57 protein-coding genes (2 of these 57 only partly in view) are annotated in these 56,409 nt (G+C 70.3%); 30 read left to right on the top strand and 27 right to left on the bottom strand.

Annotated features, from left to right (window positions below):
* The 5 genes from A6A27_RS20055 to A6A27_RS20035 all read left to right on the top strand — a co-directional run.
* Positions 1–13, top strand: partial view of a dTDP-4-dehydrorhamnose 3,5-epimerase family protein gene (locus A6A27_RS20055; RefSeq protein WP_073836150.1) — the 3' portion only. 590 nt of this gene lie to the left of the window's left edge; the window shows 13 of its 603 coding nt (coding positions 591–603); its start codon lies off the left edge, out of view; the stop codon is at positions 11–13.
* Between the two features lie 264 nt (positions 14–277).
* The gene (locus A6A27_RS20050) at positions 278–1,534 is read left to right on the top strand and encodes a class I SAM-dependent methyltransferase (protein WP_241825353.1); all 1,257 of its coding nucleotides are present in this window, start codon (positions 278–280) and stop codon (positions 1,532–1,534) included.
* Between the two features lie 39 nt (positions 1,535–1,573).
* Positions 1,574–2,956, top strand: coding sequence for an NDP-hexose 2,3-dehydratase family protein (locus A6A27_RS20045; RefSeq protein ID WP_073836149.1), 1,383 nt, complete (start codon positions 1,574–1,576; stop codon positions 2,954–2,956).
* A gap of 58 nt (positions 2,957–3,014) precedes the next feature.
* A complete protein-coding gene (locus tag A6A27_RS20040; RefSeq protein WP_073836148.1) occupies positions 3,015–3,995 on the top strand; it encodes a Gfo/Idh/MocA family protein in 981 nt (326 codons plus the stop codon).
* Between the two features lie 10 nt (positions 3,996–4,005).
* Positions 4,006–4,659 carry a GNAT family N-acetyltransferase gene (locus tag A6A27_RS20035; RefSeq protein ID WP_198940371.1) on the top strand — a complete coding sequence of 218 codons (654 nt, stop codon included), beginning with the start codon at positions 4,006–4,008 and terminating at the stop codon, positions 4,657–4,659.
* A gap of 34 nt (positions 4,660–4,693) precedes the next feature.
* Here the strand turns inward: A6A27_RS20035 and A6A27_RS20030 are convergent, their stop codons facing one another.
* The gene (locus A6A27_RS20030) at positions 4,694–5,425 is read right to left on the bottom strand and encodes a class I SAM-dependent methyltransferase (RefSeq protein ID WP_073836147.1); all 732 of its coding nucleotides are present in this window, start codon (positions 5,423–5,425) and stop codon (positions 4,694–4,696) included.
* Between the two features lie 328 nt (positions 5,426–5,753).
* On the opposite strand from A6A27_RS20030, the gene A6A27_RS20025 reads away from it, so the two are divergent.
* Together A6A27_RS20025 and A6A27_RS20020 are read left to right on the top strand one after the other, a co-directional pair.
* A complete protein-coding gene (locus tag A6A27_RS20025) occupies positions 5,754–6,170 on the top strand; it encodes an SgcJ/EcaC family oxidoreductase (protein ID WP_073836146.1) in 417 nt (138 codons plus the stop codon).
* Between the two features lie 316 nt (positions 6,171–6,486).
* On the top strand, positions 6,487–7,551 hold the full coding sequence (locus A6A27_RS20020) for a glucose-1-phosphate thymidylyltransferase (RefSeq protein ID WP_073836145.1): 1,065 nt from the start codon (positions 6,487–6,489) through the stop codon (positions 7,549–7,551).
* 201 nt (positions 7,552–7,752) lie between these two features.
* Here the strand turns inward: A6A27_RS20020 and A6A27_RS20015 are convergent, their stop codons facing one another.
* The 6 genes from A6A27_RS20015 to A6A27_RS19985 all read right to left on the bottom strand — a co-directional run bounded on the left by A6A27_RS20015 (position 7,753) and on the right by A6A27_RS19985 (position 13,411).
* Complete coding sequence (locus tag A6A27_RS20015) at positions 7,753–9,357, bottom strand: MFS transporter (protein ID WP_073836144.1); 1,605 nt, start codon at positions 9,355–9,357, stop codon at positions 7,753–7,755.
* A gap of 172 nt (positions 9,358–9,529) precedes the next feature.
* Positions 9,530–9,940, bottom strand: a complete 411-nt coding sequence (locus A6A27_RS46035) for an MFS transporter (protein WP_274534569.1) — start codon at positions 9,938–9,940, stop codon at positions 9,530–9,532.
* Between the two features lie 381 nt (positions 9,941–10,321).
* Complete coding sequence (locus A6A27_RS20000) at positions 10,322–11,701, bottom strand: aldehyde dehydrogenase family protein (protein WP_073836141.1); 1,380 nt, start codon at positions 11,699–11,701, stop codon at positions 10,322–10,324.
* A gap of 14 nt (positions 11,702–11,715) precedes the next feature.
* Positions 11,716–12,150, bottom strand: a complete 435-nt coding sequence (locus A6A27_RS19995; RefSeq protein ID WP_073836140.1) for a cupin domain-containing protein — start codon at positions 12,148–12,150, stop codon at positions 11,716–11,718.
* A 10-nt stretch (positions 12,151–12,160) separates the two neighbouring features.
* On the bottom strand, positions 12,161–13,255 hold the full coding sequence (locus tag A6A27_RS19990; protein WP_073836139.1) for an isocitrate/isopropylmalate dehydrogenase family protein: 1,095 nt from the start codon (positions 13,253–13,255) through the stop codon (positions 12,161–12,163).
* Between the two features lie 9 nt (positions 13,256–13,264).
* Positions 13,265–13,411: a hypothetical protein gene (locus tag A6A27_RS19985; protein ID WP_198940370.1), complete on the bottom strand. Its 147-nt coding sequence runs from the start codon at positions 13,409–13,411 to the stop codon at positions 13,265–13,267.
* A 19-nt stretch (positions 13,412–13,430) separates the two neighbouring features.
* Between A6A27_RS19985 and A6A27_RS19980 the strand changes: the two genes are divergently transcribed.
* The 5 genes from A6A27_RS19980 to A6A27_RS19960 all read left to right on the top strand — a co-directional run bounded on the left by A6A27_RS19980 (position 13,431) and on the right by A6A27_RS19960 (position 18,420).
* Positions 13,431–14,108, top strand: coding sequence for a GntR family transcriptional regulator (locus A6A27_RS19980; RefSeq protein ID WP_241825352.1), 678 nt, complete (start codon positions 13,431–13,433; stop codon positions 14,106–14,108).
* Between the two features lie 75 nt (positions 14,109–14,183).
* Positions 14,184–14,900, top strand: a complete 717-nt coding sequence (locus A6A27_RS19975) for a GntR family transcriptional regulator (RefSeq protein WP_073836137.1) — start codon at positions 14,184–14,186, stop codon at positions 14,898–14,900.
* Complete coding sequence (locus A6A27_RS19970) at positions 14,897–15,922, top strand: ADP-ribosylglycohydrolase family protein (protein ID WP_073836136.1); 1,026 nt, start codon at positions 14,897–14,899, stop codon at positions 15,920–15,922. The genes A6A27_RS19975 and A6A27_RS19970 overlap by 4 nt, the downstream gene beginning before the upstream one ends.
* Before the next feature lie 30 nt (positions 15,923–15,952).
* Complete coding sequence (locus A6A27_RS19965; protein WP_083672721.1) at positions 15,953–17,485, top strand: purine-cytosine permease family protein; 1,533 nt, start codon at positions 15,953–15,955, stop codon at positions 17,483–17,485.
* On the top strand, positions 17,482–18,420 hold the full coding sequence (locus A6A27_RS19960; protein ID WP_073836135.1) for a PfkB family carbohydrate kinase: 939 nt from the start codon (positions 17,482–17,484) through the stop codon (positions 18,418–18,420). The genes A6A27_RS19965 and A6A27_RS19960 overlap by 4 nt, the downstream gene beginning before the upstream one ends.
* Positions 18,421–18,467: 47 nt before the next feature.
* On the opposite strand, the gene A6A27_RS19955 is transcribed toward A6A27_RS19960, so the two are convergent.
* From A6A27_RS19955 to A6A27_RS19930, 6 genes are all read right to left on the bottom strand, one after another.
* The gene (locus A6A27_RS19955; RefSeq protein WP_083672720.1) at positions 18,468–19,244 is read right to left on the bottom strand and encodes an alpha/beta fold hydrolase; all 777 of its coding nucleotides are present in this window, start codon (positions 19,242–19,244) and stop codon (positions 18,468–18,470) included.
* A 60-nt stretch (positions 19,245–19,304) separates the two neighbouring features.
* Entirely contained in the window at positions 19,305–19,811 is a 507-nt protein-coding gene (gene lepB, locus A6A27_RS19950) for a signal peptidase I (RefSeq protein ID WP_073836133.1), read from the bottom strand.
* 280 nt (positions 19,812–20,091) lie between these two features.
* Positions 20,092–20,553, bottom strand: coding sequence for a GNAT family N-acetyltransferase (locus tag A6A27_RS19945; RefSeq protein ID WP_073836132.1), 462 nt, complete (start codon positions 20,551–20,553; stop codon positions 20,092–20,094).
* Between the two features lie 107 nt (positions 20,554–20,660).
* Positions 20,661–21,857 (bottom strand): NAD(P)/FAD-dependent oxidoreductase, encoded by a 1,197-nt coding sequence (locus A6A27_RS19940; protein WP_073836131.1) that lies wholly within the window; start codon positions 21,855–21,857, stop codon positions 20,661–20,663.
* Between the two features lie 93 nt (positions 21,858–21,950).
* A complete protein-coding gene (locus A6A27_RS19935; protein WP_073836130.1) occupies positions 21,951–22,895 on the bottom strand; it encodes an RNA polymerase sigma-70 factor in 945 nt (314 codons plus the stop codon).
* 138 nt (positions 22,896–23,033) lie between these two features.
* The gene (locus A6A27_RS19930) at positions 23,034–23,690 is read right to left on the bottom strand and encodes an MFS transporter (protein ID WP_083672719.1); all 657 of its coding nucleotides are present in this window, start codon (positions 23,688–23,690) and stop codon (positions 23,034–23,036) included.
* Between the two features lie 116 nt (positions 23,691–23,806).
* Between A6A27_RS19930 and A6A27_RS19925 the strand changes: the two genes are divergently transcribed.
* The 3 genes from A6A27_RS19925 to A6A27_RS19915 all read left to right on the top strand — a co-directional run bounded on the left by A6A27_RS19925 (position 23,807) and on the right by A6A27_RS19915 (position 26,764).
* Positions 23,807–24,793, top strand: a complete 987-nt coding sequence (locus tag A6A27_RS19925; RefSeq protein ID WP_073836129.1) for a serine hydrolase domain-containing protein — start codon at positions 23,807–23,809, stop codon at positions 24,791–24,793.
* 65 nt (positions 24,794–24,858) lie between these two features.
* Positions 24,859–25,611, top strand: a complete 753-nt coding sequence (locus A6A27_RS19920) for a class I SAM-dependent DNA methyltransferase (RefSeq protein ID WP_073836128.1) — start codon at positions 24,859–24,861, stop codon at positions 25,609–25,611.
* A 181-nt stretch (positions 25,612–25,792) separates the two neighbouring features.
* Complete coding sequence (locus A6A27_RS19915; RefSeq protein WP_073836127.1) at positions 25,793–26,764, top strand: hypothetical protein; 972 nt, start codon at positions 25,793–25,795, stop codon at positions 26,762–26,764.
* A gap of 109 nt (positions 26,765–26,873) precedes the next feature.
* On the opposite strand, the gene A6A27_RS19910 is transcribed toward A6A27_RS19915, so the two are convergent.
* Positions 26,874–29,879: a family 16 glycoside hydrolase gene (locus A6A27_RS19910; protein WP_073836126.1), complete on the bottom strand. Its 3,006-nt coding sequence runs from the start codon at positions 29,877–29,879 to the stop codon at positions 26,874–26,876.
* Positions 29,880–30,256: 377 nt separating this feature from the next.
* On the opposite strand from A6A27_RS19910, the gene A6A27_RS19905 reads away from it, so the two are divergent.
* The 4 genes from A6A27_RS19905 (at position 30,257) to A6A27_RS19890 (ending at position 34,821) form a co-directional block, all read left to right on the top strand.
* Entirely contained in the window at positions 30,257–31,864 is a 1,608-nt protein-coding gene (locus A6A27_RS19905; RefSeq protein ID WP_073836125.1) for a D-glucuronyl C5-epimerase family protein, read from the top strand.
* 87 nt (positions 31,865–31,951) lie between these two features.
* Positions 31,952–33,292 carry a phytase gene (locus A6A27_RS19900; RefSeq protein ID WP_198940369.1) on the top strand — a complete coding sequence of 447 codons (1,341 nt, stop codon included), beginning with the start codon at positions 31,952–31,954 and terminating at the stop codon, positions 33,290–33,292.
* A 140-nt stretch (positions 33,293–33,432) separates the two neighbouring features.
* The gene (locus A6A27_RS19895; RefSeq protein ID WP_073836123.1) at positions 33,433–33,783 is read left to right on the top strand and encodes a DoxX family protein; all 351 of its coding nucleotides are present in this window, start codon (positions 33,433–33,435) and stop codon (positions 33,781–33,783) included.
* Between the two features lie 135 nt (positions 33,784–33,918).
* Positions 33,919–34,821, top strand: coding sequence for an aminoglycoside phosphotransferase family protein (locus tag A6A27_RS19890; protein WP_073836122.1), 903 nt, complete (start codon positions 33,919–33,921; stop codon positions 34,819–34,821).
* A gap of 31 nt (positions 34,822–34,852) precedes the next feature.
* Here the strand turns inward: A6A27_RS19890 and A6A27_RS19885 are convergent, their stop codons facing one another.
* Both A6A27_RS19885 and A6A27_RS19880 read right to left on the bottom strand, forming a co-directional pair.
* Positions 34,853–35,314, bottom strand: coding sequence for a hypothetical protein (locus A6A27_RS19885; RefSeq protein ID WP_073836121.1), 462 nt, complete (start codon positions 35,312–35,314; stop codon positions 34,853–34,855).
* The gene (locus tag A6A27_RS19880; RefSeq protein WP_073836120.1) at positions 35,311–35,829 is read right to left on the bottom strand and encodes an RNA polymerase sigma factor; all 519 of its coding nucleotides are present in this window, start codon (positions 35,827–35,829) and stop codon (positions 35,311–35,313) included. The genes A6A27_RS19885 and A6A27_RS19880 overlap by 4 nt, the downstream gene beginning before the upstream one ends.
* 251 nt (positions 35,830–36,080) lie before the next feature.
* On the opposite strand from A6A27_RS19880, the gene A6A27_RS19875 reads away from it, so the two are divergent.
* A complete protein-coding gene (locus tag A6A27_RS19875) occupies positions 36,081–36,716 on the top strand; it encodes a TetR/AcrR family transcriptional regulator (RefSeq protein ID WP_198940368.1) in 636 nt (211 codons plus the stop codon).
* On the top strand, positions 36,713–37,360 hold the full coding sequence (locus tag A6A27_RS19870; RefSeq protein WP_073836118.1) for a class I SAM-dependent methyltransferase: 648 nt from the start codon (positions 36,713–36,715) through the stop codon (positions 37,358–37,360). Before A6A27_RS19875 ends, A6A27_RS19870 begins: the two co-directional genes overlap by 4 nt.
* Here the strand turns inward: A6A27_RS19870 and A6A27_RS19865 are convergent.
* The 3 genes from A6A27_RS19865 to A6A27_RS19855 are packed head-to-tail and all read right to left on the bottom strand — an operon-like array spanning position 37,347 to position 39,296.
* Positions 37,347–38,543 (bottom strand): RNA polymerase sigma factor, encoded by a 1,197-nt coding sequence (locus A6A27_RS19865; RefSeq protein WP_073836117.1) that lies wholly within the window; start codon positions 38,541–38,543, stop codon positions 37,347–37,349. The genes A6A27_RS19870 and A6A27_RS19865 overlap by 14 nt on opposite strands.
* Positions 38,540–38,881, bottom strand: coding sequence for a YciI family protein (locus A6A27_RS19860; protein ID WP_073836116.1), 342 nt, complete (start codon positions 38,879–38,881; stop codon positions 38,540–38,542). Before A6A27_RS19860 ends, A6A27_RS19865 begins: the two co-directional genes overlap by 4 nt.
* A 13-nt stretch (positions 38,882–38,894) precedes the next feature.
* Positions 38,895–39,296, bottom strand: coding sequence for a VOC family protein (locus A6A27_RS19855; protein ID WP_073836115.1), 402 nt, complete (start codon positions 39,294–39,296; stop codon positions 38,895–38,897).
* Between the two features lie 207 nt (positions 39,297–39,503).
* Here A6A27_RS19855 and A6A27_RS19850 point away from each other — a divergent pair, with 207 nt between their 5' ends.
* Positions 39,504–41,249, top strand: a complete 1,746-nt coding sequence (locus tag A6A27_RS19850) for a hypothetical protein (RefSeq protein WP_143194081.1) — start codon at positions 39,504–39,506, stop codon at positions 41,247–41,249.
* Between the two features lie 473 nt (positions 41,250–41,722).
* Here A6A27_RS19850 and A6A27_RS19840 read toward each other — a convergent pair whose 3' ends face one another.
* Entirely contained in the window at positions 41,723–42,589 is an 867-nt protein-coding gene (locus tag A6A27_RS19840; protein ID WP_241825351.1) for a polysaccharide deacetylase family protein, read from the bottom strand.
* Between the two features lie 232 nt (positions 42,590–42,821).
* Between A6A27_RS19840 and A6A27_RS43255 the strand changes: the two genes are divergently transcribed.
* Together A6A27_RS43255 and A6A27_RS44315 are read left to right on the top strand one after the other, a co-directional pair.
* Entirely contained in the window at positions 42,822–43,052 is a 231-nt protein-coding gene (locus tag A6A27_RS43255; protein ID WP_143194080.1) for a hypothetical protein, read from the top strand.
* A gap of 81 nt (positions 43,053–43,133) precedes the next feature.
* Complete coding sequence (locus tag A6A27_RS44315; RefSeq protein WP_158074019.1) at positions 43,134–43,289, top strand: hypothetical protein; 156 nt, start codon at positions 43,134–43,136, stop codon at positions 43,287–43,289.
* Positions 43,290–43,711: 422 nt separating this feature from the next.
* Here the strand turns inward: A6A27_RS44315 and A6A27_RS44310 are convergent, their stop codons facing one another.
* Positions 43,712–44,020: a hypothetical protein gene (locus tag A6A27_RS44310; RefSeq protein WP_158074018.1), complete on the bottom strand. Its 309-nt coding sequence runs from the start codon at positions 44,018–44,020 to the stop codon at positions 43,712–43,714.
* A gap of 606 nt (positions 44,021–44,626) precedes the next feature.
* Here A6A27_RS44310 and A6A27_RS19830 point away from each other — a divergent pair.
* Positions 44,627–45,208 (top strand): DUF5317 family protein, encoded by a 582-nt coding sequence (locus tag A6A27_RS19830; RefSeq protein WP_073836112.1) that lies wholly within the window; start codon positions 44,627–44,629, stop codon positions 45,206–45,208.
* 200 nt (positions 45,209–45,408) lie between these two features.
* Complete coding sequence (locus A6A27_RS19825; protein ID WP_083672714.1) at positions 45,409–47,724, top strand: phage holin family protein; 2,316 nt, start codon at positions 45,409–45,411, stop codon at positions 47,722–47,724.
* 15 nt (positions 47,725–47,739) lie between these two features.
* On the opposite strand, the gene A6A27_RS19820 is transcribed toward A6A27_RS19825, so the two are convergent.
* The 5 genes from A6A27_RS19820 to A6A27_RS19800 form a co-directional block, all read right to left on the bottom strand.
* Positions 47,740–48,318 carry a DedA family protein gene (locus A6A27_RS19820; protein ID WP_073836111.1) on the bottom strand — a complete coding sequence of 193 codons (579 nt, stop codon included), beginning with the start codon at positions 48,316–48,318 and terminating at the stop codon, positions 47,740–47,742.
* Complete coding sequence (locus A6A27_RS19815; RefSeq protein ID WP_073836306.1) at positions 48,315–49,079, bottom strand: MBL fold metallo-hydrolase; 765 nt, start codon at positions 49,077–49,079, stop codon at positions 48,315–48,317. The genes A6A27_RS19820 and A6A27_RS19815 overlap by 4 nt, the downstream gene beginning before the upstream one ends.
* Positions 49,080–49,343: 264 nt before the next feature.
* Entirely contained in the window at positions 49,344–50,849 is a 1,506-nt protein-coding gene (locus A6A27_RS19810) for an alkaline phosphatase D family protein (RefSeq protein WP_143194078.1), read from the bottom strand.
* Positions 50,850–51,133: 284 nt separating this feature from the next.
* A complete protein-coding gene (locus A6A27_RS19805; RefSeq protein WP_073836109.1) occupies positions 51,134–51,583 on the bottom strand; it encodes a nuclear transport factor 2 family protein in 450 nt (149 codons plus the stop codon).
* 60 nt (positions 51,584–51,643) lie between these two features.
* Positions 51,644–52,411, bottom strand: a complete 768-nt coding sequence (locus A6A27_RS19800; protein ID WP_073836108.1) for an SDR family NAD(P)-dependent oxidoreductase — start codon at positions 52,409–52,411, stop codon at positions 51,644–51,646.
* Positions 52,412–52,668: 257 nt separating this feature from the next.
* Here A6A27_RS19800 and A6A27_RS19795 point away from each other — a divergent pair, with 257 nt between their 5' ends.
* Both A6A27_RS19795 and A6A27_RS44305 read left to right on the top strand, forming a co-directional pair.
* On the top strand, positions 52,669–53,547 hold the full coding sequence (locus A6A27_RS19795; RefSeq protein ID WP_241825367.1) for an RNA polymerase sigma-70 factor: 879 nt from the start codon (positions 52,669–52,671) through the stop codon (positions 53,545–53,547).
* Positions 53,548–53,603: 56 nt separating this feature from the next.
* Entirely contained in the window at positions 53,604–53,753 is a 150-nt protein-coding gene (locus A6A27_RS44305; RefSeq protein ID WP_158074017.1) for a hypothetical protein, read from the top strand.
* Between the two features lie 51 nt (positions 53,754–53,804).
* Here the strand turns inward: A6A27_RS44305 and A6A27_RS19790 are convergent, their stop codons facing one another.
* Positions 53,805–54,308, bottom strand: coding sequence for a hypothetical protein (locus A6A27_RS19790; protein ID WP_073836106.1), 504 nt, complete (start codon positions 54,306–54,308; stop codon positions 53,805–53,807).
* Positions 54,309–54,858: 550 nt separating this feature from the next.
* Here A6A27_RS19790 and tuf point away from each other — a divergent pair.
* Together tuf and A6A27_RS46030 are read left to right on the top strand one after the other, a co-directional pair.
* The gene (gene tuf / locus A6A27_RS19785; protein WP_073836305.1) at positions 54,859–56,046 is read left to right on the top strand and encodes an elongation factor Tu; all 1,188 of its coding nucleotides are present in this window, start codon (positions 54,859–54,861) and stop codon (positions 56,044–56,046) included.
* Between the two features lie 55 nt (positions 56,047–56,101).
* On the top strand, positions 56,102–56,409 hold the 5' end (the start) of the coding sequence (locus A6A27_RS46030; protein WP_338013300.1) for an ABC transporter ATP-binding protein. Its footprint extends 517 nt past the window's final position; 308 of the gene's 825 nt are visible here — the first part of the coding sequence; its start codon is at positions 56,102–56,104; its stop codon lies beyond the right edge, outside the window.

Genomic DNA, 56,409 nt, shown 5'->3' with positions numbered 1-56,409 from the left:
GTTGTGGGCGTGACGCCACCATTCGTGGGGTCGTGAAGCGGCGCTCCGCCAACCGCCGGCCCGGCATTTCTCCGCGATTGCCAAGCACGCAATCCAGGAGATGACCACGCCCGCACTCGTGGCCAAAATTAGTGCAGATCATCGGCTCGAATAGCCACGCACGACGTCCTAGCGGCGCTGAGGACCGCCCGCCCGGACACCACGCGGCGGGGCGCCGCCGCTCGACTCCGCCGGCAGCTCGGAATTGAACTCGAATGGCAACCAAGTGGGAGGCATCGTGACCATCACCGGCGACCTGGCCATCACCGAGTGCACCGAGTGCAGAATTTGCGGAAACCGCGCGCTGGTGCCGATTCTCGATCTGGGAAACCAGGCGCTGACCGGGATCTTTCCTCGACCCGGCGAGGTCGTGCCGACCGCTCCGCTGGAACTCGTCAAGTGCGGCCCGGGCGGCTGTGGCCTCGTGCAACTGCGGCACACCGCCGATCTCTCGCTCATGTTCGGCGTCCACTACGGATACCGTTCGAGCATCCGCCCCTTCATGATCAATCACCTGCACCGGAAGGTCGCGCAGCTCACCGGCATGGTCGACTTGGACCGCACCGACCTGGTCCTCGACATCGGCAGCAACGACGCCACCCTGTTGCGGGGCTACCCGGCCGACGGCCTCACCCGGGTGGGCATCGATCCCACGGGCGAGAAGTGGCGGGAGTACTACCCCGACGATGTCGACCTGATCCCGGACTTCTTCTCGAAGGCGGCGTTCGCGGAACGGTACGGCGACCGCAAGGCCAAGATCGTCACGTCGATCGCGATGTTCTACGACCTGCCCGACCCGCTCGGGTTCATGGCCGACGTCCGCGACATCCTCACCGACGACGGGGTGTGGATGATCGAGATGAGCTACGCGGTCCCCCTGCTCGAGATCCCCGCCTACGACGCGATCTGCCACGAGCACCTCGAGTACTACAGCTTGCGCCAGATCGAGTGGATGGCCGAACGCGTCGGGTTCACCGTGTCGACGGCCGAGATCACCGACGTCAACGGCGGCAGCCTCTGCGTCACGCTGGTCAAGGATCCGACCAAGCACAAGATCGACACCGCCCAGGTTGAACGGATCCGCCGGCGGGAGGCCGAACTCGGACTCAACAGCATGGCGCCGTACGAGACCTTCGCCCGCCGCGTCGGCGACCACCGCGACAAGCTGCGCGCATTCCTCGACGAGTCGCGGGCGGCGGGCAAGCTGACCCTGGGGTACGGGGCGTCGACCAAGGGCAACGTGATCCTCCAGTACTGCGGGATCGGCGCCGAGGACCTGCCGTGCGTCGGCGAGGTCAGCTCGGAGAAGCACGGGTGCCTCACTCCCGGATCCGGTATCCCCATCGTCTCCGAGGAGGGCGCCAAGGCGCGCCGGCCCGACCAGTTGCTGGTGCTCCCCTGGGTCCACCGCGGGGGGTTCATCGAGCGGGAGCAGGAGTTCCTGGCACGCGGCGGCAGGTTGGTCTTCCCGCTGCCGGCCATCTCCGCGGTCTGACCCGGCTCGTTCGCCCTGCCCGCCCGGAGGAGAGAACCCATGCCACCCTCGGTGAGCCGCGCTGACGACTTCCTGCTGTCGGCCCTGACGGCGAGCAGCCCGGAGACGCCTGATCCGGACACCTTTCTCAAGGAACGGTTCGCGGCCTCCTCCTACAAGGTGGAGGAAGTGCCGTTGGAGACCCTCCCCGAGTGGCGGATCGACGACCGCCTCATCCACTCCTCGGGCCGCTTCTTCACGATCGAAGGCCTGTCCGTACGGACGAATTTCGGTCCGGCGTCCCAATGGGGTCAGCCGATCATCGTGCAGCCCGAGATCGGAATCCTCGGGATCCTGGTCAAACGGATCAACGGCGTCCACCACTTCCTGATGCAGGTGAAGATGGAACCGGGCAACACCAGGCTGGTCCAGTACGCGGCGACGGTGCAGGCGACGCCGAGCAACTATCAGCGGGTCCACGGCGGGCGGTCCACCCCGTACCTGGAGTACTTTCTCCGGCCCACCCGCGGTCGCATCGTGGTGGACCGGCTGCTGTCCGAGCACGCGTCCTGGTACCTCTACAAGCGAAATCGCAACATGATCGTGGAGCTCCCGCCGGATGAGGAAGTCCCGATGAGGGAGGACTTCGCCTGGCTCACCCTGGGCCAACTGCGGCGCCAGCTCGCCCGCGGGAACGTGAACATGAACGCCCGTACGGTGTTGGGCTGCATCTCCTACGGGGCGGCCGGCGGCGGGCTGGTCGACGGCCGCACCGCCGACGAGTTTCAGGCTCAGGTCATCGCGTCGCACGGCCTGGCCCGATCCGACGCGGACGTGTCCGCCGCGATGACCTGGCTCATCGACCAGAAGGAACTCTTCACGCTGGACGTACGGCGGGTCGGCCTGTCAGGGCTGGACGGCTGGATCGCCGACGGGCAAAGCATCAGGCACCGCGACGGCGCCTTCTTCCGGATTATCGGACTCTCGGTGGAGGCGACGAGCCGGGAGGTCGGCCGGTGGTGGCAACCGATGCTCGAACCCGTTCCCGGCAACCTGGTGGCCTTCGTCTGCCAGCGCCGTTCGGGAGTGCTCCAGTTTCTGGTCCAGGCGATGGTGCAGCCGGGCCTCACGGACCGGCTCGAACTCGCCGCCACGATTCAACTCGCACCGGGCTATTGCCGCGGGCCGCAGGATCTTCCACCGCTCGTGGAGTACCTCACCGCCCCCGCTTCGCAGGTGCGGATGGAGTCGCTGCAATCAGAGGACGGCGGCCGGTTCCACCGGGCGGACACGAAGCACCTGGTGATCGAGCTTCCCGAGGATCATCCCGTTGACGCGCCGGAGAACTATCGGTGGATGACGCTCGGTCTGCTCAACCGACTGGTGCACGCTGGCTACTACGTCAACGTCGAGGCACGAAGCCTGATGGCCTGCCTCCTCTGACCACCCGTCCCCGCCACGACCACACCGCCAGTTCTGGCGCGGCGATCCGGAGCGACCCATGGAACTTCTTCTGATCGGCATGTCGAGATTCGCCCGGCGTCGCGTGCTACCGGCCGCGTCCGCCATGAACGAGATCGAGGCGATCAACATCGCCAGCTCGCACGCCGACCGCGCGACCGTCGGCTCGCTACCGAAGCTGGGGCAGATCTACGCCGACTGGCGTGCCGCGCTGCAGGCGAATGCGCCCGGCCTCGTCTACGTCTCGCTGGTGAACAGCGAGCATGCGCAGGCCGTTCGGTATGCGATAGAGCAGGGTCACCACGTGGTCGTGGACAAGCCGGCGTTCCTGAGCCTCGACACGGCTGAGGCGATGGTGTCGCTGGCTCGATCGTCCTCCCGCGTGCTCGCGGAGGCGACGTGCTATTCGTTCCATCCGATGTTCGCGGAGGTCAGATCACTCGTCGACGGCCTCGACACGGATGTCACCAAGGTCGTCGCCGTGTTCACCCCGCCCGTACCGGCAGACGACTTCCGGCACGACCGCGGCAGGGGTGGCGGCGCCCTGCTCGACACCGGCCCCTATCTGGCGTCCCTGGGGAGAGTTCTGTGGGGCGCGGAACCGGAGCAGGTGCAGGTCATTGCGGGCGACCGCACCGCGGACGGCCTGGAAACGTCCTACAGCGTCCTGGCGGGTTATCCGGGCGGCAAGACGATCGTCGGGCAGTTCGGGTTCACCACGACCTATCGAAACTCCCTGCTCTTGCTGGGACGACAACTGTCCGTCGACCTCGAACGCCCCTTCTCGGCCTTGCCGGACATGACCGTCGGCATCCAGATCGAATCCCATGGCGAGAGGCACGTACGACACGTGGGCCCGGCCGACAGCATGCGGATCTTCCTCTCCAGGGTCGTCGACGCGGTGCACGACAACTCGAGGGAGTTCGATGCTCCGTTGCTGAGCGATGCCCGTACCCTCGACCGTCTCGTCCGAGCGGCATCGAGCGGCCAGGAGGATGGTCCGGTGGTGGTGCTGGGCTGACCCAGGGTGCATGGCAGCGGCTGGGCCACCGGCACCTGGCTACGCTCGGGACCGTGAACACCTCCGCAGCCAGCAGCGCGCCAGTTGCGCCGGCCATCGTGGACGCGGCGGCGCTGGCATCCGACCCCACCTTCAGGCCCGGTTTGCGGAGTCCGCCCAGCAGATCCTGGCGGACCTGGTCCGCGCCGGCGCCGCGCTGGGCTGGGTCGAACCACCGTCACGCGCCGACGTGGCGGAGCTTCTCGGCCACGTCGTCCGGGCGGTACGGGCCGGGGACGGGTCTCTGCGTGCCGCGTACCTCGACCGTCGGCTCGTCGGGCTGGGCTACTGGCTGCGCTATGCCCGACCGACTCACCGACCGCACGCCGACCTGGAGAAGATCGCGGTGGATGGCGCCGCCCAGGGGCGTGGCGTCGGTCGAGCGCTGACCGCCGCCTTGATCGCTGACGCCCGGCGCTCCGGTATCGAGGTCCTCACCCTGGACGCCCGTGGCGACAACAGCAGCGCCCTGCACCTCTACCGGTCGCTGGGCTTCACCGAGTACGGCCGGCTGCCCGATTTCGTCGCCGTCGGCGAGCGCCGCTTTGACAAGGTGTTCTACATGCTGGATCTCCGCCGGCAACGGCTGACGCCGCGGACGCCCGAAGGGTGCCGAGCGTCATAGCCGGGGCGCGACGTGGGGGCTACGCCGCGGGGTCTCACTTACGCACTCCGACGAATATTCCCGGGCTGGTGGGCCGCCCGTCCCCCAGTCTCAACGGGGGCGTCAGTTCCACCGTGCAGCCGGCGTCCCGGAACGCCGCCTCGTACTGTTCGCGGCTGAACAGGCCCACGGAGAGAACGTCGGTGAATCCCGTTATGCCGGTGCTGTCCGCGACAACGCAATGAATTTCGATGCGGCTTCTGTTCCCCTGCTTCGTCGAGTGGCTTATCCGCGATACGACGCGACCGCTCTCCTCGGCCAGGTGGCTGCCGATGTAACCGTCGATGAAGTTCTCCGGAAACCACCACGGTTCGATCACCAGGACTCCGCCCGAGACAAGGTGCTCCGCCATGCGGCCGATCGTGGTGACCAGCTCATCGGCGGACTTCACCTCGGCCACGGCGTTACCGATACAGGTCACGGCATCGAAGGTGCGGCCGAGATCGAAATCAAGCATGTTGCCCGGGTGTACGGTGGCCTGCGGCAGCCTCCTTCTCGCCACCTCCCGCATCGCCGACGTGAGTTCGAGTCCCTCCACGTGGTCGAAGAGGCTCGCGAAGGCCGCCAGATGGGCACCGGTGCCGCAGGCCACGTCCAGCAGGGTCTTCGCCTCGGGAATCCGGGCCCGAATCAGGCGGCTGTGCTGCTCCGCCTCGGCCCCGAAGTCCTTACCCCGGCTACGGAAAACGAGGTCGTAGAGTTCAGCGTGATCCGGTCCGTATTCCATCAGTCTCTCCTTGCCACGCCGGGACGACCGGCTCATCAGTTCTGGATTCGAGCAGGCAAGCGGCCGTCAACATTCGCGGTCACGCTCTGCGGCGGCCGCCGAGTTCGGCGCGCCGGCAGGCGACTGCCGTTTTCGTCAGGGGATCGATCCGGTTCTGCCGCCAGGTTCGGCCATGATGCCAGCGTCCCGTCGCCGGGCCGACGGCGCATCTCCTGAGTTGCGGCGCGCATTCCGCAGGTCGGTTGACCGCAATCAACGAGATGCGCCGGAGGAGTCCGTGGCGAAACGATACAGCCACAGCCGCCGACCCCACGGAAGGACAATTAGGATGCTGGATATCGACGCGGCGCTCGACAACGAGACGGCCGCCGCCATCCAGGCGGTACCCGGGCGCATCGTGCAGGCCTGGGCCGACAACGACGGGGCGGCGTTCGCAGCCGCGTTCGCCGAGGACGGCACGCTGATCCTGCCCGGCGTCTTCCTCACCGGTCGCAAGGAGATCCAAGGCTTCATGAGCCAGGCGTACGCCGGGCCGTACAAGGGCACCAACGTGACCGGAACCCCGCTGGCGGTGAAGCAGTTGGGCGAGGGTGCCGCGCTGGTCATCACCCAGGGCGGCGTGCTCCAACCGGGCGAGACCGAGGTCGCTCCCGAACGGGCCATCCGGGCCACCTGGACGCTGGTCAAGCAGGGACCGGACTGGCTCATCACCGCCTACCAGAACACGCCCCTCCGGGCGTCGTGACGCCGACGTCGGTACGGTGAGCAATCCCCAGCCGTACCGACGCCGGGCAGAGCGGAGCCCAACACCCGCCGGCGTACGGCCGGCACCGGCGGCGGTCGCGATCCGCTGGTGACCCGCGGCCCGTGCCTCGCCTTCGCGAGGCGGGCCGCGCGTCGCTGTCCGCCCGCGCGCGACGTCCCAGCGCTCCGGTACGGCGCAACCACACGCCCCGGAGCCGTTCACCAACGCTGGGCAGTCCAGCTCCGCCCGGACGGGCATGTGGACCGCCGTGTCTTCATCGCCACGAAGCAGCACTCGACAGAGGAGACCGACATCCATGAAGGCCCTGGTGCTCTCGGGGGGTGCGGGCACGCGCCTGCGACCGTTCAGCTACTCGATGCCCAAGCAGCTCATCCCGGTGGCCGGCAAGCCCGTGCTGGAACATGTGCTGGGCAACATCCGCCAGGTGGGCGTCGACGAGGTCGGCATCGTGGTGGGCGACGGCGGCCCCGCGATCGCCGAGGCGATCGGGGACGGCGACCGCTTCGGCCTGCGGGTGACCTACCTGCCGCAGGACCAGCCGTTGGGTCTGGCCCACTGCGTACGACTGGCCCGCGACTTCCTCGGCGACGAGGAATTCGTCATGTACCTCGGCGACAACATGCTCCCCGACGGCATCCGGGACGTCGCTGCCGACTTCCGCCGACGCCGCCCAGCGGCGCACGTCGTCCTCCAGAAGGTCACCGACCCCCGGGCGTTCGGCGTCGCCGAGTTGGACACCACCGGGCGGGTGCGGCGCGTTGTGGAGAAGCCGCAGCAACCACGCAGCGACCTGGCGCTGATCGGGGTCTACTTCTTCACCGCCGCGATCCACCAGGCGGTCGCCGCCGTACGCCCCTCGGCCCGCGGCGAGCTGGAGATCACCGACGCGATCCAGTGGTTGGTCAGCCACGACTTCGAGGTCCGGGCGAGCGAGTACGCGGGCTACTGGAAGGACGCCGGCCAGCTGGAGGACGTCCTGGACTGCAACCGCCGGCTGCTCGGCGAGCTGCGGGGCGAGGTGGCCGGCGAGGTCGACGCGGACAGCCGGCTGACCGGCCAGGTGGTGATCTGCCCTGGCGCCCGGGTGGTCCGGTCGCGGATCGACGGACCGGCGATCATCGGCGACGGAACGCTGGTGGAGGACAGCCGGATCGGGCCGGGCACCGCCATCGGCAGCCACTGCGTGCTGCGAAACACCCGGCTGGCGGACTCCATCGTGCTGGATGGCGCCACCATCGCCGGGACCCCGGGCCTGCACGGCTCGTTGGTGGGGCGGTCGGCGGTCGTGGCCCCCGGTGGCGACCGGTCGTATCACCGCCTGGTCGTCGGGGACCACACCCGCGTCGAGATCGCCGACTGAGCGGGGCGGCGCCAGGTCCGGCGGATCGTCGCGCGGAGCCGCCGGGTCGGCGGGGCCGTGACGGCGTCCCGCCGGACCCGGCGCTCAGCCGTCGCCGGCACTACGGCGTCAGCTTCTCCAGCGCCGGGACCATGCACCCCCGGGTGGCGTCGGCCCGGGCCGGCGTCCCACGCCGGCCCGGGCCTCGGACGGTCCGGGTGATCAGTTGCCAGTGCCGCTCGCCGGCATCGGCTCGGCGGCCGGCGCCGGAGTGGTGTCCTCCGCGCCGTCGGGTGCCGGCACGGCGCCGGTCGGCGGCGCCTGGCGCAGCGCGAGGACGGCCACCACGGCCAGGCCGACGGCGATGGTCGCGGAGACCACTGCCACGCCGTGCAGGGCCGTGGTGAACGCGGCCCGGGCGGCGTCGAACAGGGCCGTCCCGACCACCTCCGGCAGCTCCGCGGCCGCCGCGGCGGCGCCGGTGATGTTCTCCCGGGCTGAGGTCGCGGCGCCGGCCGGCACTTCCGCGGGCAGCTCAAGCAGGTTGCGGTAGATGGCGGTTCCGACGCTGCCGATCACGGCAATGCCGAACGCCACGCCGAACTCGCCGCCGGTCTCGGACACCGCCGACGCCGATCCGACCTTCTCCGGCGGCACCGATCCGACCACCAGGCCGGTGCCGAGGGAGGCGAACGCGCCGGCGCCCAGCGAGACGATGGCGATGCCGATGATCGGCAGAGCCAGCGAGGCCGACTCCTCGACCCGGCTGACCACCAGGAAGCCGATCGCCGCGATGCCGAGGCCGGCGGCGAGCACCGTGCCGGGGCGTACCTTCTGCGCCACCCCGGGGGCCACCATCGCGCCGATCACCATGCCGACGGCCGAGATCACCATCAACAGCCCGGTCGACAGCGGCGACAGTCCCTTCACCAACTGGAGGAACAGGGTGAAGAACAGCGACAGGCCGGACATCATCGCGGTGCCGAACAGCATGATGGCCAGGGCGGCGCTGAACGAGCGGTGACGGAACAGGCGCAGGTCGAGGAGCGGCTCGCGCTGCGTCCGCTGCCTGCGCACGAAGACGGCGGCGAACACCAGGCCGATGACCAGGCTGAGCACCGGAACCAGCTCCCAGCCGGCCCGCGCCAGCTCCTTGATGCCGTAGATCAGGGACAGGATCGCGGCGAGGGACAGGACGACGCTGACCAGGTCGAGCCGCCCGCCCTCCGGGTTCCGGTACTCGGGTAGCAGCGCCGGCCCGGCCACCAGGAGCAGGAGCATGACCGGTACGGCCAGCAGGAAGACGGACCCCCACCAGAAGCTGGTCAGCATGGCGCCGCCGACCACGGGGCCGATGGCACCGCCGGCCATGAAGCAGCTCATGAACACTGCAATGGCCATGCCCTGCTGCTTCGGGTTGGGGAACATGTTGCTGATCAGGGCCAGCGCTGACGGCATCACGGTGGCTCCGGCGATGCCGAGCAGCGCGCGGGCACCGATGAGCATCTCGGCGCTGGTCGAGTACGCCGCGAGCACCGAGACGAGCCCAAAGCAGGCGGCACCGATGAGCAGCAGGCGGCGACGGCCGATCCGGTCACCCAGGCTGCCCATCGTGACGAGGAACCCGGCGGTCATGAAGCCGTACACGTCGATGATCCACAGCTGTTGGGTGCTGGTGGCCGCGAGGTCTGCGTCAAGCCGGGGCAGCGCCAGGAACAGCACGCTGATGTCCACTGACAGCAGCAGCGTGGGAAGGGCCAGGACCGCCAGGCCCAGCCACTCGCGCCGCCCCGCCAGCGGGGCTGGCGTGTTGTCGTTAACGTGCATCGGGGTCCCTCCTGGTCCACACAGCGGGCACAGGTGGACCTACGCACAGTTCTCGCTAAAGGGACAGATTGTCACGTCCGTCGTCCCGCGGCTTCTTCCAAAGTGCGCAATCCGGCGGGTGGGTCCTACGATCCGCTGCCCGCACCGCTGCCGCTCGGGGCGTGTTCAAGGATCATGGCTTTCCTCTCCGACTGGCGGTGCTGCCGGCCTCGCGGCCGGGACGGTTGACCGACGACGGCGACCGGTGCAGGCCACGCGCCGCCAGGGCCGCGACCGCAAGACCGGCGGCCGTGAAGCCAAGCACGCCGGCAGCGCCGGCCCCGGCGGCGACAACGCCGGCGGCGGTGGGGATCAGGAGTTGGCCGAGCCGGTTGCCGGTGAGTCTCAGGGACATCGCCCGGCCGCGCAGTCCCGGTGGTGCGGCCTCGGCGAGGAAGGACATGGTCAGGGGTTGCCCGACGCCGAGCCCGAGGCCGGCGACGGTGATGATGAGGGCCATCAGCCACAGCGGCATGGGGAGCAGCAGCAGCGCCAGGCCGACCGCGGCGAGGACGACGCAGCTGACGACGAGGGCGCGGGTCAGCCCCGGCTGGCGCAGCAGGTCGCGGACGCGGCCGACGGCCTGGTCACTGTTGGGCCGGCGCCCGGCCGGGGGCTTGAGGAGGCCTGCGACGGCCAGCAGCGGCAGGGTCAGGACGATGGCGCCCAGGAAGATCAGCTGGGTGTCCGGCAGCGGACGGGCACCGCCGAAGCCGATGATCAGCCCGGGTCCGACGGCTTGCCCGAGCGACGCGGCGAAGGCGTAGTAGCCGAAGGCAGCGTCGTACTGGTGCGCGGGAGGCCACCTACTACCGGCACGGGGGCATCATGCCCTACGTCCTGCGCACGATCTGCCGGCAGGACTCCACCACCGAATCATGATCGGCGACGCGCGGCTGTGCCCACCAGTGTCCCAGGAGCCCAGTCATCGCGCCGCCCAGTAGGTGCGCGTGTTGACGAACTCGCGCAGGCCGGCGGCGGCCAGTTCCCGTCCGTATCCGCTGCGCCTGGTCCCGCCGAAGGGCAGGCGTGCGTCGGAGGCGACCACGGCGTTGATGAAGGCGGCCCCGGTGGTGATCTGTCGGGCGAAGGCCGTGCCGTGTTCCGGGTCGGCGGTCCACACGCTCAGTCCGAGCCCGTACTGCGAGGCGTTGGCCAGCCGGACGGCGTCGGCCTCGTCGGCGGCGACCGCGACGGCGGCGACCGGGCCGAAGGTCTCCTCGTCGAAGGCGGGGATGCCGGGCCCGGTGTTCCCGAGAATGGTGGGCTCGAAGAAGTACCCGCTGCCGGGCAGGGCCCGTCCTCCGGTTAGCAGGGTGGCGCCGGCGGCGAGCGACTCCTCGACCTGTCGCCGGATGGTGTCGCGGAGGTCGCTGCGGGCGATCGGGCCGATGTTCGTGCGTGGATCGGTGGGGTCGCCGACGGTCAGGGCCCGGGTGCCGGCGACGAAGGCGGCGACAAACCGCTCCGCGATCGGCGCCTCGACGATGAAGCGCTTGGCACACACGCAACTCTGGCCGGCGTTGGTGAACCGGGCCCTGACCGCGGCGGCGGCAGCCGCGTCGACGTCGGCGTCGGCGAGCACCACGAAGGCGTCCGAGCCGCCCAGTTCGAGCACGGACTTCTTCACCGCGTGACCGGCGGCGGCTCCCACGGCCGCGCCGGCGCGGTTGCTGCCGGTCAACGTCACCCCGGCGATGCGGTCGTCGGCGATGAGCCGCCGGGTGACGTCGGGTACGCGGGGCTCCTCCACCACGATCGTCGTGAAGACGCCCACGGGCAGCCCCGCGGCCAGGAACACCTGCTCGATGGCCAGGGCGCAGCCGGTGACGTTCGGCGAGTGCTTGAGCAAGACCCCGTTCCCGGCGGCGACGGCGGGGATGGCAAAGCGCATCGCCTGCCAGAACGGAAAGTTCCACGGCATCACCGCGAGCACCAGGCCCATCGGCTCGTACGCGACCCAGGCGTCGACGCCGTCGATCCCCGCAGGCTCGTCCGCGAGGATCGTCGAGGCCTGCGACGCGTAGAACTCGCAGGCCACGGCCGACTTCTCAAGCTCGGCAGCCGCTTCGGCGCGTACCTTTCCCATCTCGTCGGTGATCAGCCGCGCGAACCGGTCCTGCCCGGCCCGTAGCGCGGCGGCGAGCGCTGACACCACCGCGAGGCGCTGGTCCAGTGGCGTCGAGCCCCACGCCGAGGTCGCGGTGTGGGCCCGGTCCAACAGCCGCTCGAGCTGGGTGTCATCGTGCGTGTCGTAGGTGGTCAGGGGCTGGCCGGTGGCCGGGTTCGTGGTGGTGATGCGCATGATCGCTGCTCTCGTCACGGGTTGCTCTGGCCGCCCTTGTCGTGCTCCGACAGATGCTCGAACGTCTCCCCGGTCGCGGTGATGGTGCGGGTGACGTCACGGCCGCCGTAGACCCAGTAGATCCGCATGATCCCGTCGCCACGGTTGAAGAACCGGTGCGGCACCCCCGCCGGCACCCACGTCGCCTGACCGGCGACCAGGTCGAAGTGGTCATCACCGATCTGCGCGGTCGCCAGGCCTTCGAGGATCAGCACCGTCTCCTCCACGTTGTGGCTGTGCAACGGCAGCCCGGTACCGACCTCGAACTGCGTCTGCCCCGTGGTGACCCGGTTGATCGCACAGTTCCACTTCCCGACGTACGGGATGGTGACGACGCCGTTGCCCCGGTCGAACGGCTCGACGGCCGCCGGGGTGATGAGCAGGTTCGGCTGGGGAGGCAGGATGGTCATGGCGGCCCTTTCAGTGAGCGCTGGACAGATCGGTGACGGGGGACGGTGCTGAGATGGCGGCGACGACGGCGGCCGCGAATTCGTCGGTGCCGCGGGTGCCGCCGACGTCGCGGGTGCGTCTGGCCGGGTCGGCTAGGACATCGTCGACGGCACGCTGGATCGTGGCCGCGGCGGCCATCGCGTCAGAGCGGTCGTGCCGGCGGCCGAACCAGTCGAGCAGCAGGGCGGCCGACAGGATGAGCGACACCGGGTTGGCCGTGTTGGTCCCGGCGATGTCGGGGGCGGAGCCGTGCTGGGCCTGCGCCACGCAGATGTCGTCGCCGACGTTGATCGCGCCGCCGAGGCCGAGGCTGCCGGACAGCTCGGACGCCTCGTCGGACAGGATGTCACCGAACATGTTCGTGGTGACGAGCACGTCGAAGGACGAGGGCCGGCGGATGAGCAGGGCGGCGGCCGCGTCCACGATCAGTTCCTCGAGTTCGACGTCCGGGAACTCGCGGGCCACCTCGCGCACCTCGCGTAGGAACAACCCGTCGGAAAGCTTGAGCACGTTCGCCTTGTGCACGGCGGTTACCTTCCGGCGGCGTTCGCGGGCGAGGGCGAAGGCGGTCCGCGCGACTCGTTCCGATGCCCGCGCGGTGACCTTCCTGATGGCGAAGGCGGAGTCCGGGTCGGGCATGAACTCGCCGGCACCGGCGAACATGTTGCGATCGGAGTAGAAGCCCTCGGTGTTCTCCCGGACGATCACCAGGTCCATCGGCTCCCGCAGGATCGTCAGGTCCGGCCGGGAACCGCACGGCCGGACGTTGGAGTGGAGTTCGAAGACCGTGCGCAGCTCAGCGGACGGGTTGATGCCGCCGTCGGTGCGGGGCGGGTAGTCGTAGTGGGACACCGGGCCGAGGAGCACGCCGTCCGCCTCCGGGATGCGGCGCATGACCTCGTCCGGGAGCGTTGTGCCCACCGTTCGCAGGCTCGACAGGCCGATCTCGCGCTCCTCGACGGCCAGGCCGAGGCCGAATCTCCGGTCGGCGGCAGCCAACACGTCGAGGGTGGCTCGGGTGATCTCGGGTCCGATGCCGTCGCCGGGGAGAACCAGAATTTTCATTCCTGGTCCCTAGGCGTGGTGGAAGAGGCGGGTGGCGAGCAGGTTGACCTGGCTGCCCGGCACGACGTGCTGGTCGGCCGCTGCCCGCCAGTCGGCGAAGTGGGGCGCGGCGCGGTGCGCCTCGACCGCCGCCTCGGGGACGCTACCGCCTTGCATACTTGTATACAAGTGTCCGTTGCAGAGAGGTTACGCCTTGACTCGCTCAGAGCCCCGCGCCTCCGGGGGATATTTCGCCTACATAGAGCTCAAACGGCGCATCTTGCACCTTGAGTTCGAGCCAGGGCAACGGTTGTACGAGCCGGCACTGGCGGAGTCACTTGAGGTGAGCCGCACCCCGCTACGAGAGGCGATCCGTCGCCTGATCGCGGAGAACCTCCTGACCCAACAGCCGACCGGCGGAGTCGTCGTGCCGGCCCTGGACCCCCGCGAGATCGCCGAACTCTACGACGTGCGGGCCGCGCTCGAAGCGCTGATGGCGCGCGAGGCGTGCCGGCAGGTCACAGACGACGACGTCCGGCAGCTGACCGGCATCGTCGAACGGAACGCGGCCCTGGTCAACTTCGCCGACGAGGCGATGACGACCGGCAAGAGCCTGCACGACGCCATCGCCAGAATCGCGAACAACAGTTGGGCCAGCCGGCTCCACGATCAGGTCTCCGACCACATGGTCCGGTACCGCCACCTGACCAACAGCACCCAACAGCGCCGCGAGGCGGCACTGGCCGAACACCGCGCGATCCTCGAGGCGGTCATCGGCGACGACCCGGAGCACGCGGGCCAGACCGCCTACGCACACGTCATCGCCGCACGGGACCAAGCACTGCAGGCCATCGGCACCCGCCTCGACGGCTGACCACCGCGCCGGGCACACTCCTCGCCTGAGTGCGGGTTGTTGCCGAAGGCCCAGGTCAGAGCTAGCCTTCTGAACATGTTTGGACAGGTGCTCAAGCTCAAGCACGAGCGGGTCGTCGAGCAGCTCGCCCGGGAGATCCGAGGCGGCCGGCTCGCCCGCGGCACCCAACTGCCCGGCGAGCACGCGCTCGCGACCCGGTTCGATGTGAGCCGGAACACCGTCCGTCAGGCCCTCACCGAACTCAGCCGGCGCGGGCTGATCGAGACCCGCTCCGGCAAGGGGTCATTCGTGACCTTCGACGGCCGGACGATCGACGACCGGCTGGGCTGGTCCCGCGCCCTCGCGGAGCAGGGCGTCCCGACAACCGTACGCGTCCTGCGTCTCGAGCTGGTCCACGAGCCCGAACTGGCGGAGCGGTTCGATCTGCCGTCCGCCGAATGCGTCGCCGTCGACCGGCTCCGGTCGCTCGACGGAGGCGCGGCCATCTCGATCGAGCGGAGCCGGATCCCCGCCGTCGGCCCGTTGCGCGAGCTGCCCGAACGCGGCCTCACCGGGTCCCTGTACACAGCGCTGCGCTCGGCCGGCCTCGTACCGACGCAGGGCGAGGAGTGGGTGGAGCTGGCCGAGGTCGCACCGCCGGACGCCCAACTGCTCGACTGCGCCGCCGGCAAGCTCTTCCTGCGCACCCGGCGGCTGAGCCGGGACGCGCGCGGTGAATTCGTCGAGCACGTGGAGAGCCTGCTGGACCCGGCACGGTTCCGGCTGCACCTGCGCTTCGGGGAGGCGTCGTGAGTACGCCGACGCCGGCTCGGTCCGCGACGCTCGAGTCGCGGGCCGTCGCCGCCCTGACCGGGCTCGCTGTCGGTGACGCGCTCGGCATGCCGACCCAGTCCATGCCGCGAGAGCAGATCGTCGCCCGCTACGGCCGGTTGACCGGTTTCGAGCCGGGGCCGGCGGACCAGCCGATCGCGCCCGGCATGCCCGCCGGGACGGTCACGGACGACACCGAGCAGGCACTGCTGCTCGGGCGGCTTCTTCTCGACGGCCGGGGCCGCATCGACGGGCATCGCCTCGCCCGGGAGCTGCTCGCGTGGGAGGACGACATGCGCCGGCGCGGCTCGCTGGACCTGCTCGGCCCGTCGACCCGGGCCGCGGTTGCCGCCGTGGCCGCCGGCCGCCCGCTTGAGGAAGCCGGCCGGTTCGGGACGACCAACGGGGCGGCGATGCGGATCGCCCCGGTAGGCGTCGCCGTACCCGCAACCGACCTGAACCGGCTTGTCGACCGGGTCGTCGAGGCGAGCTGGGTCACCCACAACACCGGCGTCGCCCTGGCCGGCGCCGCCGCCGTCGCCGCCGCGGTCAGCGCCGGCCTGGACGGCGCGGACACCGCGACCGCGACCGCGACCGCCGTACGGGCGGCGCAGCTCGCCGCGGGGCGGGGCCACTGGGTGGCGGCGGCGGACATCTCGGCCCGGATCGCCTGGGCCGCCGACCTGGTCACGGGACGGACGCCGGAGGCGGCGGCCGACCTGATCTACCGCCTGGTCGGGACGAGTGTGGCGACCCAGGAGTCCGTTCCGGCGGCCTTCGCGGTGCTCGCCGTGCACCCCGACGACCCGTGGCAGGCCTGCCTGCTGGCCGCGGGTCTCGGCGGCGACACCGACACGATCGCTGCCATGGTCGGCGCCATCGCCGGCGCCGGCCACGGTGTCGGATCCTTCCCGGACACCGCGCTGGGAACGATCGAGCAAACCAACCATCTCCCCTTGGCAGACATGGCGACACGCCTGCTCGCCCTCCGTCAGCCCCGCTGACGCCGGTACGCAGGGAAAGGCAGGACGACGATGTCCACGACGGAACCGGCTGGCACGAGCCCGGCCGACACCAACCGGGTCGGCGCCATCGAGACCAGAGGCATCGAACCGGTGCCCCCCGCCGAGCGCACGGGCCGACCGGGCCAGCTCTTCTGGGTCTGGTTCGCGGCCAACATCTCCATCCTGGGGCTGCCGCTCGGTGCCACCCTGGTCGCGCTGCGCGGCATGAACATCTGGCAGGCGCTGCTGGTGGCCGCGATCGGATCCTTCGGCTCCTTCGCCCTCGTCGGCCTGATCAGCGTGGCCGGGAAGTGGGGCGGGGCGCCCAGCATGACACTGTCCCGCGCGGTCTTCGGACCACGCGGCAACCACGGGCCGACGGTGGTCTCGTGGCTGTCCCGGGTCGGCTGGGAGACGGTCAACACGACAACCGCCGCGTACGCGCTGCTGGCGTTGCTGAACATCGCGTTCGGGCTCACGGCGAACCCCGTGCTGACGGTGATCTGCCTGCTCGCCTTCGTGGCGCTCACCCTGGTCGTCTCGGGCCTCGGGCACGCCACGCTGGTCTGGATCCAGCAGTGGGCGACGTACGTCTTCGGCGCGCTGAACGTCGTGGTCGCCGCGTTCCTGATCACGCGGGTGAACTGGCAGGCCGTGCTTGACGCCCCGGCCGCCCCGCTGAGCGTCGTCATCGCCGGAATCGGCGTGATCGCCGCCGGCACCGGCATCGGCTGGGCGAACGCCGGTGCCGACATGGCCCGCTACCAGCACCGGAACGTCTCGGGCGGGCGGATCGTCGCGGCCGCCTCGGCCGGCGCCGGAATCCCACTGTTCCTGCTCATCGGGTTGGGTGGCCTGCTCTCGGCCGGCGACGGCCACCTGGCCTCCGCCAGCGACCCCGTCTCGGCGATCCAGGTGCTGCTCCCGTCCTGGATGGCGGTGCCGTACCTGCTCGCCGCGTTCGGCGGTCTGCTGCTCTCCAACAACCTCTCGGTCTACTCCGCCGGCCTAACCATGATCACCCTCGGCATCCGGACCCGCCGGGTGATGGCCGTCGGCCTGGACATCGTGCTCACGCTGGCCGGTGGGATCTACTTCATGCTGATCGCCGGCAACTTCTACGGACCGTTCATCACCTTCATCTCGCTGCTCGCCGTGCCGATCACCGCGTGGGTCGCGGTGTTCCTGGCCGACATGCTCCGCCGGCGGGAGTACGACCCGCGTGGACTGATGGACACCACCCCCACCAGCGCCTACTGGTACCGGGGCGGGGTGCGCTGGACGGCCCTGCTGCCGTGGCTGGCCGGCACCGTCTTCGGCCTGCTCTTCACCACGGCCTCGACCTCGGCGGACGACGTCTGGTTCAGCGGCCCGCTCGCGGACTCCTGGCTGGGCACGAACGGCCTCGGTTGGGTCGCGGCCTTCGTCGTCGCCGGTGCCCTGTACCTGCTGCTCGCCGTGCCGAGCCGGCGGCGCGGCGGCGCGGCGGGGCGGACCGGATCCACCCCGCCGGAGGGGAACGCGCCGGCCGGCGACCAAACCGTCGCGGAGGCCCGGCGGTGACCGGGCGGCCGGCCCGCCTGGTGCACACCGGGAACGTCGTCGTCGACGTGGTGATGTACCTGCCGCGGCTGCCGGAGGTCGGCGGGGACGTGCTCGCCTCCGGCAGCCGGATCACCGCCGGGGGCGGGCTCAACGTCATGGCGAGCGCCGCCCGCCAGGGACTGCCCGTGGCGTACGCCGGGATGCACGGCACCGGACCGTTCGGCGACCTGGCCCGCGAACAGCTGGCCCAGGCCGGCATCGAACTCGTGCAGCCGGCGCTACCGGAGGTCGACACCGGGTTCAGCGTCGCGCTGATCGACCCGGCCGGCGAGCGCACGTTCGCCACCAGCGTCGGCGCGGAGGCGCGGCTCGGGCCGGCGGAGCTGGCCCGGATCGACCTGAGCCCCGGCGACGTCGTTTACGTCTCCGGTTACAGCCTGGCCTACCCGTCCAACGGTCCGGCGCTGGCGGCCTGGCTGCCGACGGTCGCCCCGGAGGTCACCGTCGTCGTCGACCCCGGTCCGCTGGTAGCCGAGATACCCGGTCCCGTCATGGCGTCCGTCTCGGAACGTGCCGACTGGTGGAGTTGCAACGAACGGGAGGCGCGGATCCTCACCGAGCACGCCGATCCGGAGGCGGCCGCCGTGTCGCTGGCGGCGCGCACCGGGCGTGCCGGCGTGGTGGTCCGTACCGGGCCGCAGGGCGCCGTCCTCGCCACCGACCACCGGTCCGTGCGCGTGCCGGCCTTCCCGGTGACCGTGGTGGACACCAACGGCGCCGGCGACGCCCACGTGGGCGCCTTCGTCGCTGCCCTCGTGAGCGGTCTCGACCCGGTCCAGGCCGTACGTCGTGCCAACGCCGCCGCGGCGCTGGCCGTCACGCGGCGCGGTCCCGCGACCGCCCCCACCGATGTGCAGGTCGACGAGTTGCTGGCGGGGCGCTCGAGCCGGTGACCGCCGCGCCGGGTGCCGCCGCAACCGGTGCCCGGCACCCCGGCCGGTCAGGCGCCGAGGAAGCTGTCGGTCACCCGCTCGAACTCTTCGGTGTGCGTCCAGATGAGCCCGTGGCCAGCAGCGCCGATGACCACCAGCTCCGCACCGGCGATGCCCACGTGGAGCATCCTCGCGTGGTGGATCGGCACCGCCTGATCATCCGAGGCGGCGATCACGAGGGTCGGACAAGTGATCTCCGCCAGCCGCCGCCTGCTGTCGAACGCCATCGTCTCCTTCCAGGCGGACACCATCAACCTGCGGTCCTGGTCCGCGATGAGCCCCGCGAGCCAGTCGGCACGTTCCCTGCCGAGCTGCGGCGCCGCCGGTGAAACGATCAACCTCGCCGACAGCCGCATGCCGAGAAGCTGGAGCACCAGCGGCAACAGGCGGCCCTCGACCTGTTCCCGCAAGGTCGCCATGTTGAACGCGAAGGTGCAGGCGAGTACTAGGCGGTCGCACCGGTCGGGAAAGTCGAGGACCAGCTGTTGAGCGATCGCACCGCCCTGCGAGTAGCCGAGCACGGCGGTGGACTCGATGCCCAGCTGGTCGAGCACCTGCGGCAGGTCGGCTGCCAGCTGCGTGGCCGCGTACGGCGGGGGAAGTCCCCGACTCCGCCCGTGGCCGCGCAGGTCGGGAACGATCACGCGATGCCGGGCGGCGAAATGCGCTATCACCGGCTCGAACATCTGGCCCGTGACCATCAAGCCGTGCACGAGCAGGAGCGGCGACCCCGATCCGTACTCGGTGAAGTACAGGCGCTCTGACGGTGATCGGGCAGCTCTCATGGCAGTCTCACGGCCCTTCCCCGCATGTGCCCGCGCGTACCGCTCGTGACTGAGGTTGACTCAGAACTTGACGACGCCGATCACGTTTTCCACCGGCACCGGTCCATTCTGCGAGGAGTCGTTGGCCGCCTCGCGGTAGTCGCCGAGAAGGTAGACCTCGCCCGCCGGCACGGTGATGGGCTGGAACTCCGTCTGAAGAACGGCACCCGGAAAGGCCGCATCCTGGACGTAGGGCTCGTCCTGCCCGTCGCCGTTACGGACGATCCGGCCCTCCGCGTCGCAGCAGGCGATGGTGTCGCCTGGCACCGCCACCACTCGAAAGATCCATGGCGGCTCCCCTTCGCCGTGATCCCAGGATTCCGGTGGATCGAAAACCACGACGTCGCCCGTACGCGGCTGGTAGTAGCCCGGCCTCACCACCTCGGCCGTGACGACCGAACCCGCAGTGATCGTCGGCTCCATCGCGCGGGAGCCCATCCGGTAGCGCTCGCCCCGGGCACCCTCGCCGAGCGACCCGCACGCGGCCAGCGAAACCACGAGTCCGACCAGGACGACGGTCTTGCGCATGCCCGGATCATGCCAGCCCGCTTCGCGTCACGATGTTCGGTCGGCCGTTCATGGAACTTCCTTCCCTACTGGGCGCGGTGTCAGTTTCTGCTCATGCCGGCTTTCGGGCAACGACGGACAATCCGCACGTTGTCGGTGCCCGCCGCCCTGACCGCAGGCAGTCACGTGGCGAGTACCAGATCGACCTACGTGTAAACGTGCTTGGTCCGGCCAGTCGACACCCGGACTGCCCGTGCCGGCGGAGGTCCGAGCAGCGGTACCTGGTCCTGCACGGTCAGCCCTACAGGGCCTTGGTCATGAAGACGCTGTTGGGGTCCTCCCGGTAGGAACCGAATGGGGAGCAGAAGACGAACCCTGCCTTGGCATACAGCGCTCTCGCCGGGGCGAAGAAATCCATGCTGCCGGTCTCCAGGGAGATCCGGCGAATGCGGCGGCCACGGGCATCCCCCAGCAGGTGCTCGAGGACCCGGGTCGCGATTCCCTGGCCTCGTCGCGTCGGATCCGTCCGCATGCTCTTGAGTTCCTCATGACCCGGCTCCAGTGCCGCGAGCGCGCCAGTCCCGACAATCCGGTCGCCAACGGACGCCACCCACAGGCGGACATCTGGTGCCTGCAGCCGACGGAGGTCCAGCGCGTGCCGGCTCTCCACCGGGGCTGTGGGCGCGAGGTCATCAAGATGCGCCCGAAGGAACGCACCCAGGTGCGGGTCAGCGAAGTCGGCACGCTCGATGCTCAGGTGCATGGTGGCATGTTGTCGAGACCCTGTTGCAATGACGTTTCGCGCGAGTGACGACCACCGACAGCGAAGCGGGCGCCCTCGCGTCGAGGGCGTCCGCTTCGCTTCGTGCTCTACGCCAGCACACTGGCGGTCGGGCCCGCCGCGGCCCGCTCCGCGGTGACCTGGCGGCGCCGGGTCGGCAGCCCGAGCATCGGGTTGGCGACGCCCCAGGCGGCACCCTTGCAGACCAGCTCCTTGTAGACGGCGGCGAGCCGTCCGGTTAGGACCGCCGACACGGCGCGGTCGTCGGCGGTGACGTACTGGATCAGGCCATCCTTGCGGCCCAGTGAGATGCACTGGTTGAAGTAGCGGATCGGCACGTTGGGGAGCTTCCCGCCGGTCAGGCGCGCGGCGATCGCGTCGGCGGCCTGCCAGGCGGCTGGGGTACCCGAAGCGCACGACATCCGCAGCGGCTTGTTGCCCGGTCCCATCGCACAGGCCGCGTCCCCGACGGCGTACACGTCCGGGTGCGAAACCGAACGCATGGTCCCGTCGACGACGATCTGGCCGGTACCGGTGACCTCCAGGGCGGTCGCCTTCGTGATCGGGTGGACCGCGAAGCCGGTGGTCCACAGGGTGACCGCGGCCTGGATGGCCCTGCCGTCGGCGATGTCGACGCGGTCGGCGCCGACGCCGGTGACGGCGGCGTGCTCGTACACGGTGATCCCGAGCTTGCCGAGGACCTTCCGGAGGTGCTCGCGGCCCTTGGGCGAGAGCCAGTCGCCGAGGCCGCCGTGGGCGGCGAGGGCGACGTCGAGGTCCGGGCGGGCCTCCGCGATCTCGGTCGCGGCCTCCAGGCCGGTGAGGCCGCCGCCGACGACGACCACGGTCTGCCCGGCGTCGAGGCGGGCCAGGCGCTCGCGCAGCCGGAGTGCTCCGGGGCGGCTGGCGATCTCATAGGCGTGCTCGGCGGTTCCGGGGACGCCTTGGGTGTTCCAGCCGCTGCCGAGGGCGTAGACGAGCGTGTCGTAGGCGAGTTCTTCGGCGCCGTTCCTGCCAGTGACGGCGACGGTCCTGCGGTCGACGTCGACGCCGGTGACCTTGGCGAGCCTCAGTTCGACGCCGGTGCCTGCGAACATCTCGTTGAATGGCCGGGGCTTGAGGTCCTGGCCGGCCGCCAGCTGGTGCATGCGGACGCGTTCGACGAAGTCGGGCTCGGCGTTGACGAGGGTGATGGCGACGTCCTCGCGGCGGAGCCGCTTGGCGAGGCGGCCGGCGGCGATGGCTCCGGTGTAGCCGGCTCCGAGGACGATGATGCGGTGCGGCATTTCCTTGCTCCTGTCTTGCGCGGGCTTGCCCCTTGAACCGGGCGGCCCGTCGTTTCCTGACAGGAAGGAGATGTGAAGCACCTCACTTGGCGGTCAGAAGGCGTTGAACAGGGGTTCCCCGTGGTCGGCGGCCGCCCAGTGCGCGGTCGCGCGGTCGAGCTTGTCGGGGTTGACCTGGTTGCGGAACGCGGCGATGCCCTCGGCGGTGACCTCCAGGCACATGACGCCGACGACCCGGCCGTCCAGGACGGCCACGACGGCGGGGTCGCCGTTGGCGGTCCAGGCGTAGACCGCGGGCGTGCCGCCGACGATGGCGCGCTTGGCCTCGCCGGGTTTGAACAGCCCCCGCAGGAACTTTGCGACCGCGGCGGCGCCCTCGAACGCCTTGGCGCGGGCCGGGACCTTCCCGCCGCCGTCGCCGATCGAGATGGCGTCTTCGGTGAGCAGGCGCACGAGCGGCTCGGTCTGGCCGCTGGTGGCGGCCGTCAGGAACTCCTCGACGATCCGCCGAGCGGCGGCCCCGTCGATCTCGGTGCGGGCCTTGCCGTCCGCGACGTGTTTCTTGGCGCGGTGGAAGATCTGCTGGCTGGCGGCCTCGGTGATGTCGAGGATCTCGGCGATCTCCCGGTGCGGGTAGTCGAAGGCCTCCCGGAGCACGTACACCGCCCGCTCGTTGGGAGCGAGGCGCTCCATGAGGGTGAGGACCGCGTACGAGACCGATTCGCGCTGCTCGGCGGTGTCGGCCGGGCCGAGCATCGGGTCCCCGGCGAGCAGCGGCTCGGGAAGCCATTGACCCACATAGGTCTCGCGGCGCGCCCGCGCGGAGGTGAGCTGGTTGAGGCACAGGTTGGTGAGGACCTTCGTCAGCCAGGCCTCGGGGACCTCGATGCGGTCCACGTCGGCGGCCTGCCAGCGTATGAACGTCTCCTGCACAGCGTCCTCCGCCTCCGTGGCGGAGCCGAGAAGGCGGTAGGCGATGGCTTCCATGCGCGGCCTGGCGGCCTCGAACCGGTCGACGTCGTCCACGGTCAGGGGCATGGCCCGATCCTAGGTCGCGCGACGCGAATCGTCCGCCGCCGCGATGGGGCCTTCGCCGTTCGACGCGCGGTCCGACCTCGCGGAGGCAGCAGGGTTCGTCGCTGGGCGAAGCTCGGCTGCCCTGCGCCGCCCGTTTCGTCAGGCCAACGGTGCGGCCGGAGGCTGAGCCGGCTGGGACGCGCGCCGCATCAGCACGATGATTCCGCTCACCGCGGTGACCAGCAACGCCACCACCTCAAGCGGCACGGCCGCCAGGAAAGGCCACCGCCAACCGAGCGACCGCCCCAGAAACGCCCCGGCCACGGGTCCGAGAGCCAGCGCCAGCACCACCGCGCCGGCGACGAGTGGCACCATCAACCCGCGCCGTGCCCCTACCTGCGTGATCAGCACGGCCGTGACGCCCCAGGCCAGACCGGCCCCGACCCCGGTCACCGCGCGGCCGAGCAGCAGCGTTCCGCTCCCCGGGGCCAGCGCGGTCAGCAGCGATCCGGGAACCAGCAGCACGATCGCGGGCAGCGCGACCGCGGTCGGCCACCGCCGGCCGAGCAGAGCGCCGACCGGAACCGCCAGTAGCGCCGCCAGCAGGTAGGCCACGAAGATCCAGGGGATCACCGAGGCCGGCAGATGCATGGCCCGCTGGATCTCGGCCTTTTCCGGCCCGAAGGTGACGGCGAGCAGGAAGGCACCCAGCGACGCGGCGAGTGTCGGCCCGATCAGCAGCCAGGCCGGGCGGGCGCTGGGGCGGGTGCCGGATGGGGGAATCTGGGTGGTGGTGCCGGGGAAGGGCAGGTTCACCCCGGTGAATATACGGGCGCGACCTCCGCGGCGGGTAACGGTACTGGCGGTTGACCGAACGATGATGAGCGCCGTGGTATCCCGTAAGGACAGTGTCACCCCGCCGAGGAGGGTCGATGAGGACCGAGTTGCGCGAGCGCCTGCACGAAACGCGCCAGGCCGGGAAGGTTGAGGGCCTCCACGCGGTCGTGGCGGTCCGTGGTGGCGAGACCCTGCTGGCGTACTACGGCGCAGGAGAAGACTTCAGCTGGGGCAGATCGCTGGGTGTCGTCGAGTTCGGACCCGGGACCTTGCACGACGTCCGGTCGGTCACCAAGAGCGTGACCGCGCTGCTGTACGGCATCGCGCTCGGCCAGGGCAGCGTCCCCCACCCTGCAGAGCCGCTCCTGCGGCAGTTCCCGGAGTACACCGATCTGGCGGCCGACCCCGAACGGGCCCGGCTCACCGTCGAGCACGCGCTGACCATGTCCCTCGGCCTGGAATGGCGCGAAGACCTCCCGTACGACAACCTGGCCAACGCCGAAATCGCGATGGAACTGGCGCCGGACCGGTACCGGTACGTGCTCGAGCGGCCGATCCTCGAGCCACCCGGCGCCCGCTGGTCCTACTGCGGAGGCGCCGCGGCGCTGCTTGGCCGGCTGATCACCGCCGGGACCGGACAGCCGCTGCCACAGTACGGGCGAGAGGCGCTGTTCGCGCCACTCGGCATCCACAGCTTCGAGTGGATGACCGGCGCGGACGGGGTGGCCTCGGCTGCGTCCGGGCTGCGGCTCGCGCCGCGCGACCTGGCCAGAATCGGCGAGCTGGTGCTCGCCGAGGGAGCGTGGGCCGGTCATCAGATCGTCCCCGCCGCGTGGATCCACACGATGTTGCAGCCCCGCCTGCCGACCGACTGGGGCGGCCAGTACGGCTACCAGTGGTACGTCGAGGCCACGGCGGGCCACCGGCTGGTGGCCGGGATGGGCAACGGCGGCCAGCGCCTGATCGTCCTGCCCGACCTGGATCTCGCCGTGGCCGTCACCGCCGGCAACTACGACGACCCCGACCAGTGGCGGACTCCGGTGGCACTGCTGGAGCGGGTCATCCTGCCGGCGCTCGGGTGACGGGCGCACGCCGCCCTTCCGCTAAATAGGTGGCGTGCGCGCAGGGAGGCGAGCAGGCTCGGCCCGTGACGAGCAGCGACCTGTGGGACGAGGACACCGCGGAGCGGTACGACGACCTTTCGGCCGAGATGTTTGCCCCAGCGGTGCTCGACCCCGCCGTGGACTTCCTCGCCCGGCTGGCGGGTTCCGGCCCCGCGCTGGAGTTCGCGATCGGCACGGGTCGGGTGGCCATCCCGCTCGCCGCCCGCGGCATCTCCGTGACCGGGATCGAACTGTCGGAGCCGATGGTCAACCGGCTGCGGCGCAAGGTGCCCGCGGAGCAGTTGCCGGTCGTCATCGGCGACATGGCCACGGCGACCGTCCCCGGCCAGTTCTCACTCGTGTACGTCGTGTGGAACAGCATCGGCAACCTGTGCACCCAGGACGAGCAGGTGCAGTGCTTCCGCAACGCTGCCCGGCACCTGTCGCCGGGCGGTCGCTTCGTCGTCGAGCTGTGGGTGCCGGGCATCCGGCGGTTCCCCCCGGGGCAGTCGGCGGTGCCGTTCGAGGTGACCGACCGGCACGCCGGCTTCGACACCTACGACATGGTCACGCAACAGGGAACGTCTCACCACTACCGGCGGCTGAACGATGGGTCCATGCGCTACGGCTACAGCTACTTCCGCTACATCTGGCCCGCCGAGTGCGACCTCATGGCACGGCTGGCCGGCTTGACGCTGGAGCAGCGGGTGGCGGGTTGGGACGGGGCGCCCTTCACGTCCGACAGCGAGAGCCACGTGTCGGTCTGGCGCAAGCCCGCCGCCGGGGCCGTGGGCTGAGCGCCCGGGCTGTGCAGCCGCGACCCGAAGGTCATCGCCAAGCGCTGGTGGGCGCGTCGCTGATGCTGTGATGGCGGGCGGCGGTGAGGTCGTGGGTCGAGCCGGGTGACCGCCGACACCACCGATCGATGGGGATTAGCATCCACCTGGCTGGTCCATCCAGGACCTTGGGGAGGATGTTTTGCGTAGAAGAGCGATCTTCAAGGCCGCAGCCGCAGCGGCGGCAGCCGCTCCGGCCGCCGCGCTGCTCGGCGAGGCGCCCGCGCAGGCGTACGCCACCTACGACGTAGCCGTCTGCGAGCAGTATCACAACCAGATCCAGATCTACCCGTCCAGCTCGGCCTGGAGCACTTCGACGCTGAAGTGGAGCTTCAGCCCGGGCACCGCGAACGGCTGGTCGAACCTCTCCGACGTCAAGTTCCGCAACACGTCGGCGTTCGGCGTGGTCGCCCTGGTCACGGCGTCGGGCGGCAAGGTCGGCATCGTGAACAAGACCACCGAGGCGGCGCAGGAGCTCAACGACCTCCTCTGGTACGCCACGCCGGGCAACAACCCCCACGCGATCGAGCGCATCCCGAATATCGGGGCGATCGTGGTGGCGTCCTCCGGCGGATACCTCTATCTCTACGGCCCCACCGCGGTGAGCGACCCGAGCACCCTGGCGCTGGTCCAGACGATCTCCTTCCCCGGCGCCCACGGCGTCTGGTGGGACGACGTCTCCGGCAAGCTGTGGGCGATCGGCCAGGACTATGCCCGGATCTACACCGTGTCCGGTACCTACCGCAGCACCCGGCTGTCGCTGTCCCGGTCGATCTCGATCGGCGCCCATCTGGGGCACAGCCTGGACGCCAGCTACGCCAACGGCAACCTGATGCTGGCCACGGACGGCAGCAAGGTGATGACCATCGACAAGACCACGTACGCCGTGACCCAGAGCTATCCGGACAACTCGGTGAAGTCGTACTCGCAGCACAGCTCGGGCGAGCGGTTCTGGGTGCAGGCCACCGGGGCGACGTACCACGGGGACACGCGGAACTGGGTCAGCCCGACGGTGCAGTTCTTCGACTCCGCGGGGGCCAGGTCGTTCACCCGCTCCCTGTCGTATGGGGCGGAGTTCTACAAGGCACGCCTGTACAACGTCGACTTCCACTGACCATCCAGGCCACCACTGGTCGGGAGCGCCGGCGGGTGGCCCGGGTAAGCCGCCACGCGGACGGCCGGGTCGGCGAACCCGGCCGTCCGCGTGCTGACCGCTGGCGGACCTACCGGTCAAGCGGCTCGATCCAGATGTTCCGGTACTGGACCGGGTTGCCGTGGTCCTGCAGCCGGATGGCGCCGGCCGCCGGGCCCTCGGGCCGGCTGCTGCCGGTCGGGCCGAGGATCTCGACGTCGTTGTGCACCGTGACGCCGTTCCACACCACGGTGACGCGCGGATTCTCGACCTTCCTGCCGGCCGCGTCGTAGCGGGCCTGCCGGTAGACGATGTCGTACGTCTGCCAGGTCCGGGGCGGCAGCGCCGCGTTGACGTCGGGGGCCTTCTGGTTGTAGATGGCCGCGGCGTCGTTGGTCCGCGGCGGGTCGATGCCGAACGAGTCCAGCACCTGGATCTCGTAGCGGTCCTGCAGGAACACGCCGCTGTTGGCGCGCGCCTGACCGGTCACGTCCGGCGGGTACAGCGGCAGGTTGAACTCGATGTGCAGGCGGAAGTCACCGAAGGCCTGCACCGTGCGGAGGTCTCCGTTCCGGACGGTCATGGCGCCGTCGGCTACCGGCCAGCCAGGTTCCCGCCCGTCGGTGTGCTGCCACTCGGTGAGGTCGCCACCGTTGAACAGCGTGATGCGCTCGCCGTGCGGCCGGACGGCGAGCACGTCGAGGTTCACGTGCCCGGAGTCAGCGGCCTCCTTGCGGTACTCGACCACATTGCGGCCCTTGTTCAGGGGGACGGTGGTGGTGACCGTCCCCCATTCCTCCCAGGTCACCGTCGAGGGGAAGACCCTCTGTTCCACCCGTTTGCCGTTGACGTACAGGCTCAGCTGTTTCTCACCGGAGTAGGGGTTCGGGCCGTTGCTGTAGCGCATCGCCAGGTCGTACGTCCCGCTCGCCCGGACATCGGCCGAGATGCTGGTCGACGAGCCGTTCTGAGCGAACCCGGCGGCGAAGCCTGCGCCGGAGTAGGCGGCGTGGTCGGTGGCCATGCCGACCGCGACCGTACGGCCTTCCTCGGCCTCGAAGAACGTCTGCGGTTGCACCACGCGGCCCGGGATCTCGTTGAGCGTGTACCAGGCCTCGGTGTTCCACAGCTCCTCGCCGTCGGCGGAGGAGAACGGACGCGGGGAGCGCAGGTGCACCACCCGGTTCTCCTTCCGACCCGGGATGTGCAGCTTGACCGTGCGCCGGTCGGCCGACAGCTCGGCCTTGGTCACCTTGAGCGTCTCCAGCTCGAGCTTGGGCCCGCCGTACTGGCTCGTGGCACCGTAGCGCCACTGCGTCACCTGGTACGCGTCGGCGAGGTCCGCGGCGGTCTCGGCGGACAGTGGCTTGGTGTACTCCAGCTCGAACCCGACGTGCGAGGCGCGCATCTCCTTGACCTCGAAGGTCGAGGTGCCGTTGGGCGTGAGCTTCTGCAGGCCGTAGGAGAGCTTGCCCTCCTGGCCCCAGTTACCGCCGGCGCCCAGGCCACCCACGTAGAGCGCGCCGTCGGGGCCGAGGGCCACCTCGTTGATGCCGGATTCCAGGCCCTGCGTGTGCCGGAACACCGCGCCCTGGTACTGCCCCTCGATCTCCTCGAGGAACACGCGCTGCAGGCCGCCGTAGGTCACATCGCCGACGACCAGTTGCCCCGCGTACGGGCCCTGCTTCAGCAGCACGGGGGTGGACGGTGAGTTACCGATCTCGTTCTGCGGGAGCCAGACGATGGGGCGCGTCACCGGCTTGTCGTCGTACGGCCCGGCGGGCGTCGTGTAGTGGTTGTAGAAGGCGCCATCCTGGATCTTGACCAGCTTGGACGCGGGCAGCCAGCCACCCTGGTTGTCGGTGACGAAGACCTCGCCCTTCGGGCCCCACCCGATCCCGTTCGGGGTGCGCAGCCCGCCGGCGACGTACGTGATCTCGCCGGTCGCGGCGTTCACCTTGATCGAGGTGCCGCGGTTCGGTGCGGGCTGGGGCACCGTGGTGGCGCCGCCCAGGTTGATGGCGACCGACAGGTTGAGATAGAAGTACCCGTCCCGGTAGAGCAGGCCGAACGCGAACTCGTGGAAGTTGCGGCCCCACGGCCAGGTCGCAACCGTCCGGTAGTCATCCGCGACGCCATCGTTGTCGGTGTCGCGCAGGGCCGTCAGCTCGTGCTTCTGGCTGACGTAGACGGTGCCGTCGACCACCGCCACCCCCTGGGGCTCCCGCAGCCCCGCCGCGAACTTGCGGTAGGTCACCTGCTCGGGGCCGGTCTTTCCGGTGACGCCCCCGACCACGTAGACCTCGCCGGTCACGTTGTCCGTGCCGCCCCAGGTCGAGATCACCAGGTCACCATCGGGCCGGAAGGCCATACCGGTGACCTGCGGCCGGAAGCCCTCGGGACGCAGGTCGGTGAGGGTGTAGCCAGGGTGCACCCGGTCGAGGGGCAGGCCGTCGCCGGCCGAGTCGGTCGCGCCCTCGCAGTACTTCCAGCCAGGGGCGGTGACGCGTACGACGCCGGCGTCGGTGCTCAGTGCGGAGGTCGGCACGAGCTGGAAGCCGTCCGCGCCGGGGGGCCGCCACTCGAGCCGCAACACCTGGCCGCCGCCGTTCTCGAAGAACTCGACGAACAGCGGGTGCAGGCCGGCGCTCAAGCTGACCGACCCTTCCTTGGAGGTCTCGCCGTGCAGGCCGTCGTGGTCGACGACGAGCTGGTCGTCGATCGTCAGGCGCGACCCGTCGTCGCTGGTGAGCCGGAAGGCGTAGTCGCCGTCGGTGGGCACGGTGAGGTTGGCGGTGACGTGGCTGATGAATCGGTCGGACAGGCCGAACTCGCCCGTGGTGGTCCAGTTGATCTGCGGCATGAGCTTGTCGACGTTCGGCGTCTGTGCGGGCTTGAGGGTGCACAGCGCCGACAGCGGGGTGCCCATGTCGTACGAGCGCAGGGTGACGCCCGGCTCCTGCGGCGGGACATCGGCGGTGACGGGTGCGGCCGTGGCCGAGGTGACGGGGACTGCGGCGAGCAGGGTCGCCAGAGCGGCACCAGCGGCCGCGAGCGCGGCTCGGCGGCGCCGGCGCCAGCGGTTCGGTGCGGTCATGGTTCCTCCTGGTGGGTGGCGGCGGGGCCTTGCCGGGAAGGATCCGTGCGACTTTCCTCCCCTGGACCGGCCAGTACGAGCGCGCAACACAAAAGATCGATGGCGACACTCTAATCTTTAGATCTAAATAGCTCAACTTTCAGATGATTGAATGAAAGTCGCCGCTCGGTGGCCGCGCCCGGCTGACCGCTGTGGGCACCGGGCGACGCGGCGGGCAACGGCGACCGACACCACGGACGTCGGCGAGCGGCCGGACAGCCGGCTCCTGGCGTGCTACAAAACCGGTAGCCCGATCCACCGAGCTGAGCGGGGTGCCCATGGGGAGTCAGGGACCGGCAGCGGAGGCGTCGCGCGCGCACCGTTGGTCACGAAGGACCGTGCTGAGTGCCGGGCTCGCCACCGGCGGGCTGTGGCTGCTCGACGAGCCGGCCGCAGCCCGGCCGCCCGGCGATCCCGGGGCGGAACCGCTCCTGCCCGGGCGCGCGTTCCTGGGTTCCGCCGGTCCCGTCATCGATCCGGCGTTCGAGATCTCCCCGGCGCCGGACCCGACGGCCCTGTACGACGTACCCGCGCTGTCCGCCGCCGACGCGCGGCGGCTCGCACCGCGTAGGGCATCCGTGCCCGGCGTCACGGCGCGGGCCCAGTCGAGGGCGGTGAGCGGCGTGCCGTTCGACTTCTCGTACCACCCGTTCGAGATCCGTGACCTGCCGGACACGATCCGCCCCTACTACCTGCGCAACCCGATGCCCCTCGTCGACACCGGCGTCCACGATGCTTCGGGCGTCCGGATGACCCTGCGCTACGGCCGGCTCTACGACCACCCCGTGGACCAGGCACAGTACGGACTCGCGCTGGTCGAGTCATACCGGATCACCGGCAACGTCGCCTACCTGAACCGGGCTAAGAAGCAGGCCCAACGGCTGATCGACCGTCGGGTGGAGTACGGGGGCGGCTGGTTCTACCCGTACCCGTTCCGTTTCCAGCTCCACGGCAACCAGGAGATCTACGACCCCCCGTGGTACTCGATGATGGCGCAGGGGCAGGCGTTGAGCCTGTTCTGCCGGCTCTACCGCACCACCGGCGGCGCCCGGTGGCGGGCCGCGGCCAACGCCACGTTCGCCTCGTTCCTGGTGCCCCCGGTCGCCGGTAGGCCCTGGGGGGTGTACGTGGTGGCCGGGCGACTCTGGCTCGAGGAGTACGCGAACCCGAAGCGGATCTCCGGCGACCTCACCTACAACGGCCACAACTTCGCCGCCTTCGGGTTGTGGGACTACTGGGCGATGACCGGGGACGAACGTGCCCGGGTGCTGTTGCAGGGCGCGCTGACCACCATGCGTGACGTCTACGCCGACATCCGCAACCGGCACTGGCGCAGCAAGTACTGCCTGCGGCACCGGTCGGACGCGAACACCTACCACACCATCCACATGACCCAGCACATCCAGTGCTATGCGATCACCGGCGACCCGGTGTTCGCTCAGATCGCGGAGCTTTACTACGCCGACTTTCCGCCACACGGCGTCACCGGCGCCGTCGCGCTCCAGCCCGGGGGCCACACCGGGTACCGGTTCGACAGCGCCGGCAACGTCACCGCCACCCGGACGATCAGCTTGTCGCGGCGGAGCAGCGCGCCGTCGGCGGCCCGACTCAAGGTCCGTCGGCAGGACGGGATCTGGTACCAGATCAATGCCGGCACGCTGGCCGGCTACCACCTCAAGGAGATCAGACAGCACTCGTACCAGGTCGGCGAGGCCGCCACGATGGGATATCGGATCCTGCGGCCGGCGACGGTCGCGGTGGCCCCACTCACCGCGTACGCCATCGACGCGGCCGGGTCGATGCGGTCGGTGGTCACCGACTACCAGGTGGGCGACAGGGTGAACCTCGACCGGCAGGCGGTGTTGAACGGGGTGGCGCACGTCCGGTTCACCGACGGCCGGTACCCGGGGTGGTGGGCGGGCCACCCCGCCGTCAACCGGAGCTGACCCGACCCGAGGCGGCAACCCTCGAGTTTCATCTATGGCAACCGGCGGTCAGACCGGCGTCAATCTCCGTCCCGCAGGGTTGCTGCCGTGACGTACACATTGAACGCCGCACTGACGGTGGGCGCAGTCGTCGCCGCGCTGCTCGCTCCTCCGCACGTGGGCGCCCGCGCCGCCACCGCCCAGCCCGCAGTGGTGACCACGGACAACGAAACCCCGATCCTGTACGACGACGAGGCCGGCGGGAACGCCTCCGGTGACGACCCGGCCATCTGGGTCCACCCGGCGGACTCTCGCAAGTCGCTGGTGATCGTGACCGCCAAGGAGGGCGGCCTCCGCGTCTACGACATGGGCTCGCGCGAGCTCCAGTCGCTGCCCGCCACCGAAGCACCACGGGTCGACACCGCCACCGGCCGCTACAACAACGTGGACATCGCCTACGGCATCCGCCTGGCGGGTCGTCTGGTCGACGTCGCCGTCGTCTCGGACCGCTACAACGACCAGCTCCGCTTCTTCGTCGTCGACCCGGCCGGCGCGGCGGCGCGTTCCCCGCTGACCGAGGTCACCGCCGCCGACCAGAGCTTCCTCTTCAACCCCGACCGACAGGCCGTCGACGAGGAGCACACCGCGTACGGCCTCGCCATCTGGCAGCCGCGGCCCGGCGAGACGTACGCCGTCGTCACCCAGGAGGGGGCGACCACCATCGCGACCGCGCGCATCGTCGAGATCGGCGGCAAGCTCGGCTACACGGGCATCCAGCGGCTCACCATGCCGAGCACCTTCCCGCTGCCGGACGGGACGACCTGGGTTCCCTGCGAGGAGCCAGGCGTGCCCCCGCAGCTCGAGGGCGTCGCGGTGGACCAGGCGTCGGGCGTGCTCTACGCCGCGCAGGAGGACGTCGGACTGTGGCGGCTGCAACTGCCGCTCGGCTCGGGCAACCAGCCGAAGCTCATCGACCGCGTCAAGGACTTCGGGATCCACGACGTCTACGACAGCGAGACCGAGGAATGCCGGCCGATCGACCCGAACGCCAAGGGCTACGGCGGCAACCTGCTCACGGCCGACGCCGAGGGCGTCGACATCTACTACGGGCCCGGCTCCACCGGGTACGTGCTCGTGTCGAGCCAGGGCGACGACACGTTCGCGGTCTACGAGCGCCAGGGCGTGAACGGTGCATTGGGGAGTTTCCGGGTCAAGGGCGTCGGCGGCGCCGACGACATCAACGGTTCCGACGGGCTCGCCGTGACGAACCGCCCCGTCGGCAACTACCGGCAGGGCCTGTTCGTCACGCACGACGAGCCTGAAACCGGGCCCGACGTGGACGACGACCGCGATGCCACGAACTTCTCCTACGTCTCCTGGGGCGACATCGCCCGCGCGTTGTCCCTGAACGTGGACACCCGGGCCGGGAACGACCCGCGCTTCCGCTGACCTCCTCCGATCGGGCCCGGCCTGCTCCAGGACCACTGGAGCGGGCCGGGCCCGGCCGGGGCTTGTGCTTCAGATCACCGCACGGAACGTCACCTCCGGCGCTGCCAGCTCGTCCTTGAAGCCGGCAACCAGGAGGGTTCATGTTCACCGCATACGCCACGGTCACCATCATCGCCTCGGTCTTCAACGGCACCGCCGCCGTCACGTACCTGAGCGGCCACGACTATCCGAAGGCCCAGGCGGACATGAAGCGCGTGCCCCGGTCGTGGGTACCGGTGTTGGGCGGGTTGCTGGCGGCGGGTTCCTTGGGGCTGCTGGTCGGGTTCGCCGTGCCACTGCTCGGGACACTCGCGGCCGCTGGCCTCGTGCTGTACTTCCTCGGGGCGCTCATCGCGCACCTGCGAGTGGGTTCCCGTCAGCTCGTGGGATGGGCCGTGTTCTTCTCCACTGCGGTGGCCACGCTAGCCGTCAACCTGAGCTACCACTGGTGATCCGTGGCGACAGCGGCGAGCGCCAGCTAAACCTGCTCCTGCCACCGAGCATGTCGGGCAGGTGAGGTTGGCGCGTCGGTGCCTGCCACCGAACCGGTTGGCACCACACCGTCTGGCCGCACTAACGTGCCAGCCGTGCCCATCCATGATGACGAGATTCGAGCCACCGCCGATCAGGTGTGCCGCCTGGTCGCGGCCCAGTGTCCGCAGTGGGTCGGCCTTCCCGTGGCGCCCCTACCCGACGCGTTGGAGGGCACCGACCACGTACTCTTTCGGATCGGCGACGAACTCGTCGCCCGGATGCCCAAGATTGCCGGGGCGGTCGACCAGGCCGATTCGGATGCCCGGTGGCTGCCCTGGCTGGCGTCCCACCTGCCGGTGCGGATTCCAGTTCCGCTGCACGTGGGCGAGCCGGGCGCGGGGTATCCATGGCGGTGGACCGTGGTGCCGTGGGTCGTGGGGAACACGCCTCCCCGGCTTGGCTGCGACGACGTGCTCCTGGCCCGCGATGTGGCGGCCTTCGTGCGCGCCCTGCACCGGGTGGAGCCGGCCGGCGGCCCGCTCAAGCCACCGGGTACCCGCGGGTCCGCCCTGCGCCACGCCGATGAAGCCGTCCGCCGAGTGCTGCCCCGGCTCGCCGAGCATGACGACGGCTTCGACGTGACCGCGGCCGAGGCGGCCTGGGACATCTGTCTGGCTGCTCCCGTGTGGGACCGGGACCCCGTATGGATCCACGGTGATCTGCAACCGGGCAACCTGGTCACCGAGGGCGGCCGGCTGGCCGCGGTCATCGACTTCGGCGCACTCGGTCTCGGCGATCCGGCGCCGGACGTGGCTCCGGCGCTCTGGACCTTCACCGGCACGGCCCGGGAAACCTACCGGGAGGCGATCGGGTTCGACGACGCTACCTGGCGCCGCGCCTGCGGTTGGGCCCTCGCACCGTCCTTGACCGGCCTCGACTACTACCGGCACACCTTCCCCCGAATGGCCGAGCACGGCCGCCGCATGGTCCGCGCAGTGATCGCCGAACTGGCGTGACTGCTACCGCCAGCCGAGTGGCTCCGCGCGCTCAACGACCCCGCGGCTGGCTCAACTCTTCCTTGCGGCGTAGCAGGGCCGCCCTCCTACGGCGGGCGGTGCGCAGGTTGGCGATGGCCAGAACGCCCAACGCCAGCACCGCGACGACCAACGATGGCGCGAGCTTGTGCCGCAGGGTGGTGATGACCAGCGCACCGACGGTGAACAGCAGCCAGGCGCCCAGTCCGAGCCAGCCGGCGACGACGCGATCCTGGGCGAACATCGGCGTCCTGCGGGTCACGGCCCAGCCGCCGAAAGCCGCCCAGCACAGTCCGATCGCCACCAGTACCGCGAACGCCACCATCGTCCGCGGTGGCAGCCCGGGCTCGGTTGCCCACAGCAGCACGATCAGGCCGCTGCCGGCGAGCCCGACGAGCGTTAGTGCCACGTATCCGACCTTCTTACGCAGCGACAAGGGTGCGTCGAGCCGCTTGAGCAACTCTTCGGGAGTCATGCTTCGTACCCCTTCCGCGCCAACTCGCGGCGCAACAACTTCCTCGCCCGGTTGAGCCGCGACTTGATGGTGCCGACCGGCACAGCGCAGATCTGTGCGCACACCTCCAGCGGCAGGTCCTCGAGATAGAACAGCAGCAGCACCTCCCGCTCCCTGGCCGGAAGCGCCGCCAACGCGCGACCGAGCAGTTCCCGATCGACCACCGCCTCCGCCTCGTCGACTCCCGGCACGTCGTCGATCGCCTCGGGCTCCGGGTGTGCGTAGCCATCGCGCAGTCGGTTCATCACCGCCCGGCGAGCGATGGTGAAGAGCCAGGGGGCGAACCGGTCCGGCTGCCGCAGTCGCGGCAGCCCCTTGAAGACCGCCAGCCACACCTCCTGCACCACATCGTCGTCAGGCCCGGTCAGCATTCGCCCGACGTACCGCTCGATCGCCGGATGCCAGGCCCGTACCAGTTCGGCGAAGGCCTCACGTTCGCCCAACTGGCAGCGAACCACCAACAACTCATCGGCCATCTGCCCTCCTTCGCCTGTTCAGTCGCGGCCCGCGCCGTACAGGTTCACTTCTCGTTCCGGGCCGTCCGAACCGGGTCGCATCGGAGCGGGAGACGGCATTTTCTGGCAGCCCTACCGGGACTCCACGAGGGGGCTCGGGGGAAGCCGCACGCAAGCTCAGGCTGGGTCGCCCATCGAAGCCCACCGGTTGGGTCCTTGAAAGGCAGTGGGCATATGTATACGTTGAAGTCAACAAGCGGGGAAGGGTCATCGTGGCCGACGAGAAACCGGAGCCGGGACGCCGTCTGCCTCGGGCACAGCGGCGGGAACAGATCCTCGCCGCGGCGACCGAGGCGTTCGCCCGGTCCGGTTTCGCGGCGACGGGCCTGGACGAGATCGCCACCGAGGCCGGGATCACGAGGGTGATCCTCTACCGGCATTTCGACTCCAAGACCAACCTGTACCAGGCGATTCTTGACCGGATGTGCGCCCGGCTGGACGCCCACCTCGAAGAGCCCGTCGGTGGGTTCACCGACGCCAGCACCGACGGCCTCCTTCGGGCTGCGGTCGAGTCCCCGGCCGGGTTCCGGCTGCTGTTTCAGCATGCCGTGCGCGAACCAGAGTTCAAAGAGCGCATCGAGAAGTTCCGCGCCGACATCACCGCCGCCGCGTACCTGCAGATCTCGGCGGTCGTACCCGACGAGGCGCTGGCGCGCTGGGCCGCCCAGCTCGCCCCGGTGGTGGCGATCGAGGCGATCATCGCCTGGCTCGACGCCGGGCAGCCCGACCCCGCCAGAGCCGCCGCCCGGGTCCGCCAGGCGGTCACGGGAGTGATCGGCGCAGCCGTCTCCTCCGATGTGGATTGCACCCTTCTCCACTCCGCCAACGTGGAAGGACCACCATCATGAGCAGTACCGCCAAGAGGAAGACCGGTGAGACCCCGGCCGCGAAGCAGCGGCGAGTCTGGGACAGTGCCGCACCCAGCTACGACCGGCAGATCGTTCTCCTCGAGCGGATCCAGTTCGGCGGCGGCCGGGAGTGGCTGGGCGCCCGTGCCCGCGGTCGGGTGCTGGAGGTCGCCATCGGCACCGGCCGGAACCTGCCGCACTATCCCGCCGACGCGACGCTTACCGGGATCGAACTGAGCCCGGCGATGCTGGGCATCGCCCGGCAGCGCGCCGCCGACCTCGGCCGTTCGGTCGACCTGCACGAGGGCGACGCCGAGCGCCTGCCGTTCGACGACGCGTCGTTCGACACGGTGGTCTGCGCCCTGTCGCTGTGCGCCATCCCGCACCCGGTGAAGGCTATCGGCGAGATGAAGCGCGTCCTCGTACCCGGCGGCAGGCTGCTCCTGCTCGACCACATCGGCAGCACCTGGCCACCGATCTACGCCGCCCAGTGGCTCCTTGAACGGGTCACCATTCGCGCGGCCGGCGAGCACTTCACCCGCCGCCAGCTACCCCTCGTGCGGGCCGCGGGCTTCGAGATCGTCGAGACAGAAAGGCTGAAGGCCGGCACCGTCGAACGCGTCCACGCGGTCAAGCCCAACTGATCCGCTGCCGCAACAAGGACTGCTCGGCCGGGTTGGCGGTCAACTCCAGCGCCCGCCTGTCCGCCTCGTGTGCCTCGTCGGGGCGGCCGAGGTCGCGGAGCAGTTCAGCCCGGGTGGCGTGCCACAGGTGATAGCCGTTGAGGGCCTGACGGAGTTCGCCGACTGCCGCCAGCGCCACATCCGGCCCGGCCACGTACCGCAGGGCGACGGCCCGGTGCAGTTTGGTGACCGGCGACGGTGCGAGCCGGTCGAGCATCGTGTAGAGGATCAGGATCTGCTGCCAGTCGGTGTCCACCCACCGGCCGGCCTCGGTGTGCACCGCGACGATCGCGGCCTGCAGCTGATACGGGCCGGGCTTCTTGAGGCTTGCGGCCCTGGCGATCAGCCAGGCCGCATCGACGATGACGTCCCGGTCCCACCGGCTTCGGTCCTGGTCGGGCAGTTGGATGATCTGCCCGTCCGGGGTGAAGCGGGCGGCCTCGCGGGCACGGTGCAACCGGATCAAGGCGAGCAGGCCGAGCACCTCTGGCACGTTCGGCATCAGCCCGGCGAGCAGGGTGGCCAGGAACTCGGCATCCGCAGCAAGGTGCTGCGCTTGAGCGCGCTGACTGCTGGTCGGTAGATAGGCCTCGTTGAACAGCAGATACACCACCGTCATCACCTCGACCAGGCGGGCGCCGAGTTCGTCGGCGGCGGGGATCCGGTATGGGATACCCGCGTCGCTGATCTTCCGCTTGGCGCGGGTGATCCGCTGCGCCACCGTGGTCTCGGGAATGAGGAACGCTCTGGCGATCTGCGCGGTGGTCAGGCCGCAGACAACGCGGAGCGTGAGGGCGACCTGAGCGGTGCGGGGCAGCGCGGGGTGGCAGCAGGTGAAGATCAGCCGTAGCCGGTCGTCCGGCACCGGTTGCGGCGGCCACGCGGCCAGCGCCAGCTTGTCCCGGAAGCGGGCGTTGCGGCGCAGCGCGTCCAGGCCCCGGCGGCGGGCGACCGTGTAGAGCCAGCCGTCCGGGTTGGCCGGGATCCCCTCGATCGGCCAGTGCTGCAGCGCTGCCTCGACCGCGTCCTGGACGAGGTCCTCCGCAGCGGAGAAGTCACCGATCAGCGAGACGAGGGAGGCGGCGAGCCGGCCCGCGTGCTCGCGCACCACGCGGGCCAACTCCACCCCGGCCTCCCGACTCATCCTGCGATCGGGCGGATCTCCACCAGCGGGCACGCCGGCCACGACGCGACGATCCGCAACGCCTCGTCCAGGTCGGCGACGTCGATCTCGGCGAAACCGGAGATCACTTCCTTGCCCTCCACGAACGGCCCGTCGGTGATCACCGGCTCGGCCTGGTCGAGCCGGACGGTGGTGGCGGTGTGGGCGGGCATCAGGTGCGTGTGCGAGGTGATCTTGTCGGCGTTGTCGGTGAACCACTGCCGCACCCGCCCGTAAGCCCGCTCGCGTTCGGTCTCGTCCATCGCGGCCAGGTCGGCGGCGAACTGCTCGGTTTCGGCGAACATCAGCACGTACTTCACGGCTCTCACCTTCTCAACTGTGGCCGGGCAGCGGACAGTACAGGTCGATGCCGTTGCCGTCCGGGTCCAGCACCGTGGCGTAGCGGTGACCCCAGCAGGCGTCCCACGGCTCCCGCGCCCCGGTGTATCCGGCAGCGGTGAGATCGGCGTACCTGGCGTCGACGTCGGCCGGGCTGTCGAGCCGGAACGCCAGGAAGACCGGTGGACTGCCCGCGCCACGGGTCCAACCTGGGCGGGCCATCGCGGTGAACTTCTCCTCGTTCAGCATCAGATGCAGCCCGTTCGGCAGGTCGCATCCGGCGTGCTCCGCGTAGCTCGGGTCAACCTGGAACTCCAGGCCCAGCCGTCGGTAGAACTCGATCGTGGCGGAGATGTCTGCGACGACGATGTCCAGGCTGTCCAGGACCGGTTTCATGATCTACTCCCGTCGGTCTCGTTGAGGTGCTGTCACCTGCTAGACGACCGGCGGGACGTCGGATACGACACCGCTTCAAGATCTTTTGTGCTGGCCGGCACGGGGGTACGCGCGGCGGTTCAGCCGGGTTGACGACGGCAGCATGGACGCCACTACCCCCTCCCCCGCCCCGTCATCCGCTGAGCCCCCAGCGTTCGGTACGCCCCAATGCCAGAGATAGGAGGGAGAAAGCCGATAATATGCGTTCATCCTCACCTGAGCAGCCCGGTTCTGGGTGGCGGCACGCCTGGCGAGCAGGAGGTCGGCGCGGTGGTCGTGCTGCGATCGGCGTCCGTACGCCTCCTGGCGCTCCTTACGCTGACCACGCTTCCGCCGATCCTGGAGGCGGTGCTGTCGAGCCGCTTCGGCCTCCGGTCCGCGGTGGGGCTGGCTCCGCAGGCGAGCGCGCCGGTGCCCTTCGCGACCTTTCACGACCTGCGCTGGATCTCCGTCTATCACGACTCGTGGCCGCAGTTCACGGGCGAACTGATCGCCACGGTGGTCGGGCGCGGTGTGTGGACCGCTGCCATCGTGCTGGTCGCCTGGCCGCCGCAGGCGGGACGGCGGCCGGCGGTGGGCAGGGCATTGCTCACCGGCATCGCGGGCATCGCCGTCCTGGCCGTTGTCATGCTGCCCTGGGCCGCGCTCTCGGTGGCACTCGCCGCGACCTCGCTGTCCTGGCTCTTCATTGCCCATGTGGGTGTGGTTTTCGTGCTCGTCCTCGTCGGACAGCGGGCCGGCCTGGTGCCCGACTGGTGGCGGGGGCTACCGCCGCCGGCCGCCGTGCTCTGGGCCGTGGTGTCGTTCCTGATCCTGACCATTGCCTCCGTGCTCATGTCCGCCGCGCCGGGCCCGTTGCCCATCGTGCTGGCCGCCCTCGCCGGCGTCGTGAACGGCTGGCTCTGGCGGCGCCTGCTCGCGGCGGTGCTGACGGCACGCGTCGTGCTGGTCCGGGTCCCGGTCGCCCCGTTGGTCGCCGTCGGGCTGCTGCTCGGCATCGCCCCGGCCGGGTTCCTGGCCAGGACCGCTGCCCAGGTCGCCGGGCAACCGCCGCCCCCACTGGCTATCGGCCCCGGCGGCAGGCCGCCTCAGGCACTCATCTTCGTGGGTGGCTACGACTCCGTCGGCGACGGCGCGCCAGTCGGCGGCGGCCAGCAGATCGCCGACAGCATCCCGTTCGAAGTATTCTCCTACGCCGGCCTCGACTCCGGCGGGCGGCCGCTGCCGTATCGGGCGCCGCAAACCCAGCAGTCGCTGGAGAGCAGCGCGAAACTGCTCGACGCACAGGTCGCCGAGGTGCACAACCGCACCGGCAAGCCGGTGGCCCTGCTCGCGGAGAGTGAGGGAGCCCTCGTCGTCCGCACCTACCTGGCAACGCGTCCGCACCCGGCCGTGGTTGCGGTCATCCTGCTCAGCCCCGTGCCCAACCCATCCGCAGCCGCCTTCCCACCGGCCGGCGACGGACGCGGTTGGGGACTGGCCGCAGGAGCGCAGCTGCGGGCGATCCTGACGGTCGCCAGGTGGTCCAGCGGCCTGCCGATCAGCACCGACGAACCGCTCATCCACTCGCTCCTGAGCAACCCACAGCGCTATCGCGATCAGATGTTCTGCCCGGTCCCGGGGGTACGCATGGTGGCATTCGTGACGCTCAGCGATGCCCTCGCCGATCGGCCGGGCAACCCGTTGGGCGTGCCGTTCGTCCTGGTGGTCGCCTTGCACGGGGATGCGTTCGACCGCAGCCGGGTGCAGCGGGGACTCGTCGCGTTTCTCCATGGTGAGACACCGCGGACGACGGGCGCGGAGCTGTACCGGATACTGCGGGGCGCGGCGGTCGCCTGGCAGGCGCCGCCGCTCCGACTTTCGCTCATCCCTCCCGGACCGGCCGGATACGAGATACCGCGCTGCCATGGCTGAACTTCCGAGACGGGCGTCCCCGCCCAGCCGGCGCCAGGCACCGGCCGACGCCTCGCCTGGACCGGTGAGTGCTGCCGTCACGTAGCGGCGGCACGCACTTACGGCCGCTCGGCGGGACGGGATACACCGGGGGTGAGCGGTCCTGCCTGCCGCGTGGGTCACGGGCCACCACCTACATCACGGGCACCTGGACCGGGCTCAGTATGGGCATCGGCGAGCTGCTACGCCGACACCGCAGCCGGTTCCCTGACGGGCAGATAGCGCGGAGCCTCGTCGTCACCTGGTATCCCGCCGCCGCGTTCGCCACTGCCGCCGCCTACACCGCCTGGCATAACTTGGCCGCCCTGATACCGGCGGTGTCCGTCGTCCTCTCCGGGTTCATTTACCGAGGCCGCCCTGGCAGGTCAGCCAGCTAACCGTCCGCGCACCAGGCGCCGGCTCAAGTTCAGGCAGGCCTTCCGGCTCCCGTCCGATCACTTGGCGTCGGTGGGCAGCGCCGTCAGCTCGAACCGGGCGGCCAGTTCCGGCAGGATGCGATCCAGGGCGTTCACCGTGCCCTGCCGGTTCCCGCCGCCGTCGTGCAGCAGCACCACCGCGCCCGGTCGGATCCTGCTCATCACCATCGAGGCGATGCGGTCGGCCCCGGGTGCCTGCCAGTCCGACGGGTCCACGCTCCAGTGCAGCGACGTCATGCCCAACTCGTGCGCCACCGACACCACCGGATAGGTCCATACGCCGCCCGGCTGGCGGTACCACACGATCGGCACGTCGGGAACCGCCGCCCGGATCGCCGCATTGGTTCGCAGCAGGTCGGCCCGGATGTCCTTGGGCGACCGGTTGCCAAGGGAGATGTTGTGATTCCAGGAGTGGTTGCAGAGGGTGTGCCCGTCGGCCACGATCGCCCGGACCAGATCGGGGTGCTTCTGCGCGTTCTCCCCCACCAGGCAGAAGGTTGCTCGGACCTCGAACCGCCGCAGCACGGTGAGGACCTGCGGGGTGAATTGGGGGTCGGGCCCGTCGTCGAAGGTGAGCGCGATCCGGCGCGTGCCGGTGGTGGCGTGGGCACCGAAGAGACCGCCACCGGCGGCGCTCCGCGTCGCGCCGTCCTGCCCGGCTTCGAGTGGGCTCGCGCTGTGGTCGCGCGTCGCCGGGCCAGCCGATGCGGCCTCGGGCTGGTCGGCGTGCTGCGCGCCGCCCGGGTCACCGGCAGCCCTGCTCGGGTTGTGCCCTAGCTGGTCCAGCCCCAAGGTCCGCCCCATCGCGTATGACGAGACGAGCAGGGCCGCCACCACCAGGGCGAGGACTGCCGTGGTGCGTCTGGGCGATCCGGTCCACGTCATCGGAACAGCCCGCCGCATTCCCCGCGCGGGTCCGCCCCGCTGAGATCCTCAGGCCGCACCTTCTTCTCCCTCCCACACCCTGGAATTGCAGCCTATGGCCGGAGTTGCGGCACTTGATCCCCAATATTGCAAAAAGGGGTTACCTGGGGATTCCTTCGCTCGTCCTGCTGGCACCAGGCGGGCATGCCCGCGCAGGATTGGCGGCCGCACCCGGGTGGGTAGGAGGCTCCGGGTGAAACTGAGCCATCGGTTGATCATCGCGGCCACGGCACTGCTCGGGCTCTGGGCCGGCCTGGCGTATGAGGTGTCGCAGCCACCGGACGCGGCCGGCTATGTGCGGACCGCGCTGCAGGTGGCCGAGCGGCGCACGACGCCGCTTCCACCGGAGTGCTGGTTGGCCGTCAGGGGCTGCGCGGCCACCTTACCGGCGCTTTCTTCACCACCGCCTACGACGACGCCGTGACGGCGGTGGCCGGCGCACAGCAGAAGCTCGCCGCCCCCGACGACGCCTCCAGCCGCCCTGCGGGAACGTCTGGTCCCGCTGGTGCAGGACACCGGCCGCCTCCTTTCCGACGCCACCACCGCCCGTGACGACGCGGCGCTCGGCCGCGCGGTCGACAGCCTTGAGGAGACCTCCCGGCAGCTGAACGACCTGATCGAGTACTACCAGGCGCGCCCTCCGCAGGAGGGCAAACCGTGAAGCGGGTCCTGGCGATCGCCCTGGGCGTGCTGACCGCGATCGGCGGGTTCGTCGACATCGGCGACATCGTTGCCAACGCTGAGGCCGGCGCCCGGTTCGGCCTCTCCCACGCCTGGGCCCTCGCCGTCGGCCGTTGTCGGGATCTGCGCGTACGCGGAGATGTGCGGCCGGGTGACGGCGGTCAGCGGACGGCCGGTGTTCGACCTGGTCCGCGAGCGCCTCGACCCACGGGTGGCGCTGCCAACCTCGCCGGCTCGCTGGTCGTCACGGTCCTGACCCTCGGCGCGGAGATCGGCGGTGTCGGACTGGCGTTGCATCTGGCACCAGCGTCGACTACCTGCTGCTGCGCCGCCACCTGGCCCGCGTGCCCTGGCAGGACGCACGCTTCCGCTGAGACAGGCGGGACGTCGACGGAACCAATCTCACGAAAACCTGTCCGCCGCCTTCATTGCCTCGTCGTACTCCTTGTTGGCTATGTTCAGCTTCTCCTTGAGTTTGCGTACCGCTTCGCGGCGCGTCTCGGTCGTATTGCCAGGATTCACCTCTTCCAACAACGCCCTCACCGAAGGCGTGTTCATGGCTGGAGTGAACGGCTTATTGGGATCCAGGAGATGCTCGACACGGTCGAGCGCCATCGAGATCGTTCTCGCCCTCTCGAGGGCTTGCAGCAGCCTGTACTGCGCTTTCTGCTCCTCGGGGCTGAGTTCTACTTCGTCTGAATCTGAGTCCATGACCACTCATCCTTTCCGTGAGGACTATTCGCCGGCCGAAGCGGTTGAGCCGTCGTCTCACTTTAGAGCTTTTGACCGGGCCCGCATGACGACATCCTGACGGCGAATGAAGGCGGGCAGCAGCGCCAAGGCTCGACGGCCAGACATCACGCCAGATCAGCCGTCCCCGGTTGGTCGAACCGAAGCACCACCCCAGGCCTTCGAACGGCCTCGGCCCACCCTCCGAACCGGACAGGCAAGCCCCTTGCATCCGGCGCTCGGGACTCACGCCGGCTGGATCGGGCGACGCATCGGAGGCGCCCAGGGGTGGAGGCCATGCTGCGGCTTTGCCTGATTGCCTGACATTCTTCTGCACGGACAGGTCCAGATCAGTGCCGACAATACCGAATCAGTTGATGTCCACCGATCCATAGCATAGATTGCCATGAAGCTACGGATCGTCCTGGCGTTGGCCGCACTCGCCACCCTGCTCTACACCGTCGGCGCACCACACCAGCACGGCGGCTGACCCGGCTCGAGATGAGACCCCCCGCCGGCCTGCTGCTCGTCGCCTCCACCGCCCTGCCCTCCACCATCGGCGCACCCCTGGACGAGGCCGGATAGCTGATGTCCGTACTTCTTGTAGGCCCCGTCCTCGTCGGCCTGGCCGCCGGATACCTCACCGGCGGCCGGCTGCGCCGCCTCGCCGACCAGCCACTACGGGGCATCTGGCTGCTGTACGCCGCCGCGCTCGGACAACTGCTCACCCACGTACCGCCGGGCTCCCGACTCCTCTCCGCCGCCGCCCAACGGTGGCTGACCGCCCTGGTGTTCGCCACCGTCGGCATCGCGTTACTGATCAACCTCCCCCACCTGTCCCGCCCAGCCCGCACCGGCATCGCCGTCGCCCTCGCCGGCGCGACGTTGAACGCGGCCACGATCCTGCCGAACGGACACATGCCGGTCGCACCAGCCGCGCTGCACCACCTCGGCGCCGCCCCGACCGACACCACCCTGGATCCCCACCACACGGTCGGCACCACGGCGACCCGGCTCGCCGCACTCGGCGACATCCTGCCCGTACCGTGGCTGAACGTGGTCATCAGCGTCGGCGACATCGTCCTGATGACGGGCATCGCCCTGCTCGTCGCCGCCCTCATGCACCAGAGCCGCCCCCGGGCCACGCCGGCGGCGCTGGCCCAGGATTGATGCCGGTCCCCAACCGTCGGAGAGGCGCGCGACGCCGGTCCACGCAACAGCACGATCACCTCTCGGTGCCGGGCGCACTTCCGGGTCTGTCGTGGGCGCCGGGTCCATGACGCCACCGAGCCCGTCCGCTCCAACCTGCGGACACTCCGGCCCTCCGGCAGACCGATCTTGGCCGGTGGGGGTGTGGCATTGTGAGTCGAATGGAGCCGGACCCAGCCGCCGGGGAGAACCGGACGCTGACGCCCCAGCCTGTGCGCGTCGGGCTGGGGGTGCTGCGCGACTACCGGCCGACGGTCGCTCGGGTGCGTGCGCTGCTACGCAACATGGTCACCTCTTTCGTGGTGCTCAGCACGACGCTGTGGCTGCTGCCGGGCGTGACGGCGAGCGGCTTGGTCGCGACCCTGTGGCTGGTCGGGCTGATCGCCGCGATCGGCGCGGTCCTACGGCCGCTGCTGTTCGCCCTGGCCACCGCGCTCGGCGGGCTCGGCGCTCTGGCCATCGGCGTGTCCGTACAGGCCGTCGTCATGTACGTCGCGCTGCGGCTGGATCCGAGGGCCGACGTGGCGGGGTTCGCCGATGCCTTCGCCGCCGCCTGGCTCGCCGTGGCGCTCGCGGCAGTGGTGAACTGGCTCGCTGACGCCGGAACGGACGACGCGTTCGTCAGCGAGATGCTGTGGGTGATGGCCCGGGTGCGGCGCAGGCGGGAGCGGCGCCCCACCCGGCGGCAACGACGGCGGCGAGGTGCCGCCCCGGAGGAGGCGCCCGCCCAGCAGGCAGCCGACGGCCTGCTCATCATCCAGCTCGACGGGGTGGCCGCGCCGCTGGTGTGGTGGGCCATCCGCGCCGGCAACCTGCCCACGATCGGCCGGTGGCTACGCTCGGGCAGCCACCGGATGACCCGCTGGCACACCGGGCTTCCGGCCACGACGCCGGCGGCCCAGGCGGGCCTGTTATACGGCGACATCCAGCGGGTGCCGGCCTATCGCTGGTACGAGAAGGCGACAGTGAGCGACAGCGGAGCTCGCTCCGCGGGCCGCATGGTGGTGACCAGCCGGCCGCGCGACGCCGCCGAGATCGAGCAGCGCCTGTCCACCGGACAGGGCCTGCTGCGGGACGGCGGGGTCAGCATCAGCACCGCCTTCTCCGGCGACGCCCCGACCAGCCTGCTCACGGTGAGCCGCGCGGGACTGCCCGGACGATCCACCCGGGGTTACGCGGTGTTCATGGCCAGCCCGTACGGTTTCGCGCGGGCCGTGGTGCGCGGGGCCGGGCAGGTGCTTCGCGAGCTGTACGAGGCGCGGCGGCAGCGGCTGCGCGACATCCAGCCCCGGGGACGGCGCCGGGGCTCGTACCTGGCGCTGCGCCCGATGGCGAGCCTGCTCAGCGACCTGAACGTGTCGCTCATCGCCGAGCAGATGGCCGGCGGGACACCGGTCATCTTCTGCGACTTCCTGGACTACGACGAGGTGGCCCACCACGCCGGGCCGGCTCGCCCGCAGGCGATGGCGGTCCTCGAGGCGCTCGATCAGACGCTCGGCATCCTGCAGCGTCTGGCGGCTGAGGCGACGCGGCACTACCACATCGTGGTGTTGAGCGACCACGGGCAGAGCCAGGGCGCCACGTTCCGCCAACGACACGGCGAGTCGTTGACGGAGCTGGTCGCCCGCCTTGCCGCACACCCGGTGCGGGAGGTCGCGCCCGGCGGCCGGCTGGCGCCCACCGTCCCGACCCAACCCGCGACGACCGCCGAGTCCGCCGATCCCGTCGAGTCGTGGGGCCGGGTGAACACGCTGCTCACCGAGGTCGGTGGCCGGGGCGGGGCGACCGGCACGGCGGCTCGGCTGGCCCTGCGGTCCCGGGCGGATGGGGGCGAGGTCAGCCTGGGGCCGGCCGACCGGGAGGAGTCGGCCACCGCTGCCGATCCGGAGGCCGTGGTGGTGGCATCGGGCAACCTGGCGATGATCTACCTGCCCCATCATCCGGGACGGCTGACCCGCGAGCGGATCGACGCCGCCGTCCCCGGGCTGATCGACGGCCTGGCCGCGCACCCCGGCATCGGGCTGGTCGTGGTCGACTCCGCCGCCGGACCGCTGGCGATCGGGAGCCGGGGCTGCCACCGGCTGCGGGACGGGCAGATCGACGGCGACGATCCGCTGGCCCCGTACGGCCCCCGGGCACGCCACGACCTGCTACGCCATCAGGCGATGGACCACGTCGGCGACCTCGTGGTGATCAGCGCCGTGGAGCCGGGCCTGGAGGAGGTCGCGGCCTTCGAGGAGTTGGTGGGGTGCCACGGCGGGCTCGGCGGGTGGCAGACCGAGGCCCTGCTCATCCACCCCGCCGACTGGCCGCAGGAGGGCGAGCTGGTCGGCCCGGACGACGTACACCGTCAGTTGCTCGGCTGGCTGCGGCAGCTCGGCCTGCGGCGTGCCGACGATGTCGGCACGCCGGACGGGGCGGGCAATGAGCCGGACTTCGACCGGGACCACGACCGACGCCACGAGCCGGCCGCGTAGCGCGGGCGAAGCGGCCTACGGGGTCAACGGATCGTCCGGGGGTCGCCGGCGCCGGCTGAGCCAACTCAGCGCCTGGGTGACCAGCACGACGAGCAGGACCGCGGCGACGACGCTCTGCCACGGCTGCGGGAAGACCGCCCGGCCGAGGACCCCGATCGAGGCGTAGAGCACCGCCCACAGCAGGCTAGCCGGCGCGTTGGCGACGGCGAAACGCCGCCAGGCCAGCCCTGCCACGGCTGCGGCCAGCAGCACCGGGATCCGGCCGCCAGGGATGAGCCGGGACACCAGCAGCGTCGAGACGTGGCCCTCGCGCACGCGGGCCGAGACCTCGCCGACCCGCTGCCGTCCGCGCAGGCCGGGTAGCCACCGGGCGACCCACTCGCCACCCCAGCCGAGCATGCCGTACGTCGCGAGGTCGCCGACGTACGCGCCGACAGCGCCGGCGATCACGACCAGGACCACGGTCACCGGCTGCTGGTGGGCGGCGAGTGCCGCGGCGCCGCTGACCGCCGCGCCGGTCGGCACCACCGGGACCACGGAGCCGAACAGCACCACCAGGATCAGCGAGCCCAGCGCGCCGAGTGTGGCCGTCACGCTGGGTCCGCACTGAACGACTCGCCCGGCCGCAGCACGCGCACCTTGGTGGCGGGCGAGACCATCTCGACCTGGCGAGCGAAGTCGTCGCCAGGCCGAGCGAACCGGTCCGGCCGGATCCGGTCGCAACCAACCGGCCAGAAGGTGCCGAAGTGGATGGGTACCGCCCACGCCGGTGCCGTGCGCCGTACCGCTTCGGCGGCCCCCGTCGGGTCGAGGTGGCCGGGGCCGAGCGTCGGTCCCCAACCACCGACCGGGATCAGCGCGAGGTCGAGGGGCCCGAGGTGGGCCATCTCGTCGAAGAGCGCCGTGTCCCCGGCGAACCAGGTTCGCGCGCGGCCTTCGATCAGGTAACCGACGGCGGCTGCCCGGTGCCGGGACCACGGACCACGGCCGGCGTGGTGGGCGGCGGGGACGGCGGCGACGCCGACGCCGCCGATCGTGAGCCGGTCACCGACCGCGAGTTCCGTGCAGCGCCCGGCGGCCGCCGCGCCGAGCGCCCGCCGGACCAGCCGGGCGGCGCCCGCCGGCACCACGAGCGCGGTGTGCTCGGGCAGCCGGCGCAGCGACGCGAAGTCCAGGTGGTCGGCGTGCAGGTGCGACACGAGTACGGCGTCCGGGGCGGACGGTAGTCGCGGAGTGGGCCCGCGTCGGCGGCGCAGATGGGCGAGCCGGTCACGCAGCAGCGGGTCGGTCAGCAGCCGGGTTCCCGAGTCCTCGATCCATACGGTGCTGTGCCCGCACCAGGTCAGCTGTACCACGCCGACACCCGCACCGCCTCGGTCACGCCTGCCACCGTATCCGGCCGGGCCGCCGAGCCGCACGGAAGCCGCGGCCGCACCGAAACGCCGTGTCGTTGCTGGTCGTGGCGGCCGTGTTGCACGGGGACCGCCGGACACCACCGGCGCTCACGAAGTCGGCCCCCCACGCTGCTGGACCAGGGCCGGGGGCCGATCTTGTGCCGTCCGGTGCTGTCCGGCCAGGCGCGCCGTGGACGGGCGGCTGCGCCGACGTTGGTAGGCGGCCTAGACCAGCGTCACGCCCGGACGGCCGGCCTCGATGTAGAACCGCTGCGCGTCCCAGGTCGGGGCGTCCGGCCGGGTGACGAACTTGACGTTCCGCAGGGTCGCCGTCGCGCCGGTCGGGGTGAACGTGGTGCGGATGAAGCCGCGGTAGCCGTCGACGTAACGAATCCACGGACGCTTGAGCCAGTTGTCCTTCGTGGCCTGGTCGCCGGGGCCGTCGCCGGTCGAGGTGATCGACGTGACGATGAACTCCGTGCCCACGATCGCGCTGGTGGGATCCGGAACCGCGAGCAGCGAATCCTGGACGAGCGCCCAGTGCAGGTCCCCGGAGAAGATGACTGGGTACACCTGACGGTCGTGGTACGCGCGGTAGACCCGGTTCCGGGTGGGGCTGTCCTGGTTGACGCCGCCGAGCTGCTGGCCCTGCGCGAACACGTGCCACGTCGCGCCGGTCGAGTTGATGCCGTCGATCAGCCACGCCTCCTGCTCGTCGCCGAGCTTGGAGACCAGCGGGTCGTTGTCGCCGATGCGGTACTGACGGCTGTCCAGGAGGTCTAGCTGCGCGAGGCTACCGATGGTGAACCGGCGGTAGATCCGCTGGTCGGGGCCGACGGGCGGAGCGCAACGCGTGGGGGTGTTTTCCCACCACGCCTGGTAGCCGGCGGCGCGTCGAGCGAGCTGCTTCTGCCCGCGGTCGATGCCGCCGGCGTAGTCGTTGGTGACCTCGTGGTCGTCCCGGGTGATCGCCCACGGGAACGCGGCATGCGCCGCCTGCAGGTCAGGGTCCAATTTATACAGGGAGTAGCGCAGCCGGTACTGGTCCACCGTGTTCGTGGCGGCACGCACCTCATCGGGCACGAAGGTTCCGCCGCGGGGCGCGGCCGCGGTGATCGCGCCCTCGTAGATGTAGTCGCCGAGGTGCAGGACGAGGTCGATGTCGTCCTGTGCCATGTACCGGTACGCCGTGAAGTAGCCGGTCTGCCAGGTCTGACAGGACGCGTGACTGATGGTGAAGGAGTTGACCTGCGCACCGGCGGCTGGCAGGGTCCGCGTACGGCCGACCGGGCTCAGCTCCGGCCCGCACCGGAACCGGTAGAAGTACCAGCGGTCGGGCGCGAGTCCCCGAACGTCGACACGGACGCTGTGGTTGTACTCCGGCAGAGCGAACACCTCGCCCTCGCGGACGATCTGGGTGAACGCCTCGTCGTGGGCGACCTGCCAGTGGACCGGGACGTTCTTCGGCGGCATGCCGGAGCCGACGGCCAGCGGCTCCGGGGCGAGACGGGTCCACAGGATGACCGAGTCGGCCAATGGGTCGCCGGAGGCCACACCGAGGGTGAAGGGGTAGCCGGGCAGGTTGCCGATACCGCCGCCGAGGGCGGCGCTGGCGGCGGTGGGGATGGCAGCGCCGATCGAGGTCGCCGCGGCGACCGCTCCCGACAGGATCAGGAACTGGCGCCGGCTCGGCCCGGAGATGGCGGAACGGTCGTCTTCGTGGTGGGACAAGGTGAGCATCCTTGACAGAGGGGGCACCAGGAATGCGCAGGTGTACGCAGGTGCCGACGCTCTGGGATCTTGGTGACGTCCCGGTGGGATGCCAGGGAAGCAGTGACCCAACGGCAGCGGAACATCGGCCACCGGGTGGCTGCCCGGCAAGCCAGGCCTGAACAAGTCGGAACTTCTGGCCGAACGGGATCTTGCACGCGTCGTCGCATCGATGTCCGACCGGACGGGTAGCGGCTTGACGCGTTGCCGAGGCGGTCGACGTGGTGGCGACTCGCCACGCCGGGTCAGCGGGCGGCCCGGCGCGGCGGCGAGCCCGCCAGCGGTGTGCTGTCCTCGTAGCGGACCTCATAGACGCGCTCGGTGAACCTCCAACCGTCACCGGTGCGCTGGTAGCGGTCGTGGTAGATGGCATAGTTCAGCCCCTGACGGCCGTCGCGGGTACGCCCGAGCTCCGACATGTACGCGCGGCCGGACGCGGTGTCGCCGTCAAGAGCGATCGTGCCCGGGTGCGTGTTCTGCACCAGGAAGTCCACAAAATTCGGCACCCGCTCGCCCCAGGAGCGGATCTCCTCCTGGCCGAGAAGCTCGGCCGGGATGTTGGGCATCCGCAGCGCGCCGTCCGGGGTGAACAGCGACGCAAGCCGGTCGTAGTCGCGCATCATCACCGCGTCGGTGAACTCCCCGCGCAGCGCCTCGATCTCGACGCGATCCGCGATGGTCTGAAAGTCACTCACTGGTTCCTCCTTGTCATATCGAACAGGTCACGGCGACAGCGGCCAACAGTCCAGGCCGCTCTACCACGGCATCGGGCCGTCCTCGCTGAAGAATCCGCCGGTCGGTCCCTCCGTGCCGAGCGTGGCCAGGCGCACCACGACCGCGGCGCCCTGCGCGGGCGTGAGGTAGCCGTTGTGGTTGTTGATTTCCGTGTCGACGTAGCCGGGGTCCGCGGCGTTCACGAGGAAGCCGTCCTTGCGCAGCTCGTTGGCGTACTGCACGGTCAACGCGTTCAGCGCGGCCTTGGACGGCGTGTACGCGGCCGACGGCAGCAGCGCCGCCAGGGGGCCGGCCGGGTCGCTGGCGAGGGTCAGCGACCCGGCGGCACTACTGACATTGACGATGCGTGGCGCCGGTGACCGCCGCAGCAGCGGGAGCATGGCGTTGGTCACCGCGATCACCCCGAAGACGTTGGTCTCGAACACCGCCCGGACCATGTCCAGGTCGACGGAGCTTGGGACCTGATCGTGGGCGTCTTCGGGCGAGACCTGCCCGGAGCCGGTGATGCCGGCGTTGTTGATCAGTACGTCGAGGTGGCCGAATTCCTCCTCGACCTGCTTCGCGGCCGCTTGGACGGTGGCCGGATCGGTGACGTCCACGGTGACCGCGTGCGCGTCTCCGCCTGCCGCGCGCAGCGCCGCAGCAGCCTCCGCGCCGCGCCGCGCGTCCCTGGCGCCGATCAGGACCGTCATGCCCAACACGGCGAACCGCTCCGTGGCCGCGCGGCCGATCCCCTTGTTCGCCCCGGTGATCAGCGCGATCTTCTGGTCTGTGGTGTGCGCGTTCATGACCAAGCTCCTGCTCGTGGAGTTGCCTGCCGCGCGGATCGTTCCCGCGGCGTCCTTGCGCACATGGAGATGCCGGCGACCCGATCCCTGTGACAGTACGGCGACGTGACGCACGCCACCGATCGTGGGTGTCACAAAGCGGTGGGGACCGGCGTCTCGTGGGCGGCACCGTCGAGGCAGACAGGCAGGAGCAAGGCATGGGCGAGCGCAGCGGGCACACAATGGGCACAGCCGACCCGCTCGCTTGTGGCGACCGCATGGGCTCCGCCACCGAGGCCTTCCTCACCCATCGCAACCTGCTGTTCACCGTCGCCTACGAGATGCTCGGCTCGGCCGCCGACGCGGAGGACGTCCTGCAGGAGACCTGGCTGCGGTGGACCGGCGTCGACCTCGACACGGTGCGGGACCAACGCGCGTATCTGGTCCAGATCACCACCCGCCAGGCGCTCAGCCGCCTGCGTACGCTCCGCCGCCGCAGAGAATCCTACGTCGGGCCGTGGTTGCCCGAGCCGCTGCTGACCGCACCCGATGTGGCCGAGGATGTCGAGTTGGCCGACAGCGTCTCGATGGCGATGCTGCTGGTGCTGGAGACGCTCACGCCGACCGAGCGGGCGGTGTTCGTGCTGCGCGAGGTGTTCGACCTGGCCTACGACGAGATCGCCGCGGCCGTCGACAAGAGCCCGGCCGCGGTGCGCCAGATCGCCCACCGGGCTCGGGCATACGTCGCGGCACGGCGGCCACGCGGGGTCGTTTCTCCGGCCCAGACCCGAGACGCGCTCGAGGCGTTCCAGCGGGCAGTCGAAACGGGCGATCTGCAGCACCTGCTCGACATCCTCGCGCCGGACGTCGTCCTCCTGGGTGACGGTGGCGGACTCGTGCAGGCCGTGCTGAAGCCCGTCGTGGGGGCCGACCGGGTGGCCCGTCTGCTGAACGCCGGGCGGGGCCGGATCACCGCCGCGGTGTCGCTGCGGCCGGCACAGGTCAACGGCTACCCGGCGCTGATCCTCCGGCTCAACGGCGAGATCGACACCGTCATCGCGGCGCGCATCGACGACGGCCTCATCACCGGGCTCTACGCCGTGCGCAATCCCGAGAAGCTGTCCCGTGTCGAGCGGGAGACCGCGGTGAGCCGCTGAGTCCGAAAGACTCCGTCGGCCGCTCTGCCAGGCGGGTCGCGGGTATCCGGGACCACATGATCTCTGAAGAGCTGTCGCAGCCAGTCGACATGGACAACGAGCGCGCGGTGCTGCTGCTCGGCAACAACAGCGATCAGCCGGAACGCGAACAGTGCCGTCTGAACATGCGTCCCGGCTGCGCACGCTGCCCGGCTACGACGCGTTGAATGCTGCCGACAGAGAGTGGCTTCAGCAGGTCGCATCGGCAAGCCCTGGTGTCAGCCGTAGTCGCGCTCGCAGGACACGTACAGACGGAGGACCACTAGATCGCCGGACGACACGAGAGCGCGCTCGTCGGTCGACAGCTTCTTGAGATTCCATTCGTCAAACGGTTCACGATCACGCGGGTACCGGTACACCCCCAGCCGGCAATGTCCGCTCGCCTCGCTGGCTCCTTCACCCGTGAGGAGCCGATCCCAGGCCGCGATGGATCCATCGCTGGGCTGCAGGGTGAGAGCAGGACCTGAGAAGACGCGAGCCGCCTCCACCTGGCTCGGGCCGACATAGGTGTACTCCAGGTTGCAGTTGCAGTTGCCCTGGCCGCCCTCGCCGATTTGCCGGTACGCGGGGTCGACCTGCACCTGGCTCAGATACTCGCGAGCGTGCTTCGGGCCATTCGGCAGCAGCAGTACCAGCGCCCCAAGGCAGCCCACCGCCCCTACCACCAAGAGGCCGGCCGAGACGCAGGCCATGGCGATCCAGACCCGATTGCGCTGGCTCATGGCCCGCCCCTTCTCGCTGCGGCACGCCAGACTACCAACGCGAGAGGCCCGTGGCCGGCCAGCAGCGGGTCGGGCAGTGCGCTGAGGTGGATTTCCGGGAGCCCGGACCGCTAGCCGGTCCACACCCCGCGACTCGATCCCGCAGATGGCGGTGACATCCGAATCCCTGAACGGCTCGACGGGCAGCGAGGTGACCTATTTCGAGGTAGGGCTGCTCGTCGCAGGCGTCAGGCAGTCTCAGCCCGACCGGCAGGGAATATCGGTCGCTCCACCCGACGTTCGAGACTAGCGTGATCGCCATGTTCAGCACCGTCGGCTCCGTGCGGCCCGCAGGCTTCCACCTGCCGGGCGCCGCTGGCGTGTGCGCATGGCTGGCTGATACCCGAGGCTGACCCTCCTCCCGCTGCGGCAGAACCACGGAGGAGGGTGGCCCGGTGCTCCGGCGCTGCCCTTCGAGGCGCGTCGTGACGTGCGGTTCTGGCGCGGTTCCGCGGAGTGGCACCCGCCCGCGTTCGTCTTCCGCCAGTTCGTCTCCAGTGTGGAGTTCATCATGGCCAAGAGCCAGTTCGTGCGCGCGAAGCCGCACCTCAACATCGGCACGATGGGTCACGTCGACCACGGCAAGACGACCCTGACGGCCGCCATCACCAAGGTCCTCGCCGACCGCGACCCCGCCGTCAACCGGTTCGTGTCCTTCGACGGCATCGACCGGGCGCCGGAGGAGGTGGCGCGCGGGATCACCATCAACATCGCGCACGTCGAGTACGAGACCGCGACCCGGCACTACGCCCACGTGGACATGCCCGGCCATGCCGACTTCGTGAAGAACATGATCACGGGGGCGGCGCAGGTCGACGGCGCGATCCTGGTCGTGTCCGCGCTCGACGGGGCGATGCCGCAGACCCGCGAGCACGTGCTGCTCGCTCGGCGGGTCGGTGTGCCCTACCTGGTGGTGGCGATGAACAAGGCCGACGCGGTCGAGGACCCGGAACTGCTCGACCTGGTCGAGCTCGAGGTCCGGGAGCTTGTGTCCGAGTACGGGTTCCCCGGCGACGAGGTGCCTGTCGTGCGGGTGTCGGCGCTGCGGGCTCTCGAGGGCGACCCGCGCTGGGTGTCGTCCGTCGTGGAACTGCTCGACGCTGTCGACCGGTACGTCCCGGTGCCGCCCCGCGAGCTCGGCGAGCCGTTCCTGATGCCGATCGAGAACGTCATGACGATCTCCGGTCGGGGGACGGTGGTGACCGGCGCGGTCGAGCGTGGCGTCCTGCGGGTCGGCGACCCGGTGGAGGTGGTCGGGCTCGGCCCGACGCTGCCGACCGTGGCGACGGGGCTGGAGACCTTCGGCAAGTCGTTGGCGACTGCCGAGGCCGGGGACAACGCCGCCGTACTGCTGCGCGGGGTCAAGCGCGACCAGGTGCAGCGGGGTCAGGTGGTGGCGCTGCCGGGCAGTGTCACGCCGCACCAGCGGTTCCGGGCCAGGCTCTACGCGCTGACCACGGCCGAGGGCGGGCGCCACACGCCGTTCCTCGCCAACTACCGGCCGCAGTTCTACTTCCGCACCACCGACGTGGTCGGGTCGGTGGACCTCGGCGACGTGACGATGGTCCTGCCGGGCGACACCGTTGACCTGTCGGTGGAGCTGGGCAAGCCGGTCGCGATGGATGTCGGGCTCGGCTTCGCCGTTCGGGAGGGCGGCCGTACGGTCGCCGCCGGCACCGTGACCGAGTTGCTCGACTGAGGTACGTGGAAGGGCTCCTTGCCAGACAAGGGGCCCTTCCGCGTACGGCGACGAGGTGCCGCCGAATATCGACGGCCGACGGCGGGCATCGGCGGCAACGGATGTCCATCGCCTCCCGTTCCATGAACGTTTAACGAGCTGTCGATGCCTGGGTTGGGTGCGATCCCTAGGTTGCTTAGGGCTACGAAAGAAGGGGCTCGTGGACGCACTCCTCGCAATCCGGGCTCGAGGGATCACCAAGTGTTTCGGCGATGTCGTGGCGCTCGACGGCATCGATCTGGATGTGGCGCAGGGGCAGATCCACGGCCTGGTCGGGCCGAACGGCGCCGGCAAGACCACATTGCTCGGTCTCCTGCTGGGCCT

Source organism: Micromonospora sp. CB01531, assembly GCF_001905095.1.
GTDB lineage: Bacteria > Actinomycetota > Actinomycetes > Mycobacteriales > Micromonosporaceae > Micromonospora.
The sequence above is the reverse complement of the archived record's forward strand: the minus strand, read 5'-3'. Positions and strand labels throughout refer to the sequence as shown.

Coding starts and splice junctions, on each gene's coding strand:
- A6A27_RS20045 (WP_073836149.1), top strand. CDS start 1,574: ATGCCACCCTCGGTGAGCCGCGCTGACGACTTCCTGCTGTCGGCCCTG.
- A6A27_RS20040 (WP_073836148.1), top strand. CDS start 3,015: ATGGAACTTCTTCTGATCGGCATGTCGAGATTCGCCCGGCGTCGCGTG.
- A6A27_RS20035 (WP_198940371.1), top strand. CDS start 4,006: ATGGCAGCGGCTGGGCCACCGGCACCTGGCTACGCTCGGGACCGTGAA.
- A6A27_RS20030 (WP_073836147.1), bottom strand. CDS start 5,425: ATGGAATACGGACCGGATCACGCTGAACTCTACGACCTCGTTTTCCGT.
- A6A27_RS20025 (WP_073836146.1), top strand. CDS start 5,754: ATGCTGGATATCGACGCGGCGCTCGACAACGAGACGGCCGCCGCCATC.
- A6A27_RS20020 (WP_073836145.1), top strand. CDS start 6,487: ATGAAGGCCCTGGTGCTCTCGGGGGGTGCGGGCACGCGCCTGCGACCG.
- A6A27_RS20015 (WP_073836144.1), bottom strand. CDS start 9,357: ATGCACGTTAACGACAACACGCCAGCCCCGCTGGCGGGGCGGCGCGAG.
- A6A27_RS20000 (WP_073836141.1), bottom strand. CDS start 11,701: ATGCGCATCACCACCACGAACCCGGCCACCGGCCAGCCCCTGACCACC.
- A6A27_RS19995 (WP_073836140.1), bottom strand. CDS start 12,150: ATGACCATCCTGCCTCCCCAGCCGAACCTGCTCATCACCCCGGCGGCC.
- A6A27_RS19990 (WP_073836139.1), bottom strand. CDS start 13,255: ATGAAAATTCTGGTTCTCCCCGGCGACGGCATCGGACCCGAGATCACC.
- A6A27_RS19985 (WP_198940370.1), bottom strand. CDS start 13,411: ATGCAAGGCGGTAGCGTCCCCGAGGCGGCGGTCGAGGCGCACCGCGCC.
- A6A27_RS19975 (WP_073836137.1), top strand. CDS start 14,184: ATGTTTGGACAGGTGCTCAAGCTCAAGCACGAGCGGGTCGTCGAGCAG.
- A6A27_RS19965 (WP_083672721.1), top strand. CDS start 15,953: ATGTCCACGACGGAACCGGCTGGCACGAGCCCGGCCGACACCAACCGG.
- A6A27_RS19955 (WP_083672720.1), bottom strand. CDS start 19,244: ATGAGAGCTGCCCGATCACCGTCAGAGCGCCTGTACTTCACCGAGTAC.
- lepB (WP_073836133.1), bottom strand. CDS start 19,811: ATGCGCAAGACCGTCGTCCTGGTCGGACTCGTGGTTTCGCTGGCCGCG.
- A6A27_RS19945 (WP_073836132.1), bottom strand. CDS start 20,553: ATGCACCTGAGCATCGAGCGTGCCGACTTCGCTGACCCGCACCTGGGT.
- A6A27_RS19940 (WP_073836131.1), bottom strand. CDS start 21,857: ATGCCGCACCGCATCATCGTCCTCGGAGCCGGCTACACCGGAGCCATC.
- A6A27_RS19935 (WP_073836130.1), bottom strand. CDS start 22,895: ATGCCCCTGACCGTGGACGACGTCGACCGGTTCGAGGCCGCCAGGCCG.
- A6A27_RS19925 (WP_073836129.1), top strand. CDS start 23,807: ATGAGGACCGAGTTGCGCGAGCGCCTGCACGAAACGCGCCAGGCCGGG.
- A6A27_RS19910 (WP_073836126.1), bottom strand. CDS start 29,879: ATGACCGCACCGAACCGCTGGCGCCGGCGCCGCCGAGCCGCGCTCGCG.
- A6A27_RS19895 (WP_073836123.1), top strand. CDS start 33,433: ATGTTCACCGCATACGCCACGGTCACCATCATCGCCTCGGTCTTCAAC.
- A6A27_RS19885 (WP_073836121.1), bottom strand. CDS start 35,314: ATGACTCCCGAAGAGTTGCTCAAGCGGCTCGACGCACCCTTGTCGCTG.
- A6A27_RS19880 (WP_073836120.1), bottom strand. CDS start 35,829: ATGGCCGATGAGTTGTTGGTGGTTCGCTGCCAGTTGGGCGAACGTGAG.
- A6A27_RS19870 (WP_073836118.1), top strand. CDS start 36,713: ATGAGCAGTACCGCCAAGAGGAAGACCGGTGAGACCCCGGCCGCGAAG.
- A6A27_RS19865 (WP_073836117.1), bottom strand. CDS start 38,543: ATGAGTCGGGAGGCCGGGGTGGAGTTGGCCCGCGTGGTGCGCGAGCAC.
- A6A27_RS19855 (WP_073836115.1), bottom strand. CDS start 39,296: ATGAAACCGGTCCTGGACAGCCTGGACATCGTCGTCGCAGACATCTCC.
- A6A27_RS19850 (WP_143194081.1), top strand. CDS start 39,504: ATGCCAGAGATAGGAGGGAGAAAGCCGATAATATGCGTTCATCCTCAC.
- A6A27_RS19840 (WP_241825351.1), bottom strand. CDS start 42,589: ATGACGTGGACCGGATCGCCCAGACGCACCACGGCAGTCCTCGCCCTG.
- A6A27_RS44310 (WP_158074018.1), bottom strand. CDS start 44,020: ATGGACTCAGATTCAGACGAAGTAGAACTCAGCCCCGAGGAGCAGAAA.
- A6A27_RS19830 (WP_073836112.1), top strand. CDS start 44,627: ATGTCCGTACTTCTTGTAGGCCCCGTCCTCGTCGGCCTGGCCGCCGGA.
- A6A27_RS19825 (WP_083672714.1), top strand. CDS start 45,409: ATGGAGCCGGACCCAGCCGCCGGGGAGAACCGGACGCTGACGCCCCAG.
- A6A27_RS19800 (WP_073836108.1), bottom strand. CDS start 52,411: ATGAACGCGCACACCACAGACCAGAAGATCGCGCTGATCACCGGGGCG.
- A6A27_RS19795 (WP_241825367.1), top strand. CDS start 52,669: ATGGGCTCCGCCACCGAGGCCTTCCTCACCCATCGCAACCTGCTGTTC.
- A6A27_RS44305 (WP_158074017.1), top strand. CDS start 53,604: ATGATCTCTGAAGAGCTGTCGCAGCCAGTCGACATGGACAACGAGCGC.
- A6A27_RS19790 (WP_073836106.1), bottom strand. CDS start 54,308: ATGAGCCAGCGCAATCGGGTCTGGATCGCCATGGCCTGCGTCTCGGCC.
- tuf (WP_073836305.1), top strand. CDS start 54,859: ATGGCCAAGAGCCAGTTCGTGCGCGCGAAGCCGCACCTCAACATCGGC.